The sequence below is a fragment of the Methylophilus sp. DMC16 genome (assembly GCF_056314045.1).
On record NZ_JBQUZC010000001.1, the window covers coordinates 1,495,642 to 1,553,312 of the forward strand.

The 57,671-nt window shown below is 52.3% G+C and carries 46 protein-coding genes and 1 riboswitch (2 of these 47 only partly in view); of the genes, 25 read left to right on the forward strand and 21 right to left on the reverse strand.

Translation table 11 applies throughout. The features are described 5' to 3' along the window. Positions 1-901 carry the 5' portion of an efflux RND transporter periplasmic adaptor subunit gene (locus ACT53D_RS07005; protein ID WP_194747215.1) on the reverse strand. 263 nt of this gene lie to the left of the window's left edge, so 901 of the gene's 1,164 nt are visible here — the first part of the coding sequence; its start codon is at positions 899-901; the stop codon falls past the left edge of the window. 146 nt (positions 902-1,047) lie between these two features. Between ACT53D_RS07005 and ACT53D_RS07010 the strand changes: the two genes are divergently transcribed. The 22 genes from ACT53D_RS07010 (at position 1,048) to ACT53D_RS07115 (ending at position 30,125) form a co-directional block, all read left to right on the forward strand. After that, positions 1,048-1,659: a TetR family transcriptional regulator gene (locus ACT53D_RS07010; protein ID WP_476155302.1), complete on the forward strand. Its 612-nt coding sequence runs from the start codon at positions 1,048-1,050 to the stop codon at positions 1,657-1,659. Between the two features lie 212 nt (positions 1,660-1,871). After that, entirely contained in the window at positions 1,872-3,575 is a 1,704-nt protein-coding gene (locus ACT53D_RS07015) for a cation:proton antiporter domain-containing protein (protein WP_476155304.1), read from the forward strand. A gap of 239 nt (positions 3,576-3,814) precedes the next feature. Continuing rightward, positions 3,815-4,837 (forward strand): aliphatic amidase, encoded by a 1,023-nt coding sequence (locus tag ACT53D_RS07020; protein WP_338656972.1) that lies wholly within the window; start codon positions 3,815-3,817, stop codon positions 4,835-4,837. Positions 4,838-4,959: 122 nt separating this feature from the next. Next, the gene (locus tag ACT53D_RS07025) at positions 4,960-6,126 is read left to right on the forward strand and encodes a transporter substrate-binding domain-containing protein (RefSeq protein WP_476155306.1); all 1,167 of its coding nucleotides are present in this window, start codon (positions 4,960-4,962) and stop codon (positions 6,124-6,126) included. Next, complete coding sequence (locus ACT53D_RS07030; protein ID WP_476155308.1) at positions 6,101-6,790, forward strand: ANTAR domain-containing response regulator; 690 nt, start codon at positions 6,101-6,103, stop codon at positions 6,788-6,790. Before ACT53D_RS07025 ends, ACT53D_RS07030 begins: the two co-directional genes overlap by 26 nt. Positions 6,791-6,852: 62 nt before the next feature. After that, positions 6,853-8,130: a nitrate regulatory protein gene (locus ACT53D_RS07035; protein ID WP_194747221.1), complete on the forward strand. Its 1,278-nt coding sequence runs from the start codon at positions 6,853-6,855 to the stop codon at positions 8,128-8,130. A gap of 348 nt (positions 8,131-8,478) precedes the next feature. Next, a complete protein-coding gene (locus tag ACT53D_RS07040; protein WP_194747222.1) occupies positions 8,479-9,288 on the forward strand; it encodes a formate/nitrite transporter family protein in 810 nt (269 codons plus the stop codon). A gap of 62 nt (positions 9,289-9,350) precedes the next feature. Beyond that, positions 9,351-9,794, forward strand: a complete 444-nt coding sequence (gene cynS, locus ACT53D_RS07045) for a cyanase (RefSeq protein ID WP_194747223.1) — start codon at positions 9,351-9,353, stop codon at positions 9,792-9,794. 5 nt (positions 9,795-9,799) lie between these two features. Beyond that, the gene (locus ACT53D_RS07050) at positions 9,800-11,590 is read left to right on the forward strand and encodes a bifunctional protein-serine/threonine kinase/phosphatase (RefSeq protein ID WP_194747224.1); all 1,791 of its coding nucleotides are present in this window, start codon (positions 9,800-9,802) and stop codon (positions 11,588-11,590) included. Between the two features lie 344 nt (positions 11,591-11,934). Further along, the gene (locus tag ACT53D_RS07055; RefSeq protein ID WP_338656969.1) at positions 11,935-13,236 is read left to right on the forward strand and encodes a CmpA/NrtA family ABC transporter substrate-binding protein; all 1,302 of its coding nucleotides are present in this window, start codon (positions 11,935-11,937) and stop codon (positions 13,234-13,236) included. 20 nt (positions 13,237-13,256) lie between these two features. Then, on the forward strand, positions 13,257-14,192 hold the full coding sequence (gene ntrB / locus ACT53D_RS07060) for a nitrate ABC transporter permease (protein WP_194747226.1): 936 nt from the start codon (positions 13,257-13,259) through the stop codon (positions 14,190-14,192). Positions 14,193-14,228: 36 nt separating this feature from the next. Continuing rightward, positions 14,229-15,038 (forward strand): ABC transporter ATP-binding protein, encoded by an 810-nt coding sequence (locus tag ACT53D_RS07065; protein ID WP_476155312.1) that lies wholly within the window; start codon positions 14,229-14,231, stop codon positions 15,036-15,038. A 100-nt stretch (positions 15,039-15,138) separates the two neighbouring features. Next, positions 15,139-16,578: an alginate export family protein gene (locus ACT53D_RS07070; protein ID WP_476155314.1), complete on the forward strand. Its 1,440-nt coding sequence runs from the start codon at positions 15,139-15,141 to the stop codon at positions 16,576-16,578. A 34-nt stretch (positions 16,579-16,612) separates the two neighbouring features. Further along, the gene (gene cobA, locus ACT53D_RS07075; protein WP_194747229.1) at positions 16,613-17,395 is read left to right on the forward strand and encodes a uroporphyrinogen-III C-methyltransferase; all 783 of its coding nucleotides are present in this window, start codon (positions 16,613-16,615) and stop codon (positions 17,393-17,395) included. A gap of 20 nt (positions 17,396-17,415) precedes the next feature. Continuing rightward, positions 17,416-19,842, forward strand: coding sequence for a nitrite reductase large subunit NirB (gene nirB / locus ACT53D_RS07080; RefSeq protein ID WP_476155316.1), 2,427 nt, complete (start codon positions 17,416-17,418; stop codon positions 19,840-19,842). 66 nt (positions 19,843-19,908) lie between these two features. Further along, entirely contained in the window at positions 19,909-21,120 is a 1,212-nt protein-coding gene (locus tag ACT53D_RS07085; protein ID WP_194747231.1) for a nitrate/nitrite transporter, read from the forward strand. Between the two features lie 54 nt (positions 21,121-21,174). Next, positions 21,175-22,863 carry a bifunctional protein-serine/threonine kinase/phosphatase gene (locus ACT53D_RS07090; RefSeq protein ID WP_476155318.1) on the forward strand — a complete coding sequence of 563 codons (1,689 nt, stop codon included), beginning with the start codon at positions 21,175-21,177 and terminating at the stop codon, positions 22,861-22,863. Between the two features lie 31 nt (positions 22,864-22,894). Beyond that, complete coding sequence (gene nirD / locus ACT53D_RS07095; protein WP_476155320.1) at positions 22,895-23,206, forward strand: nitrite reductase small subunit NirD; 312 nt, start codon at positions 22,895-22,897, stop codon at positions 23,204-23,206. A 27-nt stretch (positions 23,207-23,233) separates the two neighbouring features. After that, complete coding sequence (locus tag ACT53D_RS07100) at positions 23,234-26,002, forward strand: nitrate reductase (RefSeq protein ID WP_476155322.1); 2,769 nt, start codon at positions 23,234-23,236, stop codon at positions 26,000-26,002. Positions 26,003-26,485: 483 nt separating this feature from the next. Continuing rightward, positions 26,486-29,062, forward strand: coding sequence for a nitrite reductase large subunit NirB (gene nirB, locus ACT53D_RS07105; RefSeq protein WP_476155324.1), 2,577 nt, complete (start codon positions 26,486-26,488; stop codon positions 29,060-29,062). A gap of 15 nt (positions 29,063-29,077) precedes the next feature. Then, positions 29,078-29,440, forward strand: coding sequence for a nitrite reductase small subunit NirD (gene nirD / locus ACT53D_RS07110; protein WP_476155326.1), 363 nt, complete (start codon positions 29,078-29,080; stop codon positions 29,438-29,440). 34 nt (positions 29,441-29,474) lie between these two features. Then, complete coding sequence (locus ACT53D_RS07115) at positions 29,475-30,125, forward strand: type IV pili methyl-accepting chemotaxis transducer N-terminal domain-containing protein (protein WP_338656962.1); 651 nt, start codon at positions 29,475-29,477, stop codon at positions 30,123-30,125. Between the two features lie 121 nt (positions 30,126-30,246). On the opposite strand, the gene ACT53D_RS07120 is transcribed toward ACT53D_RS07115, so the two are convergent. Then, complete coding sequence (locus ACT53D_RS07120; protein WP_194747237.1) at positions 30,247-30,492, reverse strand: hypothetical protein; 246 nt, start codon at positions 30,490-30,492, stop codon at positions 30,247-30,249. Between the two features lie 194 nt (positions 30,493-30,686). Next, positions 30,687-30,771, forward strand: a riboswitch (Fluoride riboswitch). Positions 30,772-31,066: 295 nt separating this feature from the next. Here ACT53D_RS07120 and ACT53D_RS07125 point away from each other — a divergent pair. Together ACT53D_RS07125 and ACT53D_RS07130 are read left to right on the forward strand one after the other, a co-directional pair. Beyond that, entirely contained in the window at positions 31,067-31,975 is a 909-nt protein-coding gene (locus tag ACT53D_RS07125; RefSeq protein WP_476155328.1) for a LysR family transcriptional regulator, read from the forward strand. 263 nt (positions 31,976-32,238) lie between these two features. After that, positions 32,239-34,836, forward strand: a complete 2,598-nt coding sequence (locus ACT53D_RS07130) for a methyl-accepting chemotaxis protein (protein WP_476155330.1) — start codon at positions 32,239-32,241, stop codon at positions 34,834-34,836. Between the two features lie 53 nt (positions 34,837-34,889). On the opposite strand, the gene ACT53D_RS07135 is transcribed toward ACT53D_RS07130, so the two are convergent. From ACT53D_RS07135 to ACT53D_RS07145, 3 genes are all read right to left on the reverse strand, one after another. Beyond that, positions 34,890-35,756 carry a DMT family transporter gene (locus ACT53D_RS07135; RefSeq protein WP_379077332.1) on the reverse strand — a complete coding sequence of 289 codons (867 nt, stop codon included), beginning with the start codon at positions 35,754-35,756 and terminating at the stop codon, positions 34,890-34,892. 55 nt (positions 35,757-35,811) lie between these two features. After that, positions 35,812-37,344: a SulP family inorganic anion transporter gene (locus ACT53D_RS07140; protein WP_476155332.1), complete on the reverse strand. Its 1,533-nt coding sequence runs from the start codon at positions 37,342-37,344 to the stop codon at positions 35,812-35,814. Between the two features lie 150 nt (positions 37,345-37,494). Beyond that, entirely contained in the window at positions 37,495-37,809 is a 315-nt protein-coding gene (locus ACT53D_RS07145) for an ArsR/SmtB family transcription factor (protein WP_379077326.1), read from the reverse strand. A gap of 104 nt (positions 37,810-37,913) precedes the next feature. Here ACT53D_RS07145 and ACT53D_RS07150 point away from each other — a divergent pair, with 104 nt between their 5' ends. Next, positions 37,914-39,029 (forward strand): NADH:flavin oxidoreductase/NADH oxidase, encoded by a 1,116-nt coding sequence (locus tag ACT53D_RS07150; RefSeq protein ID WP_476155335.1) that lies wholly within the window; start codon positions 37,914-37,916, stop codon positions 39,027-39,029. Between the two features lie 67 nt (positions 39,030-39,096). Here ACT53D_RS07150 and ACT53D_RS07155 read toward each other — a convergent pair whose 3' ends face one another. The 16 genes from ACT53D_RS07155 to ACT53D_RS07230 form a co-directional block, all read right to left on the reverse strand. After that, positions 39,097-39,600 (reverse strand): chemotaxis protein CheW, encoded by a 504-nt coding sequence (locus ACT53D_RS07155; protein WP_194747246.1) that lies wholly within the window; start codon positions 39,598-39,600, stop codon positions 39,097-39,099. A 111-nt stretch (positions 39,601-39,711) separates the two neighbouring features. After that, positions 39,712-40,815: a porin gene (locus tag ACT53D_RS07160; RefSeq protein ID WP_379077320.1), complete on the reverse strand. Its 1,104-nt coding sequence runs from the start codon at positions 40,813-40,815 to the stop codon at positions 39,712-39,714. A gap of 22 nt (positions 40,816-40,837) precedes the next feature. Then, positions 40,838-41,518: a DUF2490 domain-containing protein gene (locus ACT53D_RS07165; RefSeq protein ID WP_476155338.1), complete on the reverse strand. Its 681-nt coding sequence runs from the start codon at positions 41,516-41,518 to the stop codon at positions 40,838-40,840. A 51-nt stretch (positions 41,519-41,569) separates the two neighbouring features. Continuing rightward, positions 41,570-42,862: a GGDEF domain-containing response regulator gene (locus ACT53D_RS07170; protein ID WP_476155340.1), complete on the reverse strand. Its 1,293-nt coding sequence runs from the start codon at positions 42,860-42,862 to the stop codon at positions 41,570-41,572. 1 nt (position 42,863) lies between these two features. Further along, the gene (locus ACT53D_RS07175) at positions 42,864-43,937 is read right to left on the reverse strand and encodes a protein-glutamate methylesterase/protein-glutamine glutaminase (RefSeq protein WP_194747249.1); all 1,074 of its coding nucleotides are present in this window, start codon (positions 43,935-43,937) and stop codon (positions 42,864-42,866) included. A gap of 14 nt (positions 43,938-43,951) precedes the next feature. After that, positions 43,952-44,491: a chemotaxis protein CheD gene (locus ACT53D_RS07180; protein WP_313983623.1), complete on the reverse strand. Its 540-nt coding sequence runs from the start codon at positions 44,489-44,491 to the stop codon at positions 43,952-43,954. A 5-nt stretch (positions 44,492-44,496) separates the two neighbouring features. Further along, the gene (locus tag ACT53D_RS07185; RefSeq protein WP_194747251.1) at positions 44,497-45,312 is read right to left on the reverse strand and encodes a CheR family methyltransferase; all 816 of its coding nucleotides are present in this window, start codon (positions 45,310-45,312) and stop codon (positions 44,497-44,499) included. An 18-nt stretch (positions 45,313-45,330) separates the two neighbouring features. Continuing rightward, positions 45,331-45,876, reverse strand: a complete 546-nt coding sequence (locus tag ACT53D_RS07190) for a chemotaxis protein CheW (protein ID WP_194747252.1) — start codon at positions 45,874-45,876, stop codon at positions 45,331-45,333. A gap of 69 nt (positions 45,877-45,945) precedes the next feature. Beyond that, the gene (locus tag ACT53D_RS07195; protein WP_476155343.1) at positions 45,946-48,366 is read right to left on the reverse strand and encodes a methyl-accepting chemotaxis protein; all 2,421 of its coding nucleotides are present in this window, start codon (positions 48,364-48,366) and stop codon (positions 45,946-45,948) included. A 105-nt stretch (positions 48,367-48,471) separates the two neighbouring features. Continuing rightward, positions 48,472-50,397 (reverse strand): HAMP domain-containing methyl-accepting chemotaxis protein, encoded by a 1,926-nt coding sequence (locus ACT53D_RS07200; RefSeq protein WP_476155345.1) that lies wholly within the window; start codon positions 50,395-50,397, stop codon positions 48,472-48,474. Positions 50,398-50,604: 207 nt separating this feature from the next. Then, positions 50,605-52,386, reverse strand: a complete 1,782-nt coding sequence (locus ACT53D_RS07205; protein ID WP_476155347.1) for a methyl-accepting chemotaxis protein — start codon at positions 52,384-52,386, stop codon at positions 50,605-50,607. A gap of 68 nt (positions 52,387-52,454) precedes the next feature. Continuing rightward, positions 52,455-52,997, reverse strand: coding sequence for a chemotaxis protein CheW (locus tag ACT53D_RS07210; RefSeq protein ID WP_476155349.1), 543 nt, complete (start codon positions 52,995-52,997; stop codon positions 52,455-52,457). A gap of 78 nt (positions 52,998-53,075) precedes the next feature. Then, positions 53,076-54,701, reverse strand: a complete 1,626-nt coding sequence (locus tag ACT53D_RS07215; protein WP_476155351.1) for a methyl-accepting chemotaxis protein — start codon at positions 54,699-54,701, stop codon at positions 53,076-53,078. A 60-nt stretch (positions 54,702-54,761) separates the two neighbouring features. Continuing rightward, positions 54,762-56,954, reverse strand: a complete 2,193-nt coding sequence (locus tag ACT53D_RS07220) for a chemotaxis protein CheA (protein WP_476155353.1) — start codon at positions 56,952-56,954, stop codon at positions 54,762-54,764. Positions 56,955-56,979: 25 nt separating this feature from the next. Then, the gene (locus ACT53D_RS07225; protein WP_379077291.1) at positions 56,980-57,303 is read right to left on the reverse strand and encodes an STAS domain-containing protein; all 324 of its coding nucleotides are present in this window, start codon (positions 57,301-57,303) and stop codon (positions 56,980-56,982) included. A gap of 49 nt (positions 57,304-57,352) precedes the next feature. After that, on the reverse strand, positions 57,353-57,671 hold the 3' portion of the coding sequence (locus ACT53D_RS07230) for a response regulator (protein ID WP_194747259.1). It continues 50 nt past the right edge of the window; the window shows 319 of its 369 coding nt (coding positions 51-369); its start codon lies beyond the right edge, outside the window — the gene reads right to left on this strand; the stop codon is at positions 57,353-57,355.

The window sequence follows — 57,671 nt, forward strand, 5'->3', positions numbered from 1 at the left end:
GATTGGTGGCCTGACGGATTTTGATTCTGACGTATGCGCCTGGCATCAACACCTGCTGCGGGTTTTCAAAAATGGCGCGCATGACCACAGAGTCGGTCGTTTGGTTGACGGAGACGTCCGAGAATGAAAGTTTTCCTGCTTGGGCGTACATGGAGCCATCCGGCAAGACCAGTTTAATTTTAAAGTCACCATCGTTGCCTTTGAGCTGACCATCGCGCAGCGCTTTGCGCAAGGTAAACACTTCAGAAGACGACTGGGAAAAATTAACATAGACCGGATTAACCTGCTCGACGGTGGTCAGTTGCGTAGCTTCATCTTTGCCGACCAGCGCCCCCTCGGTGACCAGTGCGCGGCGGGCCACGCCATCAATTGGCGCGGTCACATTGGCATACCCCAAATCCAGCCGGGCACGATTGAGTTTGGCCTGGGCAGACGCCACCTCGGCTTTTGCCAGTTGCGCCTCAGCTTGTGCCGCGCGGTAATCACGCTGGCTCACAGACTGGTCGCCAATCAAAGCCTGATAACGCTGCAACTTGTCGTTAGCATTGACCAGGTTGGCCTCGGTCCGCGCCAACTCAGCCTCGGCTTCGAGCTTGCTGGCTTGCAACTGCTCGGGATTGATCTGGAATAACGGCGTGCCGGCTTTCACCACCTGCCCTTCCTGGTACAGACGCTTGGCGACAATGCCGGAGACACGGGCGCGCACCTCGGCAATGCGATAGGCCTCGACCCGGCCAGGGAGTTCGACCTCATCGGGAATATCCGCCACCTGCACCTTGACCACCTCCACCACAGGCGCCGCGCCTGCGGGCTGAGCGGCTTCTTTCGGCTTGCTGCACGCAGCCAATTGCAAGATCAATAGCGCCGAAAGCGCCAGCGTCGAGTGAGAAATACGGGACATGCACTACCCTTAATTGTATGGATGACAATATTCTAGCGGCACTTTTATAATTAATCAATCATGACTGATTAATTATTTTTTGGTATGATAGCGGCCATCATCAACGACTGGACTGTCAGCGAGCCGCCAGGCTAGAACCACCCGACATGGCTAGAAAAACCAAAGAAGACGCGCAAAAAACCCGTGACCAGATTCTGGATGCAGCTGAGCTTGTGTTTTACGGCAAAGGCTTTACGCAGGCGACCATGGCCGATATTGCCGAAGCCGCGCAACTGTCACGCGGCGCTGTATACGGGCATTATAAAGGTAAGCTTGAAGTCGCCACGGCCATGGCCGAGCGTGTCATCCATCAGGCCTCACCGTTTCAGGGGCAACCGGCGCATAGCGCACTAGAAAACCTGAAACACTACTGCTTGCAGGAAGTCCGCAGTTATATCGAACCCAGCTCTATCCAGCGCGTGCTGTTTTTTCTGTATGTGGGCATTGATGATTCGCCCGAGCTGCTGCAACTGCGTTACAACTGGGAGAAAAAACGCATTGCGCAAATCAACAGCCTGCTGACACAGGCCATTGCCCACAAAGAGCTGCCTGCTGACGTCGATTTTAATTTGGTCAGTCTCTACTGCCAATCGGTGATCGAAGGCGTATTCAGCATTGTTTACTTTGGCAGCATGAGCGAAAGTGAACGTTGGCAGCGCGCAGAACAATTGTGTACCTACAGCCTGCAACGCTTGTCCATGCCTTTTTCTCAGCCTTAACCCCGTGCTGCCTGCGATTGGTGATTGACGCGGCATGGCTTCTTGCGGCAAGATAAAAAATAATACATTGATCGCAATTAATTTCAACTTTTTGGCCAGCACACGGTCAGTCTGAACAGGCGGTATGCCTGTGCTTGAAATAGCATCAACGCTTGCGAAACCCATATTGCGTATGCCTACGCAAATAAAATAACTTAAAAGAAACCCTGACGATGGACCATAACCTGAGCCTGATTACCACCATTGCCGTCGCGTTTGCGCTGGCACTGGTGTTTGGACTAATTGCCGAAAAACTCAAATTGCCTGCGCTGATTGGTTATTTACTGGCCGGCATCATGATCGGCCCCGCCACCCCTGGCTTTGTCGCCGATCTTGAAATTGCCTCGCAGCTGTCGGAAATCGGCGTCATGTTATTGATGTTTGGCGTCGGCCTGCATTTTTCGGTACAAGACCTGCTGTCGGTCAAACGCATCGCCCTGCCCGGCGCGCTGGCGCAGATGACGCTGGCGACGCTGCTGGGCATGCTGGTCGCCTGGAGTTGGCACTGGAGCTGGGGCGAAGGCCTGGTATTTGGTTTGTCCCTGTCTTGCGCAAGTACGGTGGTATTGCTTAAGGCGCTAGAGTCACGCCGCATTCTGGAAAGCATGAACGGCAAGATTGCAGTCGGCTGGCTGGTGGTGGAAGACATGGTGACCGTGCTGGTGCTGGTGTTGATGCCAGCCCTGGCGGGCGTGTTGGGCGGTAGCCAGAGTGAAGCAACCAGTGTTGCCGCCATATGGCAAACCATAGGCATGACCTTGCTCGAAGTGGCAGGCTTTATTGCCATCATGCTGGTGGTCGGCAAGCGGGTGTTGCCGTGGTTGCTCTGGTATGTGGCGGGCACCGGCTCGCGCGAGCTGTTCACGCTGACCGTGATCGCGGTGGCGATCGGGGTGGCGTTTTTTGCCTCTACCTTATTTAATGTCTCGTTCGCATTGGGAGCGTTTTTTGCCGGCATGATCATGCGTGAATCAGAATACAGCCACCGTGCCGCTGAAGATTCGCTGCCGTTCCGCGATGCCTTTGCCGTGTTGTTTTTCGTCTCGGTCGGCATGTTGTTTGACCCCAGCATTCTGATCAAACAGCCCTTACAGGTATTGTCTGTAGTGGCGATTATTATTCTGGGTAAATCACTGGCGGCGGTGGCCATTGTGCTGGCCTTGCGTTATCCCTTAAATACCGCGTTAACCGTAGCCGCCAGCCTCGGGCAAATCGGTGAGTTCTCGTTTATTCTGGCCGGGCTGGGGGTCTCACTCAACCTGATGTCCCCCGATGGCATGAGCCTGGTACTGGCAGGCGCGCTCATTTCCATTGCCTTGAACCCGCTGGTGTTTGCCTCGATCAAGCCCCTGGCCAATTGGGTGGTCAGCAAGTCTGATCTGGCCCGGCAGTTCTCGCTACGCATGGACCCCTATGGTGAGTTGCCCATGACCACCGAGCGCAAATTCCTCGAAGGTCAAGTGGTGCTGGTCGGTTATGGCCGGGTGGGCAAACGCATTGCGCAGTCACTGACCGCCGCCGCCATCCCCTATGTGGTGGCCGAACAAAACCGTGAAGTGGTGGAAAAACTGCGCAAACAGGGGCAACCTGCCGTCTCGGGGAACGCGGCGGACCCGATGGTGTTGATCCAGGCCCACATTGCCAATGCCTCCCTGCTGATTATTGCCACGCCGGATGCCATGAATATCCGCAAGATGGTGGAGATCGCCAAGCAGCTCAAACCGGATATCGAAGTCGTGATTCGTACCCATCATGAGGACGAATACCTGCGCCTGCAAAAAGAACTGGGCGAGACCGAAGCGGTGTTTTTTGGCGAGGAAGAACTGGCCAAGGGCATGTCTGCCCATGTGTTGCGGCGCTTTGAACGCCCGCATTAAGCGGTATCATCAATGACCTTGTACGCAAATTAACGTATGGCGTGCGGGCCTGGCTGGCGTTAAATTAGCACCAAGGTTAATACCTGCTACGCCCCACATTTTAATCACACCGTCAACAGCGCCGGTGATGATTCGAGCAAAAAAGCTCACCCGCCATTTGATGGCCGGTGGGCTTTTTTTATGCGTAATCGGTATGTATCGAGTCAATAGCCTTTTTTAAATTTTTCAGGAGAAGCTTCATGATACATGGTGATATTTCCAGCAGCCAGGACACCGTCGGTGTGGCCGTCGTCAATTACAAAATGCCCCGCTTGCATACCAAAGCCGAGATTCTGGCCAACTGTCGCAACATCGCCGACATGGTGGTCAATATGAAAGCCGGTCTGCCCGGCATGGATCTGGTGATTTTCCCGGAATACAGCACGCACGGCATCATGTATGACGGTCAGGAAATGTATGACAATGCCACCACCGTGCCCGGCCCGGAAACCGATATTTTCGCCGAGGCTTGCCGCAAGGCCAAAGTCTGGGGCGTATTCTCGATCACCGGCGAGCAGCACGAAGAGCATCCGAAAAAAGCGCCGTATAACACCTTGATCCTCATGAATGACCAAGGTGAAATCGTGCAGAAATACCGCAAGATCATGCCATGGGTGCCCATCGAGGGCTGGTACCCAGGCAAGGAAACCTTTATCAGCGAAGGCCCCAAAGGCCTCAAGGTCAGCCTGATTATCTGTGACGATGGCAACTACCCTGAAATCTGGCGCGACTGTGCCATGAAAGGCGCCGAACTGATTGTGCGTTGCCAGGGCTATATGTATCCGGCCAAAGAGCAGCAGATCCTGATCAGCAAGGCGATGGCGTTTGCCAATAACACCTACGTGGCCGTGTCCAATGCGGCCGGCTTTGATGGCGTCTATTCCTACTTCGGCCACTCGGCGATTATCGGCTTTGATGGCCGGACGCTGGGCGAATGCGGCGAGGAAGAAAATGGCGTGCAATATGCGGCCTTAAGCAAACACCTGATCCGCGATTTCCGCAAACATGGCCAGTCCGAAAACCACCTGTTCAAGCTGCTGCACCGTGGCTACACCGGCGTGCTCAATTCAGGCGATGGCGATCAAGGCGTGGCACAGTGTCCATATAGTTTCTACAGCAAATGGGTACAGGACCCGGCGGCTGCGCGCGACATGGTAGAATCGTTTACGCGCTCGACGTTGGGCACCAAAGAGGCGCCCATCGCAGGCTTACCTAACGAATAGTCGGATGTCTGACTGGCGATCACACTAGGCTAGATGAAGCTAGGCGAGATCACACTAGAGTTGATCGCCGCAACGCAACACAATGGCTCCGGCCCGGCCGGAGCCCCTGATGAAAGCATCTCATGGCAAACACTGACCCGATCCCGGTCGGCGTGCTGTTTTCCACCAGCGGCGCCACGGCGACCATAGAACGCTCACAGGCATTTGCCACTTTCTTTGCCATCGCAGAAATCAATGCCGCGGGCGGCATCGCTGGTCGTGAACTGCTGCCCGTCCACTATGACCCGCAGGGTCTCCCGCAACAATATCAGATGTTGGCCGAACGCATGATTCGCGAGGATGGCGTCAATGTGATCTTTGGCTGCTATATGTCCAGCACGCGCAAAGCCGTGATTCCGGTGGTGGAAAAATGGCGCAAGCTGCTGTTTTACCCCACGCCTTACGAGGGCTTTGAATTCTCGCCGCATGTGATTTATACAGGTGCGGCGCCCAACCAGAACAGTGCACAACTGGCTGACTATATGACGCGGCATTTTGGCGCGCGCGTCTACATGATAGGCTGCGACTACATTTACCCGTATGAGTCCAACCGCATCATGAGTGACTTTATCCTTGAAGTCCCGGGCGGCAAAAAACTGGCCGAGCGCTACGTGCCGCTGACGGCGACAGAAAAAGATTTTTTAGCGGTGGTGCGTGACATCAAGGCCAAGTCGCCAGACTTTGTGTTTTCTACCGTGGTGGGGCAAGCCACCCGCCTGTTGTACCAGGCTTATGCCGAGATCGGCATGGATGCCCAGCACACCCCGATTGCCAGCCTGACCACCTCTGAAGCAGAGGTGGCAGAAATGGGCGGCGGTGCGGCCCAGGGCCACATCACGTCTGCGCCCTATTTTCAAAGCATTGCCAGTACCGAGAACCAGGCCTGCATCACACGCTTCAGGCAGCAGTATGGCAATGAGATTGCGCCTAATATGGCCTGGGAAGCGGCATATTTTCAAACCCACCTGTTTGCCGAAGCGATGCGCGCGGCAGGGAGCGACCAGTATGATGCCCTGTTGCCACAGCTACTGGGCCGCGCATTTGACGCGCCGCAAGGCCGTATTGCCATTGATGCCGGCAACCACCATACCCGCCTTCACCCGCGCATTGCACGCGTAAATGCGGCTGGCCAGTTCGAAATCATCGCCGGGGGCGGTGCCGCAGCGGTGATCCCCGACCCTTATCTGGTGACGCACCCAGGCGCCAGCTGGAACAACCTGCCTTATGCGGCGGAGTATCGTGTTGGCTGAGTCGCCCACCGCCCCTCACCCTGGTCAGCGCCAGGCCAAGCAGGCGCAGGCGCAGCGCTCCACGCTGGAGCTGTTCCGCCATTTGCGGCATGCCTGCATCACGATTTTTCATCCTGAGGACGAAAACCGCGAGGTATTGACACAGCAACTGCACCGGATTGGCTGCCAGACGGTCGCGCTATGGCCGCCGGTGGCTGAGCTACCCGCGCAAACCGAGCTGGTGATTTTTCTGCTAGATGCCCAAGCCAGCGCGAAAAAGAAACTGCCGTGGCTGACACCAGAGTCGGCGATCCCGCTGATTGGAGTGCTGGATTATGAAAACCCGACCACGCTGGAGACCGCCACTGCGCTGGGTTGCCATGGCATGCTGGTAAGGCCTCTGCAAGCCAAAGGCTTGCTCTCCACCCTCATCCTGACCATGCATCATTGCCAGCAATTAAAAACCTTGCGCAAACGTAACCAGCGCCTGGAAGAAAAACTGCAGGCGGCAGGCGAAATCAGTGCGGCACAAGCCATGTTGGCGCATGCGCGCGGAATCAGTGCAACCGAGGCTTACAAAGTCCTGCGCGAGCAGGCCATGCTCAAACGCGTGACGGTGGAAGACATTGCACGTGCACTGTTGCAAACCGACGGTCTATTGTCCAATCCAGCCAAACCCCGTTAGAATGCTCGCCCTTGCCAAGCGCATCGATTCTCCTGCGCACAGTTTTTGCTTGAACAAGTCCGATGATGACCGACATTTCCCCCGCACAAACCATTACCCTGGCTAAAATCAGACATATCGAGGAGCTGGAGCGCCTGGATAGCTCAATTACTTTTGTCGAAAGAATTGGGCAGCTCATTCATCAAATTCAGGCTGAACGTGGTGCCAGCTGTCTTTATTTAGCGTCTTCCGGCAAACGCTTCTCGCAGGCACGTGCGGATATCGTCGTGCAAAATCAGCAAATTGAAACCGATTTCAGGCAAGCCTTGCAACAATATCTGGACCGCCATGCGCTGACCGATGCCAAACAGTTGACGCTCATCTCTTGGATTTTGCTGGGTTTGGACCAGCTTAAAAACTTACGTCATCAAATTACGCTACTCAAGATCTCATTTGCGGATTGCATAGAGTCTTATAACCGCTTTATACAAAGCTTGATCTCGCTGATTTTCGAGATCACGGACAGCTCGGTCAACAGCAAGGTCTCCACCAGCTTGCTGACGCTCTACAACCTGGTGCAAGCCAAGGAGTTTGCCGGTCAGGAGCGTGCAGTCGGCTCTTATTTATTTGGCTCAGGCAGCATGCAAAGCGAGCATCAGCAAAAACTGCTGGAATTGATCACACAGCAAAATCGCCATTTTGAACTGTTCAGCCAGTTTGGCGCCCAGGAGCTACAGCAGGCATGGGCGGTCCTGCAAAGCTCACGCCTACAACAGCAGCATGAGCACTTGCGTCACCAGCTGACGGTGGCCAAAGATCAGCAAACGCTCAATACCAGCGCCAGTGATACCTGGTTTGCGTTGTGCAGTGAGCGCCTGAGTGAAATCTGGCTAATTCAATGCCAGCTGGTGCAATCCATGCACCGCATGCTGGCAGAACTTTCTGCCCATGCGAAAAAAGACCTGGCACAAACAAAGCAATATTTGGATGCCATGACGCAAAGCGCTGATCCCAATCATCCCCTGGATAGTAGTTTCTTCAACCTGTCGATTCCGGTCGAGAGTGCGCTGCAATTTCAGGCAAATGAAGCTAGGCATACGGCACCCGTGACTTCTATCATGCAGTTGCTGCAACAGCAATCGCAACAGATTGCCGAGATGGAAGTCACCTTGGCCGATACTAAAAAAGCCTTGTCAGAGCGCAAAGTGATCGAACGCGCCAAAGGCCTGCTAATGCGCAAGTTTGATATTGATGAAATGGAAGCCTACAAACAGTTGCGCAGTACGGCCATGACTCAAAACCGCAAAATTGTGGATATCGCGGAAAACATTCTCGCACAGACACATTTTTCCCGCGATTAACCGCTCAGGATCGGGCATGCGCACCATGCCTGTGCATATACGCGGTGTATATCTACACCTATAAAACCGTAAAATATGGACAAAAACAGCATTAAAACAAAGTGTTATTCGCAATATTAATACATGGCATAACAATTGCTATCAATCAATTAACGCGATTCCAATGGCGGAAGCGCGGGTATAAATAGGTGGTCCCCTGGCTTGTGTTTGAATCCTGGTGATTTGAATACAGCGGGTACCAACCAATTCAGCAATCTGGACAAAGGCGTCCTGACAGTAGACTCAAGCGGGTTGACTGTCAGGACGCCTTTTTGTTTTGGACTCATCCAAGAAAGTAAGAGGTATGCAATGTCTTATCTAGCCCCCGCCGAATTTGTCTCTAAGATGGTAGACGCCGGTGAATCAAAAATTTATATGGCCACGCGTGACACCGTGATTCGCGCCTATATGGCGGGTGCCATTCTGGCGCTGGCCGCTGTGTTTGCAGTGAGTATTGCCTTGGCGACAGAATCTCCTCTGGTAGGAGCTGTCATGTTTCCGGTGGGCTTCAGCATGCTCTACCTGATGGGATTTGACTTGCTGACCGGCGTTTTCATGCTGACTCCGCTGGCCTGGCTGGACAAACGCCCCGGCGTGACCTGGCCGCAAATCCTGCGTAACTGGGGTCTGGTATTTATTGGCAATTTTGCTGGCGCGCTCACGGTGGCCGGGATGATGGCTTTTATCTTCACCTATGGCTTTAATACCGATGGCGGCGCCATCGCCACCAAAGTCGCCGGTATAGGCGAGGCCAGAACACTGGGCTACGCCAAATATGGCCTGGATGGCTGGATCACCATTTTTATCCGTGGCATGTTGTGCAACTGGATGGTGTCGCTGGGCGTGGTGGGGGCCATGATTTCAACCAACGTCAGCGGCAAGGTGATCGCCATGTGGATGCCAATCTTTTTGTTCTTTTTCATGGGCTTTGAGCACTCGGTCGTCAATATGTTTCTGTTTCCATTTGCTTTGATCATGGGCGGCAATTTTTCGATTGCAGACTATCTGGTATGGAATGAAATCCCGACTGCGCTTGGCAATCTGGTGGGCGGCCTGGCCTTTACCGGCCTGACGCTGTATACCACCCATGTGCGCACACAACCCAAACGTAAACTGTAAACAATGCTCGCCTGCTCGTCGTGGCAGTGAGCCCGTCCCACACGATATCAATGGAGTTAATCATGACAAGAGATGAAGTCACAGAACTGATAGTGTTACAAAAAAATGCCTTGCAACTGTCCTGGAAAACACTTGCTGAGGCCATTGGTTTGAGCAAGGAATGGACAACGGCCGCCCTACTTGGCCAAATGACCCTCTCTGCCGAACAAGCCAATACCTTGGGAAAACTGCTACAACTGCCTGGAGAAGCCATAAGCCAACTACAAGTGGTACCTTATAAAGGATCGTTACCCACTGCGGTGCCCTCCGATCCATTAATTTATCGCTTTTACGAACTGATCAGCGTCTACGGCACCACATTTAAGGCCTTGATTCACGAAGAGTTTGGCGATGGCATCATGAGCGCCATTGACTTTAATATGGATTTGCAACGCGAAGCCGACCCTAAAGGCGATCGCGTCAAAATCACCATGAGCGGCAAGTTCCTGCCTTACAAGTCTTACTAAACGGCATGCCTGCCTCTTTGCAGATAGAAAGCGGCGCCTGCTCCGAGGCCGGACGCAAACCAGTCAATCAGGATGCGTTCGGCCTCACCACACAAGACAGCCCGCCTGCTACTGGCAAAGGTTGGGTATTTGCCATTGCCGATGGCATCAGTAGCAGCGATGTCAGCGACCAGGCTAGTACGCTGGCCATTCAGCAGTTTATACAAGATTACGCGCTCACCCCTGTAGAATGGTCAGTCAAGTCTGGTGGGTTGCAAGTCTTACGCAGTATTAATGCCACACTCAATGCGCAGACGTTTCGCAGCCCTTATCGTTTTGACAAAAACAGAGGCTACGTCTGTACCTTTAGCGCCCTGATCATTAAATCACGGGCTATCCATGTATTTCATCTGGGCGATACGCGCATTTACCGTCTCCGTGACCAGCAATTGCAATGCCTAACCGAAGACCACCGTTTCTGGGTCGATGATCAACATAGCTATCTGGCACGCGCCCTGGGCATGAGCCCGCAACCAGAAATTGATTATCACAGCGAGGCCGCGGAAGCAGGCGATGTTTATTTATTGATGTCTGATGGCGTATTTGAACACCTGACCTCAGAAGAAATCTTGCAGGATATCCAAACCGCCAGCGACCTCAATCGTCTCTGCCAGCACTGGGTTAAACTCGCGCATGCACGCGGTAGCGAGGATAACCTGACAGCACTGGCGGTGCGCTTGTTACAACTGCCCGACCATGACATGGCCTCGCTGACACAAAGCATGCAGGCACTCCCCTTTGCCCCGGCCATAGAAGAAGGTAAGCCGTTTGATGGTTACCATATTTTGCGTTGCCTGCATCATAGCCACCGCAGCCATGTTTACCTGGCACGTGACCTGCAAACGGGCACCCAGGTTGCCCTCAAAGTCCCATCGGTGGACCTGTCCGCCGATGCACAGGCACTGGAACGTTTTTACCTCGAAGAATGGGTGGCCAGGCGCATCAGCCATCGCCATATATTACGGCCGTATACGTCAGCTTCTCCGCGCAAGTTTTTATATAGTGTGATGCACTATGTGCCGGGGCAAACCTTACAACAATGGCTGCTGGATCACCCGCAACCATCCCTAGAGACCGTCCGCCAACTGGTGGAACAGATCACCAGCGCCCTGGAAGCCTTTCATCGACTGGAGATGGTCTACCGCGACTTGCAGCCGCAAAATATCCTGGTCGATACCGATGGCCAGATCACCTTGATTGATTTTGGGGCCGTGAGCGTGGCTGGTCTCGAAGAAATGAGCGAGCTAGAAAGCACGGTAACCTTGCCTGGCACGCTGCAATACTCGGCGCCAGAACAGTTTCTGGGATGGCCAGCAACGCCGCAATCGGATATTTATGCCTTGGGGGTGATCACTTACCAGTGCCTCACAGGCAAACTGCCCTATGGGACAGAGGTCGCGAAGGTAAAACATCCGCAACACCTGTCACGTTTGTATTACCGGGAGATTCGCTATACACAACCGGCGTTTCCGGCCTGGGTCGACGCCGCCATCGCCCGTGCCGTGCACCCGCAGGCAGAAAAACGTTATGCGCAGGCCTCTGAATTCTTATTTGACCTGCGTAAACCGAATGCAGCCTTTCTGCGTCATGCCCATCCGCCTTTGCTGGAACGTCATCCGCTGGCCTTTTGGCGTGGCTTAAGTCTATTACTGGCGTGTATGGTCATCCTGTTGCTCGGGCTCCTCGCACACCAGCCCAAGTCATGCGCCAATGTTGAGCAGTTCGCACGAAAGCAGTGCAACTATGCCCGGCAATAATATGCCCCTTTACAAAAGAAACTAATATTTTCATTAAAATTCAATCACTTAAAAATAAAATAAAGTTGGCATGCCGTTTGCTAGTGCTTATCTAAGAGCAAGCTGGATCAACGGCGATCCTGTCAAATATGCTCCGTGGCAAATGCCTGATATCAGGTAATTTGCCTAACAACTGAGTTATACCCGTTATTAAATTAATGTAAGTACCGCAGCCTTTTAGCAAAAGGGCTTGCAAGCAAAAGGACAAAGGCGTCCTGAGTGTAGACCACGGTCTGCATTCAGGACGCCTTTTTTGTTTTGTATTTTCCGAACCCCTTTTTCGAATCAAATCTCAAGGAGCCGACATGAGCAGTTCTGACAAAAAAAATGTATCCCCCACCGAGGCAACGCCGGTTGACCAGGTGAACCAGCAACGCCGCCATTTCTTTATGAATACGCTGGCAGGCGCGTTTGGTGCTGCCGCCATGATGAACATGGTGCCTTCCGCCATCCGTAGCCAGGCTTGGGCGGCAGGCTCGGATGCGCCAGAAATCACCGAAGTGAAAGTGGGCTTTATCCCGCTGACGGACTGTGCGCCGATTATTGTCGCCGCGCAAATGGGCTTTGATAAAAAATATGGCATCAAGATTGTGCCGTCTAAAGAAGCTTCGTGGGCAGGCGTACGTGACAAGCTGGTCAATGGTGAATTGCATGCTGCACATGTGTTGTATGGCCTGATCTACGGCGTCCAAATGGGCATCGGCGGCCAGCAAAAAGACATGAACGTGCTGATGACGCTGAACAACAACGGCCAGGGCATCACGCTGGCTAACCAGCTTAAGGAAAAAGGCGTCACCAGTGGCGCGACGCTGAAACGTTTGCTGGATAACGAAAACCGCGACTTTACCTTCGCCCAGACCTTCCCCACCGGCACGCACGCCATGTGGTTGTACTACTGGCTGGCGACTTATGGCATCAACCCGATGCAGGACGTGAAAACCATCGTCGTACCGCCGCCACAAATGGTCGCCAACATGCGGATTGGCAATATGGATGGCTACTGCGTGGGCGAACCCTGGAACGCCCGTGCCATTTACGACAAGATCGGCTACACCGTCGCCACCTCACAAGATATCTGGGTAGACCACCCGGAAAAAGTGTTGGGCACCACCGCTGACTTTATCGCCAAGAACCCGAATACCGCGCTGGCGTTAACCAAAGCCATCCTCGAAGCCTCACGCTACATTGATGCGACCAAAAACCGTGCCGAAGTGGCCAAGTTGATCGCAGGCAAAGCCTATGTCAATGCGCCAGAAGAAGTGATTGAAGGTCGCTTCCTCGGCCACTACGACAATGGTATCGGCAAAAAATGGGAAGACCCCAACTATATGAAGTTCTTCAATGACGGCAAGGTCAGCTTCCCTTACCTGTCAGACGGCATGTGGTTCCTGACCCAACACAAACGCTGGGGCTTGCTCAAGTCTGACCCGGATTACCTCGGCGTGGCGAAAAAGGTGAACCGCATTGATATTTATACCGAAGCCGCCAAATCTCTGGGCATTAGCGTGCCAACAGACGTGATGCGCAGCAGCAAGCTGATTGACGGCGTGGTCTGGGATGGTAAAGATCCCAAAGCCTATGCCAACAGCTTCAAGGTTAAAGCGTAATTCTTTCAAGGAGAGTCACCATGAGTGTCGTCAGCTTTAACAAGGAAAAAATCATGCAAAACAGTGAGCAGGCTGCCAAAGCAATGCCAGCCAAGCAAGCAAAACCGGTTGTCGCGGTGGTGAGCCCTCTCTCGGCCACCGCAACAGCAGCCACCCCGGCAAGCAAAAAAGCCGGGGCATGGGCGGCAATGGCCAAACGTGTCTTTGAAGGACTGTTGCCGCCTGTGATTGGCTTGCTGATCTTTGGCGCCATCTGGTCTACCGTGGCCGCCCTGACTCAGGGTTTGCCAGGACCGGTGCAGACCTGGCATTCGGCGGTGGAGCTGTTTAGCGACCCGTTTTATATCAACAACCCGAATGACATGGGCATCGGCTGGAACATCCTGAACTCGCTCAAACGCGTCGCCACTGGCTTTGCGCTGGCAGCGATTGTCGGCATCCCCATGGGTTTTATCATCGGCCGCTATGCCTTTATGTCAAAAATGGCGGCGCCGATTATCAGCCTGCTCAAGCCGGTATCCCCACTGGCTTGGTTGCCGATCGGCCTGCTGGTATTCAAAGCGGCCAACCCGGCCGCAATCTGGGTGATTTTCATCACCGCGGTCTGGCCCATGATTATCAACACCGCCGTTGGTGTCAGCAAAGTGCCGCAAGACTATATGAACGTGGCAAAGGTACTGAACCTGTCCGAGTGGAAAGTCATCACCAAAATCCTGCTGCCCTATGTCATGCCTTACATGATGACCGGTGTGCGTCTCTCTATCGGTGCCGCCTGGCTGGTGATTGTGGCGGCAGAAATGCTGACCGGCGGCGTGGGCATTGGCTTCTGGGTGTGGGATGAATGGAACAACCTGAACGTTGAGCACATCATCATCGCGATTTTCATTGTGGGCATCGTCGGCCTGTTGCTGGAACAGTGCCTGGTCATGCTGGCCAAACGCTATAGCTACGAATAACCACGACGCCTGATTGACTGGAAAAGGACTCTGATCATGACCACCGCTGTAAAACAAGACCGCTATGTGTTGATTGAAAACGTCAACATGATTTTCAACACCAAAAAAGGCAGTTTCCAGGCCTTGAAAGACATCAACCTGTCTATCCAGGAAGGGGAATTCATCTCCATCATCGGCCACTCCGGCTGTGGCAAATCTACCGTGCTCAACCTGATTGCCGGCTTGCTGCAACCGACAGACGGCTATTTGTTTTGTGCCGGCCGCGAAATTGCCAAACCTGGCCCTGAACGCGCCGTGGTGTTCCAGAACCACTCCCTGCTGCCATGGCTGACCTGTTTTGAAAACGTCTATCTGGCGGTGGAACGCGTGTTTGCTGCCACCGAGAGTAAGCCGCAACTGGCAGAACGTACGCGCGCGGCACTGGAGCTGGTGGGCTTAAGCCACGCCATGGAAAAACGCCCGAATGAAATCTCTGGCGGCATGAAGCAGCGGGTAGGCATTGCCCGTGCCCTGGCCATGGAGCCCAAAGTGCTACTACTGGACGAGCCGTTTGGCGCACTGGATGCATTGACCCGTGCCGGCCTGCAAGACGAACTGATGGCCATCATGGCACGTTCTGGCTGTACTGCCGTCATGGTGACGCACGATGTGGACGAAGCCGTGTTGCTGTCTGACCGCATCGTCATGATGACCAACGGCCCGGCAGCCACCATCGGTGAAATCCTGACGGTCGATTTACCCCGTCCGCGCAAACGCCTGGAGCTGGTGGAAGACCCGGCGTATACCCATCTGCGCAGCGAAGTTTTGAAGTTTCTGTATGAGCGGCACGCCAAAAAGGCGGCCTAAGTGAAAGGTGCTGGCAGGCGGCCACCTGTCAGCACCACTTGCTTATCAAAAGCAATCCTCATCCAAGCAAGGTTACCCCAATAGAGAAAAGGAGCAACACATGAACGCTAACCTACACCCACGCTTGCGTCAAGTTTCCGCAGCCATCTTGCTGGCGGCACTTGGCTCACCTGCAATGGCAGAAGAAGAAATTCTGCCTGAATACACTTTTATGGACGCGATTAAAACCGGTAAAAACATGAGCAGCTTCAGATTGCGTTATGAAAACGTCGATCAGGATGGCTTGCAGCCTGGGACCTATGCCAATGGCAGCGCTAACCCGACGGCAAACCAGAACCTGAAAGAAGCGCATGCCTACACCTTGCGCAGCCTGATCGGCTGGCAAACCGCGCCTTACCATAACTGGAGTGTGGCCGGACAGTTGATCAATGTGACCCAATTGAACAGCCAGTTTAATGACGGCACCAACAACGTACTGATCAACGGCGCATCCAACCAGAACAGCGGCATTCAATATGCCAAAGTGGTAGACCCGGACTACACCGATATCAACCAGTTGTTTGTCGACTGGACTGGCATCAAAAACACCCGTGTACGCGCGGGCCGCCAGCAAGTGAACCTGGATAATGTGCGTTTTATTGGTGACATTGCCTTCCGCCAGGTGATGCAAGTGTTTGACGGCGTCTCAGTATTTAACAAGACCATCCCGGATACCGAAATTTATGCGGCCCACTTTAGCAAGGTGAACCAGATCACCACGGCAGCGCATCATGGTGCGTTGGAAGTCATCAATGGCCGCTACCGTATTTCCCCGACCGAGTTTCTGGTCGGCTATGGCTATTTCTCAGACTTTGAAAACCTGGGCTTTGGCAATGCCTGGTTTGGCGCCGGCACCTCTAACAACCCCAAAGGCACCAACAACCAGTTTGCCGACCAAAGTAACAAGATTATTGGTATCCGCCTGGACGGCACCCATCCGTTCACGCCCAACTACCGCGCGCACTACACCGCTGAATACGCCAAACAGTCTGACTACAGCGGCGGTGACAGCCGCATTGATGCGCATTACTACAAGTTGGGCGGTGGCTTTGGCATTGATAACTTCAACCTGCGTGTAGACCAGGAATTACTCTCCAGCAACAACGGCAAATATGCCTTTCAGACCCCGTTTGGCACCAACCACTTGTTTCAAGGCTGGGTAGACAAGTTTTTGGTTACCCCACGCGATGGCATCAAAGATAGTTTTGTCACGGCGACTTACCGCTATGGCGATTTTCTGTTTTTTGCCGACTATCACATCATTGACGCGGACAGGGATTTTTATACCGTGGGTAGCGGCACCAACCGCAATGGCAGCCGTTACGGTACCGAGTGGAACGCCGCCGTCACCTGGAATGTAGATAAAAACTGGATGACCAAACTGGAGTACGGCAAATACACCGAAGACGACCATTACGCGACTGGCCCCAATAGCACAAGCAATGCTGGCCGTATCCGTGATACCGAAAAACTGTGGCTGACCGCCATGTATACGTTCTAAGCGGACACCTCGTCTCAAACCTAAGGAGCCCCTCATGTCAGCAAGTAAAGTGTATTTAATCGGTGCCGGTCCTGGCGACCCTGAGCTCATCACGCTCAAGGCGGTCAAGGCCTTGCAGCTGGCAGAGGTGGTGCTGGTCGATGACCTGGTTAACCCGGAACTGCTCAAGCATTGCCCGCAGGCGCGTATTGTGCCGGTGGGCAAGCGCGGCGGTTGCAAGTCTACGCCACAGCATTTTATTCACCGCATGATGATTGCCTTGGCCGAGCAAGGCCAAACCGTGGCTCGCCTGAAAGGCGGTGACCCGTTTGTGTTTGGCCGTGGTGGCGAAGAAATGCTGGCACTGCGTGCCGCCAATATTGATTATGAAATTATTCCGGGCATGACCAGTGGCCTTGCCAGTTGCGCCAGCATGGAGGTACCAGTGACCCACCGTGCCTACAACCATGGCGTGACGCTGGTCACCGGCCATACCAAAGATGGCGGCCCCCTGCCCTGGCAGGCGCTGGTGGCCAGCCATACCACGCTGGTCATTTACATGGGCATGCAGCATCTGGCTGAAATCTGCCGTGAACTGATTGCTGCAGGCATGCCCACAGACATGCCCTGTATGGTGGTGGAGAACGGCACACGCGCCGAACAGCGTGGCCTGACCTCAACGCTGCAAGCCATGCCTTACCTGGCCCATCAGCAAAGTCTTAAAAGTCCGTCCATTATTGTGGTCGGCGAAGTGGTGAAATTAGCCAGAAACAGCCAACAGGAACAAGATTGGCAACAAAACCTGCAACACTGGCTCAGCATCGGCGATGCAGCATAAGCGCTGAAAGGAGTGATTCAATGATAAAACAGAAACTGGTGGTGGTCGGCAACGGCATGGCTGGCATGCGGACGGTGGAAGAGCTGCTCAAGATTGCGCCGGACATGTACGACATTACCGTGTTTGGCGATGAGCCTTATCCCAACTATAACCGCATCATGTTGTCGCCCGTACTGGCCAACGAGCAGACCATCGATGACATTATCCTCAATAGCCGCGAATGGTATGCCGAACACAACATTACCTTGCATACCAGCGCCCGTGTCAACAAGATAGACCGCAAGGCCCGCACCGTGACCGCCGACAACGGCCTCACGGTCGAATATGACCGCCTGTTGCTGGCAACCGGCTCCAAGCCGTTCATCTTGCCGATTGCAGGTGCAGACTTGCAGGGTGTGCTGGGCTACCGCGATATCAAAGACACCAACGACATGATCGCTGCGGCCAAAATCTACAAGCATGCAGTGGTCATTGGCGGCGGCTTGCTGGGCCTTGAGGCCGCCAATGGCCTCAAGGTGCAAGGCATGGACGTCACAGTGGTGCACAAAAACGAATGGCTGCTGGAACGCCAGCTCGACAAGACCGCAGGCAAGATGCTGCAAAAATCCCTAGAAACGCGCGGGCTGCAGTTCTTGCTACAAAAAGACACGGAGCAATTGATCGGAAAAGACGGCCGCGTGGTCGCCGTGCGCTTTAAAGATGGCCAGGAAGTGCCTGCAGACCTGGTGGTGATGGCAGTCGGCATCCGCCCCAACTATGCACTGGCCGAATCGGCAGGCATTTATTGCAACCGCGGCATTGTGGTGAGCGACACCATGCAGACCTATGACCCGCGCATTTATGCCGTAGGCGAATGCGTCAACCACCGTGGCATTGCCTATGGCCTGGTGGCCCCCTTATTTGAAATGGCCAAAGTGTGCGCCACACATTTGGCCAACTTCGGCATCGGATTATACAAAGGCTCGGTCACTTCGACAAAATTGAAGGTGACCGGCATAGATTTGTTTTCTGCCGGTGATTTTATGGGCAGTGACGATGCCGAAGAAATTTTACTGCACGACGCGGTCGGCGGGGTATACAAAAAACTCGTGATCAAAGATGACACCATCATCGGTGCCGTGCTGTATGGCGATACGACGGATGGGGCCTGGTATTTCCAGCTGCTGCGCGACAAAAAGCCGATCCACGAAATCCGGGATCACTTAATGTTCGGGCAGGATAGTCTGGGTAATACCGGCCACCAGGGTCAGGACAAGGTGTCTGCCATGACCGACGAAATGGAAGTCTGTGGCTGTAATGGCGTCTGCAAAGGCACCATTGTCAAAGCGATTCAGGCACAAGGCCTGTTCACACTGGATGACGTCAAAAAACACACCAAAGCTGGCTCCAGTTGTGGCAGTTGCACTGGCCTGGTTGAGCAGATTCTGGCCTCGACGCTGGGTGGCGGTTACGCGCCGCCTTCGAGCAGCAAAGCCGTGTGTGGCTGCACCGACTTTAACCACGAAGAAGTGCGTGACGAAATCCGCAAACACAAATACCTGAGCATTCCGGCCGCCATGAAGGGCATGGGCTGGAAAACGCCGAATGGCTGCGCCACCTGCAGGCCGGCGTTGAATTATTACCTGATTTCCACCTGGCCGCATGAAGCCAAGGATGATCCGCAGTCACGCTTTATCAATGAGCGCGTGCATGCCAATATCCAGAAAGACGGCACTTACTCTGTGGTGCCGCGTATGTACGGCGGCGTCACCTCACCCGAGCAATTGCGCAAAATCGCCGATGTGGCTGAAAAATACCAGGTCCCCATGGTGAAAGTCACTGGCGGTCAGCGCATCGACTTGCTTGGCGTGAAAAAAGAAGACCTGACCGGCATGTGGGCGGACCTCGATATGCCATCCGGGTATGCGTATGGCAAGTCTATACGCACCGTCAAAACCTGTGTTGGCTCGGAGTTCTGCCGTTTTGGTACCCAAAACTCCACCCAACTGGGCATTGATATCGAAAAAGCCTTTGACCATATGTGGGCCCCGCACAAGGTGAAGTTTGCGGTCTCCGGCTGTCCGCGCAACTGTGCCGAATCCGGGATCAAGGACGTCGGCGTGATTGGCGTGGATTCCGGCTGGGAGATTTATGTTGGTGGCAACGGTGGCATCAAAACCGAAGTCGCTCAGTTTTTGTGCAAGGTGAAGACCGCTGAGGAAGTGATTGAATACTCGGGCGCGTTTATCCAGCTCTACCGTGAAGAAGCACGTTATCTGGATCGTACCGTGCACTGGATCGCCCGCGTCGGTCTGGATTACGTGAAAAAACGCATTCTCGACGATGCTGAAGGCCGCAAAGCGGCATATGAGCGTCTGCTGTATGCGCTGCAAGGCGCCGTAGACCCGTGGGCAGAACGCGTCAATCAGCGTGATGCCCACAAAGAGTTCGACACAATTACCGTGTAACGAAAAATACTGTTTAAATGAAAAGTGGCGTGCCATTCTCCTGATTGCACGCCCGGGAGATAGAAGATGCAAAAAAGTTTTTGGGAAGTGGGCCATAAACCCACCCTGTTTTCGGCCTTCTTTTATTTTGACCTGAGCTTTATGGTCTGGGTCATGTTGGGGCCGCTGGCGGTGCAAATCGCCGCCGACCTGCAATTGAATCCGGCACAAAAAGGCCTGATGGTCGCCACCCCGGTACTCACAGGCGCGCTGCTGCGGATAGTCATGGGCGTGCTGGTGGATCAGCTCAAGCCGAAAAAAGCCGGCCTGATTGGTCAGGTGATTGTGATTGGCGCGCTGCTGACAGCCTGGCTGCATGGCATCCATACCTATCAGCAAGCGCTGTTGCTAGGCATGTTTTTGGGCTTCGCCGGTGCTGCATTTGCAGTGGCCTTGCCACTGGCTTCGCGCTGGTATCCACCAGAGCACCAGGGCACCGCGCTGGGCATTGCCGGGGCAGGCAACTCAGGCACGGCCCTGGCGGCCTTGTTCGCCCCTGGGCTGGCCGTGGCCTTTGGCTGGAACAATGTATTTGGCCTGGCACTGATTCCACTGGTGCTGGCGTTGCTGGTCTATGTCACGATGGCCAAAGACGCCCCGGATACGCCTGCGCCAAAATCGCTGTCGCAATACCTGGCCGTGCTCAAGGATAAAGATGCCTGGTGGTTTATGTTTTTCTACAGCGTCACCTTTGGCGGTTTTGTCGGCATGGCGTCTTCATTGACCATTTACTTCCACGACCAGTATGGCCTGGATGCGGTGCACGCGGGTTACTTCACCGCAGCCTGTGTCTTTGCCGGCTCGCTGGTGCGCCCCATAGGCGGTTGGTTGGCCGACCGCATCGGCGGTATCCGTTCACTGAGCACCATGTATGTGCTGGCAGCGGTATTCCTGTTTATCCTAAGTTTTGGCATGGCTAGCCAGTCACTAGGCTTGCTGGTAGTAGTGCTCGCCATGGCAGCACTTGGTATGGGCAACGGCGCGGTCTTCCAGCTGGTGCCACAGCGTTTCCGCAAGGAAATCGGCGTCATGACCGGCTTGGTCGGCATGGCCGGGGGCGTTGGTGGCTTTTACCTGGCGTCCAGTTTAGGCTACTCTAAACAAGTGACGGGCAGTTATCAGGTCGGCCTGACCATTTTTGCCGGCTTGGCAATTCTGGCACTGATCGGTCTCTCCCGCGTAAAAAACCGCTGGCGCACCACCTGGGGCGCAGCCACAGTCACCAGCGCCAAAATTTAATGGCATCGGACAACCGCCCAGCATTGAAATGTTAGCGTCATCACGGACCCCTGCATGAAATTACGGATCAGCGTCGGCGAAAGCAGCCTCACCGGACCGCGGCCTCGTAACGAGGACTACGTGGGCCTGGTGACGCCTGCCGATGCGCAGCTGGAGATCAAGGGCGCCCTGCTGGCGGTGGCTGATGGCATCAGCGGAGGGGCTGGCGGGGCTGAAGCTGCCGAAATGACGATACGCACGGTGTCGGCAGATTATTACGCCACGCCCGATACCTGGACTATCCAGCATGCGCTGGACAAGGTGGTTCAGGCGGCTAACCGCTGGGTGCTGTCGCAGGCACGCAAACACAGCCAGATGGCCGGCATGGCGACCACGCTGTCCATGCTGGTGCTACGCGGTCAGCGCTATGTGCTGGCGCATGTCGGCGACACCCGCATCTATCGCCTGCGCGAGCAGTCGCTGCAATGTCTGACCACCGACCATGTCTGGGACCGGCCAGATATGCGGCATGTACTCAAGCGTGCAGTCGGCCTCGATGACCAGTTGAGCGTGGATTATGCCGAAGGCCTGCTGCAAACCGGCGATGTGTATGCCATTATCAGTGATGGTGTGTGGGCCGCACTGGGCGAGGCCGAGCTGCACAAAATATTGATGCTTTACCATACACCGCAGTTGATGGCCGAACACCTGACCCGGCAAGCGCTGGAACAAGGTGGTCAGGATAATGCCTCTGCCGTGGTGGTGCGGATCGATCAGCTCGGACAAGACCACCTGACCGACATGCTGGCCGATGCCTTGAGCCTGCCGGTGCCGCCCAAGCTGGCGGTGGGCGACACCCTGGATGGCTTCACCGTCACCCGCGTGTTACATGATGCACGCATCAGTTTGTTATATCAGGTAAAAAATGCCGCCGGGCAATTATTTGTGCTGAAAACCCTGCAACCCGCCCGCGCAGAAGATAAGGCCAGTTGCGAAGCCCTGCTTAATGAAGAGTGGCTGGGCAAGCGCGTGGTGTCGCAATGTGTGCCGCAAATTTTGCCGCTCACGCGTGAACAGCGCACGCATTTGTATTATGTGATGACCTGGCATGAAGGGGCCACCTTGCAGCAACGGCTGGATGCCGGCCATCACTTCACCATCAATGGCGTGGCCAATATCGGCCAGGATCTGTTGCGTGGCTTGAGCATGCTGCACCGGCTCAATATTGTGCACCGCGATATCAAACCGGCCAATATTCACCTGGGTAGCGATACACGGTTGCGCATCCTAGACCTTGGCGTCGCGCTTAACACCACGCTGCCCATGCCCGAGCAGATGGAAAATCCCGGCACGCCCAGCTATATGGCGCCGGAATTGTTTGACGGCAAACTGGCCGACCGCCAGGCGGATATTTATGCCGCAGGTGTCACGCTGTATCACCTGCTGACACGCAAGTATCCCTATGGCGAAATCGAGCCGTTCCAGTCACCGCGCTTTGGTGAACCGGTGCGCCCCAGCCGCTACCGCCCCGAGATTCCGGCCTGGCTGGAAAACCTGATTCTGAAAGCGATTGCCCGCAAACCGGAACACCGCTTTGAAACCGCCGAAGAAATGCTGCTGGCGCTAGAGCATGGCGAACTCAGACCCATTGTCATCCCGCGCACGCCGCTGATTGCCCGCGCGCGGCTGGTCAAATGGCAGTGGCTGGCGATTATTTCATTGTGCGTGAATATGTTATTGATTTATTTGTTAATGGTCTCATAAGGCCAGTAACAAATTGGAAAAGAGGAAAAAAATGCGTTGGACTAAAATTTGCCCGCTAAACGACATCCCAGCCCTGGGTGCACGTGTGGTGCGTCATGGCGAGACCGACATTGGTGTATTCCGCACTGAAGATGACCGCGTGTTTGCGCTCAACAACCGTTGCCCGCACAAAGGCGGCCCGCTGTCGCAAGGCCTGGTCTATGGTGACAAAGTCGCCTGCCCATTGCATAGTTGGAAAATCAGCCTGATCGATGGCCAGGCTGAAGCGCCCGATGTCGGCCAGACTGCCTGCTATGCAGCCAAGGTCGAAGATGGCATGGTCTATCTGCAATTAAACCCGTAATTTTCAGGCAACACGGACAGCTCCCTTATGTCGCAACAGCAACAACTCCAGACTGCAAACGATCTGCTCACCGCAGTACCGGTCTCCTTCCATCCGCAACGACGTGAAACCCGCAGCACCTGCTGCTATTGCGGTGTCGGCTGTGGCGTCATTATTACCACCGAGGGCCAGCAGATTGTCGATGTGAAGGGTGACCCTGAGCATCCGGCAAACTATGGCCGTTTGTGCACCAAAGGCTCTACGCTACACCTGACCGCCAAACTGGACGCACGCGCCCTCTACCCGGAACTGCGCCTGTCGCGTGACCTGCCGCGTACGCGCGTCAGCTGGGATACCGCGCTCGATCATGTGGTTGAGCGCTTTGCCGAGATTATCAACACCCATGGCCCGGATGCAGTGGCTTTTTATATCTCCGGCCAGTTGCTGACTGAAGATTATTATGTGTTTAACAAGCTGGCCAAAGGCTTGATTGGCACCAACAACGTCGATACCAATTCACGCCTGTGCATGAGTTCGGCCGTGGCCGGTTACAAGGCCACGCTGGGCGCCGATGCGCCACCGGCCTGTTATGAAGATATCGACCATACGCAATGCCTGTTCATTGCCGGCTCGAATACCGCCTTTGCCCACCCGATTGTGTTCCGCCGCATTGAAGATGCCAAGGCCAAAAATCCGGACATGAAAATTGTGGTGGTAGACCCGCGCCGCACCGACACCTCACAACTGGCAGACTTGCACCTGGCGATCTTGCCCGGCACCGACGTGGCGCTGTTTAACGGCCTGTTGCATGTGATGCTGTGGGAAGGCCTGCTCGATATGGCTTATATCCGCAACCATACCGAAGGCTTTGAAGCGCTCAAGGAAACCGTGCGCGAATACACCCCCAAGATGGTAGCCGATATTTGTGGCGTGCCTGAGGCCGATATCATTCAGGCCGCCAAGTGGTTTGGTGCGGGCCCGACCTTGTCCATGTATTGCATGGGGCTGAACCAGTCCATCCATGGCACTGAAAAAAATGCCGCGCTGATCAACCTGCACCTGGCCACCGGCCAGATCGGCAAGCCCGGCGCAGGCCCGTTCTCGCTGACCGGTCAACCCAACGCTATGGGCGGCCGCGAAGTCGGCGGCATGGCCAACCTGCTGTCGGGCCACCGCGACCTGGCCAATGCCGAACACCGTGCAGAAGTCGCGCGCTTGTGGGGCGTGCCCGACGTCCCGGCCACCCCGGGCAAAACCGCGGTAGAGATGTTTGAGGCGGTTAAAAGCGGCGAGATCAAGGCGATCTGGATTGCCTGCACCAACCCCGCACACTCGATGCCAGACCTCAATAATGTGTTGGCCTCCCTGCAACAGGCTGAGCTGGTCGTGTTGCAAGATGCGTTTAACAATACCGATAGCAATATCTACGCCGATGTGTTTCTGCCTGCCTCGACCTGGGGCGAAAAAGAAGGCACAGTCACCAATTCGGAGCGCCGCATCACGCGCGTGCAGCCAGCCGCCCCCAAGCCGGGTGAAGCCCGTCATGACTGGGAGGCTGTGGTCGACTTTGCCCACCGTTTGGCACAAAAACTGGGTAAACCAGACACCCTGTTTAACTACCCGAATACCGAAACCATTTTTAACGAGCACCGTGAAAGCACGCGTGGCCGCGACCTTGATATCACAGGCTTGAGTTACCAGATTCTGGAAACCCGGGGCCCGCAACAATGGCCGTTTAAATCGGGCGCCAGCCAGGGCGAAGCCCGCTTGTACACCGATGGCGTGTTCCAGAAACCGGGCGGTAAGGCGCATTTTGTCAGCGCGGTGTACAAGCCGACCGCCGACAAGCCGGACGCGCGCCATCCCTTCCGCCTGCTGACCGGCCGCCTGCGCGACCAATGGCATGGCATGAGCCGCACCGGCACGCTGGCGCAGCTCTATAACCATGTCGAAGAGCCAGTGGTCTCCATGCATGCCGATGACATGCAACGACGCCAGATCAGTGAGGGCGACATTGTTAAACTGAGTAACAAGCGCGGTGAGTTAATCATCAAGGTGCAGCAATCAGACGAAGTCAAACCGGCCGAGCTGTTTATCCCCATGCACTGGGGCAGCCAGTTTATGCACGGCTTGGGCGTGAATGTGTTGATGCCACCGGCTTTTGATAAAACCTCCAAGCAACCGGAACTCAAGCACACGGCGGTCAAGATCGAAAAGTTGAGCTTGCCCTGGCAAATGACGGTGATGCGCAGCTGCAACGACCTGCACTTGCTCGCCAACATCCGCACGCTATTGGTGGCCTTTGATTACGCCACCGTGGGACTGTATGGCCGTGGCAACGGCATGCTGATTCTGCGCGCGTCGCACCACGCTGCCCCGGATAGCCAGCTGATCGCCCGGCTGGATCAGTTGCTTGGCATGGTCGAAGATGCGCCCATGCTACGGCTGGATGATGTCAAACGCGGCATCAGTAAACGCATTCTGGTCGAGCAAGGCCAGGTCAGCGCGGTGCGCCTGATTGGTGAAATGCTGGCCGCAGACTGGCTCAAGCAAGTCATGCTCGAAGGCCAGTTCACCGACGAATTGCGCAAATGGGCACTGGCGCCGCTAGCGGCGCCCCCCACTGGACAAAAATCACGCGGCAAGATCGTCTGTAACTGCCTGGATGTCTCAGAAAACGAGATTATCGAAACCTGCCAGCAGGGAGCAGATTTACCGACGCTGCAAGCCAAGCTGAAATGTGGCACCAGTTGCGGCTCCTGCGTGCCGGAACTCAAGCGGCTGGTCAAACTGCATGGCAAAACCCATGCGGGATAAGGACATCACGCGCGCACCTGAATGCATTTGATCGCCTGTCGGCACAGGATTGCGCCAAGGATGGTGCAATCCTGTGCACATGCCTCATTAGCGTGCACCAGACCAATGGCAGATGGATCGCGCGGTGCCCGCAAGCTCAAACATACGCGCAATATCGCAGATAAAACACATCAGGAACAATGACTTAGCATAAATCCTGATTCATCTGCGCCCCCATCCTGGCGGTTGGCATGCCAATTGCTTTTTTTATCACAAAGTGGCGTTTTGTCATGCCATTTTTAAATCAGAGATTTTCCATCGTCGGCAAATCTCATACTGGACAACGGCGTCCATAGCTTGTTTCGCAGTATTGCAATGTGCAATCGCGGCATAGGCTATGGACGCCGTTTTTGTTTTTAGGCTTTGAGTTTGATAACGCAATGCTCGCAACTGACATGAAAAACATCGTGACACTGCCTGCTTGCATCTGATTAGGAATACAAGATGAATCAACACACACGCATCCTCGTCGTCGGCAACGGCATGGTGGGACATTACTTTGTGCAAGAACTGGTGAAACGCCACCCTGACCTGGCCGCGGCTAACCTGCAAGTCACCGTGCTGGGCGAAGAACCACGCCCGGCTTATGACCGCGTGCACCTCTCCAGTTTTTTCTCGGGCAGCACGGCGGAAGACCTGTCGCTAGTCGAGCCTGGGTTTTATGACCGGCCGGGCCTGACGTTGCGCCTGAATGCACGCGTCAGCCAGATTGACCGCCACCAGCATACCGTGACACTGACAGACGACACGATCTTGGCCTACGACAAGCTGGTACTGGCGACAGGCTCTTATCCATTTGTCCCTGCTGTCACCGGGCGTGACCGTGAAAACTGTTTTGTCTACCGAACCATTGAAGATCTCGAAGCCATGACGGCAGCAGGCAAAACCGCCAAGAGCGGTGTCGTCGTTGGCGGTGGCCTACTGGGCCTGGAATGCGCCAAGGCATTGAAAGACATGGGCCTGGAAACCCATGTGGTTGAATTTGCGCCCCGTTTGATGGCGGTGCAAGTAGACGAAGCAGGCGGCAAAGTGCTGCGCAGCAAAATTGAGGAGCTGGGTGTACACGTGCACACCAGCCGCAATACCACGGCGATTGTCGATGGTGCGACAGCACGTCACCGTATGGTGTTCTTTGATGACACCTGGCTGGAAACCGACATGATCGTATTCTCTGCCGGTATCCGTCCACGCGATGAACTGGCACGTGAATCCGGCCTGGCCATCGGTGCCCGTGGCGGTATCGCCATTGATAACTTCTCCCGCTCCAGTGACCACAATATCTACGCCATCGGCGAATGCGCCAGCTGGAACGACGAGATGTTCGGCCTGGTCGCGCCTGGCTATGACATGGCCCGCACTGCCTGCGCGCACCTGCTGGGTGAAACATCGACCACTTTCCAGGGCGCAGACATGAGCACCAAGCTCAAACTGATGGGTGTGGATGTCGCCAGCGTGGGCGATGCCCATGGCAAAAGCCATGGCTGCCGCAGCTACCAGTACACCGATGAAGTACGCAATATCTACAAAAAAATCGTCGTCAGCGAAGATGGCAAAAAACTGCTGGGCGCCGTGCTGATTGGCAATGCCGATGAATACGGCACGCTGCAACAGATGACCATCAACGAAATGCCGCTGCCGGAAAATCCTGAATTCCTGATTCTGCCAGCCAGTGATGGCAAGGAAAAACCTGGCCTGGGCGTGGATGCCCTGCCGGATACCGCGGTACTGTGTTCTTGCAATAATGTCAGCAAAGGCGCGATTGGTGAAGCGGTAGCGGCTGGCAATTGCAGTATAGGCGCCATCAAGTCCTGTACCAAAGCCGGTACCGCCTGTGGTGGCTGCGTGCCGTTGGTGACGCAGGTGATGAAAGCGCAGATGGTGAAGCTGGGCATGACCGTCAACAATCACCTGTGCGAACACTTCCCGTATTCGCGCCAGGAGCTTTACCACCTGGTGCGTGTGGGCCAGATCAAAACCTTTGACGAGTTACTGCATAAACACGGCCAAGGCCTGGGCTGCGATATCTGCAAACCAACCGCCGCCAGCATTCTTGCCTCATGCTGGAACGAATTTATCCTGAAAAAAGACCTGGCGTCCTTGCAGGATTCCAATGACTACTTCTTGGGTAACATCCAGAAAGACGGCAGCTACTCGGTGGTGCCACGCATGCCGGGCGGCGAAGTCACGCCAGATGGCCTGATCGCCATCGGCCAGATTGCGAAAAAATATGGCTTGTATACCAAAGTCACTGGTGGCGCACGCGTGGACATGTTTGGTGCCCGCGTTGAGCAATTACCCAATATCTGGGAAGAGTTGATCGCGGCTGGCTTTGAATCTGGCCATGCCTACGGCAAATCGTTGCGTACGGTCAAAAGCTGCGTCGGCTCCACCTGGTGCCGCTATGGCGTGGATGACAGCGTTGGCCTGGCCGTGCAGCTGGAAAACCGTTACAAAGGCCTGCGTGCGCCGCACAAAATCAAGTTTGGGGTGTCTGGCTGCACGCGTGAATGTGCAGAAGCCCAAGGCAAGGATGTGGGGTTGATTGCGACTGAAAATGGCTGGAACCTGTACGTGTGCGGCAATGGTGGCATGAAGCCACGCCATGCGGAGCTGCTTGCCAGCGACCTCAGCAAAGAAGAAGCCATCCGCATGATAGACCGCTTCCTGATGTTCTACATCCGTACCGCAGACCGCCTGCAACGCACCAGCACCTGGCGCGACAACCTCGAAGGCGGCCTGGATTACCTCAAACAAGTCGTGATTGAAGATTCATTAGGGCTGGGCGCTGAACTGGAAGCCCAAATGCAACACGTGGTAGACAACTATCAGGACGAGTGGAAAACCGCCGTGACTGACCCTGAAGTGCGCAAACGCTTCCGCAGCTTCGTCAACAGCGTGGCGGGCGACGACAATATTGTCTTCGTCAATGAGCGCAACCAGATCCGCCCGGCCACGCCCGCAGAAAAACAACAGACAATACCTGCCGCCAAGGTCATCCCCATCCTGGCGGCAACAGAGTAATCAAGGAAACCGTTTATGAATCAGTTACAAGCAACAACCGCCCAGCCTGCCACGGCAGCGGCATGGCACCCGGTGTGCGCACTCGAGGATATCTGGCCGAATATGGGCGTCTGTGCCCTAATTGAAGGCCAGCAGATCGCCATTTTCCGCCTCAAAGATGACCAGCTGTACGCGCTGGATAATCACGACCCGCATAGCGAGGCCAATGTGCTATCCCGCGGCCTGGTCGGTGATTTGGGCGGCAAGCCTGTAGTCGCCTCGCCGATTTACAAGCATCACTACCAGCTACGCACCGGCCTCTGTGTTGAGGACGCAACCGTGTGTCTGAATGTTTACCCGGTCGAAGTCAGGGATGGCAAGGTATGGGTGCAACGATAACCAGGGTGACTCAGAGGACAGACCGATGCACGCCATGAAAAAGACCGACAAACCCGGCCAGCACACCATCCTGAATAGTGACCGCATGGTGGCGCTGATCAACCTCTCTGGCCGCCAGCGCATGCTATCGCAACGCATTGCGCTCAATATCCTGTTGAGTGCACACCAGCCTGAAGCACTGGCCCAAGCCAAAGAGGCGTTGGCCTTGTTTAGCCAGACACACACGCTTCTGGTCAAAGGCAACCATGAGTATCCCGGCGTTTATTTTGCCGCGCTGGAAAAAGTATTGTTTGGCCCGGAAGATAACGAGGCCAAAATCCGGCAATTTATTCAACATTGCCAACAGGCGATTAGCGCCTGCGAAAGTAATCAGGGTCTGCCTGCAGCCATGATCCCCTTGCTGGGCGAAGAGGCCAGCTTGATCGTGGCCGTCCTCAACCAGATTACGGTCACGTACGAAAATGAATCCAAACACTGCGAACTGCTCAGACGAAAAAAGCAGGAAAACCTGATGAGCAGCATCCAGAAGATCGCCAAAGAAGCCAAGATTGTTTCCTTTAACGCGCAGGTCATCGCCGCACGGTCTGGCGACGCCGGCAAGGAGTTTGCCGTGGTCGCCAGCGTCATGACCGACATCACCAATGAAATTGAACAACTGGTGGCTAAAGCGCTGGTGAGTGATTAACACCCTAAAACACCATCACCATCAGCCCGGATGGATGATGGTGATTTGTTTGCGCACGAACGGCAGTGCCAGTCACTGCCGTCGCGCATTATGTGGGGATGACGCAATCATTCCCCACGGGTTACCCGTGGTGTTCATGCGCAGCAGCCACTTGATGCTGTGACTGCACATTATTTTCCATCACTTGCTCGATAAAGGGATTCTGGCTGAGGCTATCATCAGATGCACTTTGTGCGCTGGCCTGGCTCGATTCAAACTTGGTATGCAGCATCGTTTCAACCGCGTTTAAATCTGTGGCGTTTGAGTTGTCGGCCGCAAAACCAGCGACTGAAAAAGACAAAAGAACAAGGGTAGATAACAGTTTCATTTTTGACTCCTAGTGATAAACAACAGTACGTTGTGAGGTGAAATTTACGCGGAGTCTGGGAGCAAATGAAATTGTTTGTTTGAATGGATTTATTCAAACAAACAATGGAACCTTTGGCGTCTTACGGCGAGCTTACAAAGCCTTAAATAGGGAGGAGATTCCCTTGACGATAGATTGATGCCCATCTAATATCAAACCCCATAGGAGATGACATTCCTCCTTGGGAGTCGCGAGTAAATACTTCCTCAACCGCCCAGTGCTGATGATGTCTACACGAACCCGGGACGGGAGGTGTAGACACGACCATACGCCTTGTCCTGATATTGAAACCAAGCTTGGGACAAGTCTCTTGAAATTGACACCAGTTCACACACCACAGACCTTGTTACGTCAACATTCGGTTCGGATTTCCTGTCCGCCGCAGCCCTATCCGCCTGTCTTGCCCAAGCCGGGGCCTGACCCTGCGCCGCCACCGGAATGATGAGATGCATGCCCCACCATTCGTTTTGACCAATGTGGAAAAGATCGCCTGCCAGCGCCTCTGACCCCACACTCAGCCAAGGACCGATAAGCCATGAACTTACGTGATTTGAAGTATTTATTAGCCGTCTCTGAATATAAAAACTTTAGCAAGGCGGCTGAACATTGTGCAACCACGCAGCCCACTTTGAGCAATCAGATCAGAAAGCTGGAAAACTATCTGGAGGTGGAGATCTTTGAAAGAGGCACGCATTTTGTGCGCGTCACGCCTGTGGGAGAAAAGATTATTGAGGCGGCCACGCAGGTGATCGAGCATGCAAACCAGATTGTTCACATTGCTCGTGAAGCCAGGCAGCATGCCTCTGCCAAGCTCATCTTTGGCAGTTTTCCGTCTCTTGGCCATGCCCTGCCACTGCAATACATCTTCCATCTAAAACAGCAGTTCAAGCCATTTAAAGTGCAACATGTGGAAGAAGATGTGGATGTGCTCATCGATTTATTGGTGAATCAGGAAATTGATTTTGCCTTGCTGCCATTGCCGGTCACGCATGCCAGTCTGACGGGCATCAAACTGCTGGATGACCCGTTGTACGTAGTGGTGCCCAGCCATCATGCCTATGCCTCATGCAAAAGCCTGCAACTCAGTGATTTAAACCAGCAAGCCCTGCTGTTTCTGGTGGAGGATCAGTCGCATTACCGGCAAATTCTGGAGCATTTTGATGCCAATTTTGCCCGGCAGCATTTGGACAAAGATGATGATTTCAAGGCGGTGAGCTTTGAAGCGCTCAGGATGATGGTCAAACATGGTTTGGGGCTGGCCGTGATTCCTGGCACAGCCATCAACCATGAGGATCATGATGTGCACTATATCCCCTTTGCCTTACCGGCGATTGGTCGCTCGATTGGCGTTTACTGGCATAAACATCATGCGAATCCGACCCTATTGCAAGCGATCTGTACCTATTTGCAAACCACGATGTCCGCCGAGAACACGCTGTTTTAACCCGTCATCCAGCCATTGCCATTGACGGATATTGGCATGCAACCGCCTCATCCGGCCTTAAGGCCGCTATCGACATATGCCATCGCATGCAGAGGTCAGCATCCAGAATAAATTAACATAAATAAATATCCCAGATAATTATATTCATAAAAATCAATCATTTAAGCGTATGAATCGGTTTTTATTGGCACATACTCACCAACGACTTAAAGGTTTAATAGCAGACTCATAGCGTGTAACTATTACTAAAGAGGACTTTTTTCATGCAAATTGCACGTCTCAAGCTGTCTACCTTGATAGTCAGCGTTTTGACGACTATCCTGCTGGCTGTTTGCCTGTTCGTGTTTTTGAATATGCAGGCCAATAAAACAGTGGCGATTAATGGGGAGCAATACAACAAGATCATAGACCAGAAGGATCTGGTCGCTGACGTATTACCCCCGCCGGAATACCTGATCGAAACCTGGCAACTGATCCTGCAAAGCGTCGCCATGAATGCATCATCAGCGGGCCCCCTGCAGCAAAAAGTCAGCGTACTCAGGGCCGAGTTTGAAAAACGCCATGCTTACTGGGAGAGGAAACTTAATAACCCCGAGATCAAGCATTTGATGGCTGAACAGCTGTATGCCTCAGGCCAGGCTTTTTTTGCAATATACGATCGCAAATTTATCCCTGCGCTGAATGCGCAGGATAAAAAGCAGATTGAGTCTGCATTGCACGAATTAAGCGCTGCCTACGAGGCCCATCGAACAATTGTTGATCAGGTGGTCATCTACACAAACAAGACAGCGCAAACGCTGGAAGCTGAAACAGCGCAAGTCATTTCCAAGGGTGAGATCGCCAATTATGTGATGGTGTTGCTGCTGATCGCGTTTGCCAGCGGCTTAGGCTATTTCATCGTCAGCACGGTTAAAAAACGTTTGGGTATGGATCCTGTTGAGTTGTCAGAGTTGGCTGGCCGTTTTTCTGATGGTGACTTTTCAGCGCACATTGCATTGCCTGTTGGCGATGAAACCAGTGTCGCGCACTCCATGCAGGTACTCCAACGCACGCTGAGCAAACTCTCAACGGAAACCAACCGGCTGGCCAAAGCAGCGATTGAAGGGCAATTGTCTACGCGTGCAGAGACGGCAGCCTTTAATGGCGAGTTCAAGCGCTTGGTCGAGGGCTTTAACCAGACGCTGGATGGTGTGATTGTGCCGTTAAATGTGGCGGCGAGCTATGTGGCAGATATCTCCAAAGGCAATATCCCTGACAAGATTACTGCAACGTATCATGGCGATTTCAATGCCATTAAAGATAATCTTAATCATTGCATTGATGCCGTGAATGCGCTGATTGCGGACGCCAATATGTTGTCAGAGGCGGCGGTTGCCGGACGCTTGTCTACACGTGCAGACGCCAGCAAACATGAAGGCGATTTCCGCAAAATTGTTGAGGGCGTGAACCATACGCTGGATGCGGTCATTTCTCCACTCAATGTCGCTGCAGAATATGTGGATCATATTGCCAAAGGCCACATTCCACCTAAAATCACGGACACTTACCATGGCGATTTCAACACCATTAAAAATAACCTTAACCAGTGCATTGATGCCGTCAATGCGCTGATTATGGATGCCAATCACCTGTCACAGGCCGCCGTCAAAGGCGAGCTGTCTACACGGGCGGATGCGAGTAAACATAATGGCGATTTTAGAAAAATTATTGAGGGCGTGAATCACACGCTGGATGCGGTGATTGTGCCGCTGAATATGGCGGCCAGCTATGTCGCGCGGATCGCGCATGGCGACATTCCTGCCGAGATTACCGCCCCGTATTACGGCGATTTCAACGAAATAAAAAACAACCTGAATACTTGCATCCAGGCGATTAATCAACTACTCGAGGACTCTGCGCTATTGGCACAAGCGGCCAAGGAAGGACGTATCCAGGTGCGGGCTGACGAAATGAAACATGCTGGTGATTTCCGCAAGGTGATTGCTGGCGTCAACCAGACGCTGGACCTGATTGTTGAACCGATTAAAGCCGTACGACAGGCAGTTGAAGCGATTGATACTGCAGCCAGTGAGATCGCCAGTGGCAATAACCAACTTTCGCGCCGGACGGAAGACCAGGCAGCGAGCCTTGAAGAAACCGCCGCCAGCATGGAGCAATTCGCTTCTATCGTCAAACATAATGCAGAGAATGCTCAAGAAGCCAACCAACTGGCGCTGACAGCATCAAACGTGGCTGAAAACGGCGGCCAGGTTGTACGCGAGGCCATTGCCAGCATGAATGCAATGAATGAAAGTGCACGCCAGATTGAAGACATCATTGCCGTGATTGATGGCATCGCCTTCCAAACAAATATCCTGGCCTTGAACGCAGCCGTAGAAGCGGCGCGCGCCGGCGAACAGGGCCGAGGCTTTGCCGTGGTGGCGAATGAGGTCGGCGCACTGGCACAGCGCTCATCCGTCGCTGCAAAAGAAATCAATGGCTTGATTAGCACCTCGGTCAATAACACCTATGATGCAGTCAAACAGGTAGACCTTGCTGGTAAAACCATGGAAGAGGTAGTCAGTTCAGTGAAAAAAGTCTCTGAAATCATGCGAGACATCAGTGAAGCCTCGTTTGAGCAAAGCAAAGGCATAGAACAAGTGAATCAGGCAATCACCCACATAGACGAAGCCACGCAGCAAAATGCGGCACTGGTCGAAGAAGCCGCCGCGGCAGCAGAATCATTACTGGATCAGGCTAACCAGCTGAGCCAGTCCGTCCAACGCTTCAAACTGGATCAACCCGACCATACACCCCATAGCTGGAAGTCGACCGAGCCTGAAGAAGAGGAAGATACTCTCATGCGCATGACGGGAACGTGAGCGGGCTCACATTGGCCGTGGTGACAAGATCAACCTTAAGTTTGCTGTGAATCTTAACGGGCTTTTGCCCCTGAGAGCGCGCTAAAACTGACGGCGCTGATCACCAGCACGGCACCAAACAATTGCCCCTGCGTAGGTGGAACGTGCTCAAAAGCGGCAATCACCATGGTGGTGACTGGAATCAGGTTCATGAAAATCGCTGCTTTGGCAGGGCCTAAATGTTTAATGCTGGCATTCCAGAACAGGTAAGCCAGGACGCCGCCGCCCAGTGCCATAATCAACAAGGCCAACCCGGCATGTGCCGTTGGCATCACCAACGGGCTACCGTTGCATGCCGCAGCCAGGCTCAATGCCAGCGCCCCCACGGTCATGATGCCGGCAGTGCTGGCAATCCCGCTCACCTGCTTAGGCATCATTTTCTTCACCAACACGTTATAAACCGCCCAGTTGAGCGATGCAATCATGATATACAGGTCGCCCGTCGCAATCGTCCACTCCGCCCCTGCCCCCAGCACCACAATGGCGACGCCAGCAATGCCCACCGGGAAAGCCAGCAGCTGCGCCAGCTTGGGCCGCTCACCGAGGATGAAATAGCTTAAGATCGCGGTCAAAAGCGGGTTTAAGGCCATGATCAACGCGCCATTAATCGCCGAGGAATGTGCCATGCCCAAAAAGAAAAACAAGTTAAAACCAAAGACACCCACAATCCCCAGCGTCAAGTACGCCTTCCACTCACGTAAGGGAATTACCGCCTGTGAAAACCGGGCAATCAGGATCATGACCATCGCCGCAATCGTATAGCGGCTGGCACCGGCCAGATAAGGGCTCATTTCAGCCAGCACAGGTTTTGCCAGGTTGAAATTGGCTCCCCACAGAATCGCTGCCAGGGTAGCCATCACATAGGTTTTAATCAGACTCATCTCATACTCATCGTTTACTTATTCATACCATTTTGTAGAACTTGGCTGTGCTTGCTTATGCCAATTTATCATCCGAGACTCGATACTTTGGATCCTCCAGCAGATTGACTTCTATAATGGCTTTGGCACTTTCCAGCAGTTCCTGACAATCAGGGCTTAAATGCCGTAAATGCAGTGACTTGCCTACCGCACGATATTTTGCAGCCAGGCTATCAATCGCCATCAAGGCAGAATGATCCATCACTTTTGCATGTTTAAAATCAATCACAACCTGCGCGTCATCACTGGCGGGATTAAACAGGGCCTGGAAATTAGCAATCGATGCAAAAAACAAGGTGCCATGTAGTTGATGTACGGTCATGCCGTTCTTATCTTTTTCTGTGTAAACCTTCAGTTGTTTGGCATGCTCCCAGGCAAACACAAGCGCAGAAACAATCACGCCAGCGATCACAGCAATCGCCAGATCAGCGATAATAGTCACGCCACCGACTAACAAGCCGACAAACACATCCTGCTTAGGCACTTTGCCAAACAAATTCAGCGTGCCCCATTCAAATGTTTTCTCGGCCACCACAAACATCACGCCAATCAACGCGGCCAGTGGGATCATTTCGATCCAGCGCGATGCAAATAAAATAAATGACAGTAGAAAAAGTGAGGTCGCAATGCCAGATAGCCTTTTAAGGGCGCCATTGTTGATATTGATCATGCTTTGACCAATCATCGCGCAGCCTCCCATGCCACCAAAAAAAGCGGTCACAACATTTGCCATCCCTTGCGCCATGGCTTCCCGGTTGGGACGCCCTCGTGTTTCAGTCATTTCATCAATCAGATTAAGTGTGAGCAAGGTTTCTATCAGGCCAACGGCAGCCAGAATGAGTGCATAGGGGAAAATGATATAAAGTGTTTCTAACGTCCAGGCCACTTCCGGGAAATGAAACGTTGGTAATCCACCGGCAATCGAGCCCAAATCACCTACCGTCTTGGTATCCAACCCCAAATAAATCACACTCGTAGACACCACAATGATTGCTGCAAGCGTAGAGGGAATCGCTCTCGTCAATCTGGGGAGCAAATAAATAATGGCCATGGTGATCGCAATCAGCCCTAGCATAATATAGAGCGGCGCCCCACTCATCCATCCATATGAGCCATCTGCCTGTATCGTTTTAAAATGATTAAACTGTGCAAGAAATATGACTATCGCCAATCCATTTACAAAACCCAGCATCACTGGATGCGGCACCATACGAATAAACTTGCCCAGTTTGGCCACCGCAAACAGGATTTGTAATAAGCCCATCAGGATAATTGTCGCAAACAGATACTGCACCCCATGCTGAACGACCAGCGCCACCATCACCACCGCCAGGGCCCCTGCAGCACCGGAAATCATGCCTGGTCGACCGCCGAAAACAGAGGTGATCAAAGAAACTAGCACTGCCGCATACAGCCCAGTGAGCGGCGACACATGTGCGATCAAGGCGAAAGCAATGGCTTCTGGCACCATGGCCAGCGCCACCGTGAGCCCACTAAGCACATTGGTCTTGATTTCAGAAAATTTCAGTGAGGATTGATCAGCAAACATATTGATTCCTAGAGTAACTGGTGAGTCCCAATGGTCAGCCACATCAAGCAACCATCATTGGGAGATGAGTCAACGTTCACGCTGAACAAGACTTGTAACGATGACGGAGACTGCATGGAAGCAGTCAGATCCTGCGCTTTTCTCAATGCGTCAGGGCGACTGGCGGAGCGCACTTAACACAGACTGCAATACGCCAGGAAACTTCTGTTCGATCTCTGCCAGCCGCAAGGCATTCATATGCTCGGTGCCTTCGATGATGGTTTCGACCACGCCGGCTGCGCGTAGGATCTTAAAGTGATGCGACAGGCTGGACTTGGGCCGGTTAAGATCAAACTCTCCGCAAGTCATCTTTCGGCCCGCGGCTGCCAGACGCCCGACAATTTCTAGCCGGGTTGGGTCAGACAAGGCATACATGAGGTCGGTGAGTTCGACCTGTTCTATGCTGGGATGTTTAATTTGTCGCATGGTCTGAATTTATCATACCTCTTGATATTATTCTATTGTTCGATTATATTCGAACAATAGAATTTAAACCCATTCTGCAACACACATTTGTTAAAGGACGTTTTATGGCTGATTTGTTTTCTCGTTTCCAGTTAAAAGCAGTGACCTTAAGAAACCGTATTGCGGTGCCGCCCATGTGCCAGTACATGGCCGAAGATGGTGTCGCCAACGACTGGCACCAGGCGCATTACGCGACACTGGCCCGCGGTGGCAGTGGCCTGGTGATTGTGGAGGCGACCGGCGTAGCACCTGAAGGCCGCATTACACCTGGGTGTCTGGGCATCTGGAATGATGCGCAAGCAGAGCAATTGCGCAAGATTGCGGCGGCCATCAAAGCTGCAGGCGCAGTCCCCGGCATCCAGATAGCGCATGCCGGCCGCAAAGCCAGTGCCAACAAACCCTGGGAGGGCGATGACCATATGGCCGAAAGTGATCCGCGTGCCTGGCAACCGATTGCACCTTCTGCCCTGGCCTTTGGTGGTGGCTTGCCGCGTGTCCCCCAAGCCATGACGCTAGCGGATATTGCCCGCGTACAAAATGACTTTGTGGCTGCGGCCAAACGTGCACTGGCCGCTGGCTTTGAATGGCTGGAAATCCACTTTGCACATGGTTATCTGGGCCAAAGCTTTACCTCGGCGCACTCTAACCAGCGGACCGACCAATATGGCGGTAGTTTTGAAAACCGCTCACGATTTACCATTGAGACCCTGGAAGCTATTCGCGCCGTCTGGCCGGAGCATCTGCCACTGACAGCCCGCTTTGGCGTGATTGAGTATGATGGCAAAGATGAAGAAACCATGAATGAGTCTATCCAGCTGGTGAAAGCCTGGCGTGATCGTGGCCTGGATATGCTCAGTGTGAGTGTCGGCTTTACCATCCCTGAAACCAATATTCCCTGGGGACCCGCTTTTCTGGCGCCGATTGCACAGCGCGTGCGTCAAGAAGCCGGGATTCCGGTGTCTTCCGCCTGGGGCTTTGGTGCCCCCACCCTGGCGGATGGCGCCATCCGCAACGAGCAACTGGATCTGGCCATGATCGGCCGCGCGCACCTTGAAAATCCGCATTGGCCTTATTTTGCGGCCAAGGCGCTGGGTCAAGATCAGGCCGCCTGGGTGTTGCCAGCCCCGTATGCCCATTGGCTGGCGAGATATCACAACCCTAGCGAGACGGTTAAAAAGTAAGCCTGAGTAGCCACCAATAAATAAACCTGCTTGCGCAGGTTTATTTTTTTGTTTGGCAGCGGCGCATTTATTCGGCGGGCTTATCCATCAACTCCATTTCATCACTGGCCATCAACCGCTCGATGTCCACCAGAATAATCATTTCACTCTCAACTGTTGCCAGACCAATCACATAGTTGGTGTTAATCCGTGTCACCAGTGTCGGCATTTCACGCAGATTCTCTTCGTACAACTCCCGCACATCCGATACACCATCGACAACGATGCCGACGACGCGACCACTGAGGTTCAGAATAATGACGACCGTGAATTCGTTATAGACCACCTCGCCCAAATCAAACTTAATACGCAAATCCACGATAGGCACAATTTTGCCGCGCAGGTTGACCACGCCTTTGATAAAGGCAGGCATATTGGCAATATGGGTCACCGGATCATAGCCGCGGATCTCCTGTACTTTGAGGATATCAATCCCGTATTGCTCGTTGCCGAGAATAAAAGTCAGGTATTCGCCCGCTGTCTGTTTTGCGCTTGCACTGTCTGCACTGTTATTTTGTGTCGCTGCATTCATAACTGCTTCCTTAGATGAACTCATACACACTGACATTTTTGGGGTAGAGCCATGCAAGCAAACCCTTGTCTGCATCGCATCGCACTTGCCTGGCCCTCAGTATGGGCTTGATTAAAACTGAATAGCAATCGCCGTCGCTGCAATCAAACTCTGATCAGTCTGACGACGGCCCGACTCATTAAAAATATCATCCCTGCTTTGCAACTGACGCAGCTCGGCACGCACAGTGACACGCGGGCACACTTTATAATCGGCATTCACCGAGTAACCCATGGTTTTAAAACCGTTGGGAGTGCCGGTGTTGATAATCACCCCCTGTTTGTCCTGATAGTATTCCACGCGCCCGGTAACACTGAACTGGCTGGAATACTGATACTTGGCCAGTACAGCAGGCGCCAGCCACACATTGTAGCCGTCGCCCTCTCCTGGCGGTTTTTCTTCGGCGCCAATATCAAACGCGGTAATCAGGCTCCACTGCTCATCCAGCTTGAAGATGCCATAAAAGTCATGAAAATAACGCATCTGCCGCGCACGGTCAGATTTGTCATTGCCGATAAACGAGCTGCTATTGAGCGTCACCCGATCATTCGGTTTATAGGTGAGCTGATGGCCGATGGACGGCGTCGTGTTGCCTTGCGGTGCACGGATGCGCTGCCAACCACTCAACACCAGGCCACTCGCCATCCACTTGCCATCGGCTGAGGTATAACTGAGTTTGGCCCCTGTTTCAAAATAAGGCGAACTCTCTGCCATCAAGCTCCGCGTCAGCGTCCAGTTCTCAGTGCCGATCGCACTTTCAAAACCCAGGTGCGAGGGCATCACCCCGGCATCCAGCCAGAGATCGTGTTTGTCAGAAAGCTTGACACCCGCATTGGCTTCAAAGATATGTTGCAAGTCTTTGGGCTCGGCAGCGTAATTGGCGCGCATATAACTGCCCGAAGCCAGCGCCAGATTGCCGCGCACACGTTGCGTATTCAAACTGGCCTTGACCATGGCCAGATTGATGCTCAAATCATTGGCCCGGTTATGGCTATAGATAAAGTCGGGCCTTTTATGGTTGGGCGGATCATTAAAATCACGCACATAGTAGGTCTCGAGGTAGCCACTCAAGCTCAAGGGTGAGGACACCGCTACCGGCGTCTCCTCCGCCTTGACAGACAGTGGCAAACTACTGGTCAACACCAACAGAGTCGAAACAATCTTACTTAAGTTCATATGCATTTAACGACAGATTCCGCTAAAAATTAAAACGGATCGCCGTCATGAGGACATGATTCTCACGGTCTACGGTTTTGGTATTTATAAACTGGTTCAGATAGCCGATATCTGCATTGCTAAAGTCGCTGAATTTCCAGTTCACGCCCAGAAACAGGCGGTTCTGGTCAAACCCTTTGCGCGGACCCCAGTGTGTATCGTTAAAGTTGATAAACAACTCGTCATACACCACCCAGGATAATTGCGGATTCAAGCTCGAAGGCAGACTGGCGCGCACCATTTGCCGCCAGCGATAGGCATGCTGGCTAAAGTCCTCGCGCTCACGGTTTTCCAGCCTGGAACGGCTGCTCAAGCTCACGCCGCCAATCGGGTCAAACTGGTAAGAAAACTGCTGCCACAAGCGGTTTTCCTGATAGGCCGAGGCGCCTGCCGGATGATTGATAATCGTGTCATAACCCAACCAGACACTGGCCTTGGGCGTCACCTTGTAAAAAATGGACGGGCGCAGAATCAGCGTATCAAAATGCTTGCCCTCATCACGCCAGCGCGGATGCGTGTCCATGCTCCAGTATAAATTCTCTACCGGCAATTTACCTTGCGCATAAATATTGAGCCAATAACGGCCGTCTTCTTCAACTTCTGCCCGAGCAAAACTTGAAAAAATGAGAGAAATCAAAACGATGACATAACTAAATACACGCACGGTAACGCCCCATCATAAGTTATAAATTAAGCGATGATCAGATCTCACTCATCAGGCCATCAGCGACAACATATTCAAGGACTGATCAAGTACCACCTGATTTCGACCTGAAAGTTTAGCTTTGCTTAACGCATCATCCGCACGCGCAAAGAGATGTTCAAAATCGTCTCCATACTCATACGAGGCAACACCAGCACTGATCGTGACATTCAAACCGGATAAATGTTGATTCGCAAAGTAGTCGCAAAAGCCTTGTGCATAATGACTGGCCGCTAACGTTGTTGTATTTTTCAAAATCACTAAAAACTCTTCCCCACCAATACGAAAGCACAGTTCATTCGCAAAGAAATTTGCAAATAAAGCACCGGCCGCAGCTAATACCTCATCGCCAATCTTATGGCCATAGGTATCGTTGATCTGTTTAAAAAAATCAACATCTGCCACGATTAGCGCCAATGGTTTGGAAGACATATAGGCTTCAGAAATGACTTGCTGCTGTACATCACGCAAATAATGTCTGTTATATAACTTGGTCAATGCATCATGCGTTGCCAGTGATTGCATGGTTTGATATTGCATCTCATATGTGAGCAATAGTTGATAGCTCTCCAGCAAATGCTTGACCCTGATTTCAAACTCCTCCAAAGACGAGTCTTTTGAGTAAAAGTCATTTGCACCATTGAGTAGCAATTGTGTTCGCCGTGCAGGACTATTTAAGCCTGAAATAGCCAATATCGGAATACGTGACTTAGCCGCATCATGAGAATTTCTTATTGCGCTAATCACCGAAAATCCATCGCCTATCCCGGCTAAGCTGAAGTCTGTAATCACCAAATCGTAAGTGTTGTCGCTGATGCGCTGAATCGCGCCTTCAGCATCGACACAAAATTCGCAATGGAGCCCGATGCTTGCTAATCGCTCGCCATAGACTTGAGAAAGAGACGGACTATCTTCAATGAGCAACACCCGACCTTGGAGTTTATTGCGCTTAGCCTGTGCAAAGTTCTGAATGAAGGTATCTAAAGAGGAGATATTTAATTTACTAAAGCAGGCTGTAATTCCCACCTCAATAGATTCATGCGCAATTTGGTGAATGGCATTTGATGCGACCAACAAACTCACGCAGCTACTACGTGTTTTTGGTGGCAATGCTTTAAAAAATTCAATCCCATTCATGGATTTATGATGGTAAGAAAACAAAAGCAAATCAACATGCTGCCCGTCTAATAACTCGATTGCCTGTAAGGGACTTGCAGCTTCTTCAACCTCAATCTCGTATTTCTTCAACAAAGATGACAATATTTTTCTTGTTGACTTGGAAGAATCCACAATCAGCGCTTTCACCTTATCTCCCACTACCATACATTACAATTTCTTGTGGAATTTTTGCCAGAGAAACCTCCCGTTCAACGGCTCCCAGCTTGTTTGCTTCTTTAGGCATTCCGTATACAACGCAACTTCTTTCATCTTGACCAAGCGTTTTTGCGCCCACCTCTCGCATTTCTTTGAGACCTTGGGCGCCATCATCCCCCATGCCCGTCATAATGATGCCCAGAGCATTCTTACCCGCCTGCTGGGCAACCGAACGGAAGAGCACATTGACCGAAGGGCGATGGCGACTGACGAGCGGACCATCAATCACGTCAACATGGTATTGAGCACCACTGCGTTTAAGCAGCATGTGCTTACCACCCGGCGCAATCAAAGCACGACCGGCAATCACGCGGTCGCCATGGGCGGCTTCCTTGACCTCAATCTCGCACAGTTCATTCAGTCTTTTGGCAAATGCTGCAGTAAAGTTTTCGGGCATATGCTGCACGATCACCATGCCAGGACAAACACGTGGTAACGAAGTCAACACTGCCTCCAGTGCTTGCGTACCGCCTGTTGAGGTCCCAATTGCCACTATCCCCTCCGTGGTTTGCGCCATGGCACGATTCGTCGCCGCGAGTACCGCATCCGCCGTCAGTTTAGGGGCGACCTTGGCCACAGGCTCAGCATGCGAGATTCTTTTCAGATTGGCTTTTGCCGCGACTTTAATCACATTGATAATGTCATTGGCATCATCTTCTAAAAAATCTTTCAAGCCCGCCTTGGGCTTGGTGACAATGCTCACCGCCCCGGCTGCAAGCGCCTGAATGGTGGTTTCGGCACCCTTTTCGGTCAGTGTCGAACAGATAATGACCGGCGTGGGGCGCTGCGACATGATTTTCTTGAGAAAGGTGATGCCGTCCATTCTGGGCATCTCCACATCCAGAATCACCACATCCGGCCAATCTTTCATCATTTTATCCATGGCAAAAATGGGATCTGCCGCTGCAGAGATGACCTCAATCTCTGAAGATTTTGAAATTTTCTCAGCAAGGACTTTTCTGACCACTGCTGAATCATCCACAATCATGACCCTGATTTTTTTCATAATTAATATTCTCGTTAAACCTTGCTTTTCACCCAGGCAAACCCACTCCAGATATCAAAAATAATATAGCGTGAGTCCTCGCCACCGTAATGATTGGCATGCACATGAAAACCATACTCTGCCAGAAGCATCAGAACGGCATGCAGGTTACGGTCACCAATATGGTTTTTTTGATTGATCTGCAATTTCGGGAACATATTGCTGCCGCCGAAGACTTTCACCTGGCAGTCTTGTGGTCGAATCTTGCACTTGGCCATTTCTTCCATCATCAAGGCAATCGCTTCATCTGCATACTTGCCTGACTTGCCAGCAGCAGTTTCATTTTTTTCTTTATGTGAAACATGGCGTTGCGGCAACAGGATATGGCACATGCCCCCCATCTGTTTTGCCGGATGCCAGATCGTGACTGCCACACAGGAGCCCAGAATAGTACGAATTCTGGTATCGGCATCGCCCCAGTACCACTCGCCAGGCTGCAAAAAAACCTCAAAAACCTCTTCAGGCTTCTTATCCAACAATCCAAAACTCAAGGCAGGCTGGGTACGCATCAACATAACAACTAATTAGCAGTTTTTTTATAAATAGAAGGCGCTTCAGAGACAAATTTCTCAGTGACGCCATTCAAGCTCTCGGAATGGCTGATCATGAAGTACCCGTCATTCTTGAGCAAAGGCAACATTTGATCAGTAATCTGTCGCTTAGTCTCGACATCAAAGTAAATCATCACGTTACGCAAAAAAATCACATCAAACTGGCCCAGATCAGGAAAAGGCTTGGTGAGATTGACCTGCAAGAATTTGATGCGTTGGCGGAGCTCTTTCACAATCAGCAGCTCACCATCGTGATCGCCGGTGCCTTTCAGGCAATATTTGGTCAGATAAGGTCTGGGGATCTCGGAGGCACGCTGCATGTTGTAACAACCGCTTTGCGCCTGCTGCAAGACCTTGGTGCTTAAGTCTGAGGCGACGATTTCCCAGGGCTCTTTGCCCAAATGTTCATCGAGCAACATGGCAATCGTATAGGGCTCTTCACCTGACGAGCACGCCGCACTCCAGACCCGGAAAGGCTTGCCTTTGCTACGTTTGGGCAGAATCACCTCTTTAAAGAAGTCAAAGTGTTTGGGCTCTCTGAAAAAATGCGTTTCGTTGGTGGTGAGCAAATCAATCGCAATCTGCTTTTCTTTTGCATTGGCGGGATCATTGATCAATTTGTAATACTGCGTAAACGAATTGAGTTGATGAAAATGCAAGCGTTTGCTGAGCCTGCCACTGACCAACGGTTTTTTAACGTCTGACAGGGCAATACCGGCTTGTGCATAAATAAAGCTTTTAAACAAGCCAAATTCTTTTACTGTCAATGATTCAATCTGATCCATGTGCTACCCCTTCACTACTTAACTCGCTGCGGACTCACTGGCCAAGGTCGAGCCAGTCGCCAGGCTAGACACTTCATCGACAGAAAGTACCTTGTTAACGTTGAGTAAAATAATGAACTTACCCTCTATCTTGCCCATGCCTTCAATAAAATCTGCGCGGATATTGGCACCAAAACTTGGCGCTGGCTCAATATTGCCCGCCTCGATATCCACCACTTCATTGACGGCATCCACCATCATGCCCACCACTTGCGTTCCCGTCGCATGTGCAACCTCAATGATCACAATACAGGTTTTACGTGTGATCTCTGCCGTCGGCTTGTCGAAACGTGCCGCCATGTCAATCACAGGCACTACGGCCCCGCGCAAGTTAATCACACCTCGTATAAACGCAGGCATTTTGGGCACTTCAGTCAACTGCCCATACTCGATAATTTCCTTCACATTCAGGATATTGATCGCAAACACCTCTCGTCCGAGGACAAACGTCAAATACTGCTGCATGGCATCAGAAAAACCGTTTAACTGATGCTGTTCACCTCTTGCAATTACCAATTCACTCATTTTTCTATCCTCTCGTTGTTGGTTTCAAGCGCATCACAATCACGCGACACTGTACGTCGCCGTGACGACTTAAAACCTCACGAACTGCTCCTCATCAATGCCGCCACCAAAGGTGCCGGTTTTAGGCGTTTGTATCACTGGGCTATTGAAAGATTTGCTCACCGTAGGCTTACTGCCCTGTGATTTTGCTTTTGGCTTGTCTGCCCCCTTGAGCACGTGATGCTCACCACTCACTTTAAAGAAAGCGATCAACTGTTGCAGTTGCTCGGCCTGGCCGCTCATCTCTTCGGCCGTCGCCGCCAGTTCTTCACTGGAGCTGGCGTTTTGCTGGGTTGCCTGGCTTAATTGGTTCATGGCTGCAGTAATTTGCTCTGCACCACTGCTTTGCTCTTCACTCGCGGCAGAAATCTCTTGTACCAGATCACTGGTTTTGTTGATGCTAGGCACGATCTCATCCAGCAAGTCACCGGCACGCTCAGCCAGACCCACGGAATTCTTAGCCACTTCACCAATCTCTTGCGCCGCCACCTGGCTACGTTCCGCCAGCTTGCGCACTTCGGCTGCCACCACCGCAAAGCCTTTGCCATGCTCACCAGCACGCGCGGCTTCAATCGCAGCATTCAGGGCCAGCAGGTTGGTCTGATAGGCAATGTCATCAATAATGCTGATCTTGTCAGCGATGCTCTTCATGGCAATCACAGTATCTTTCACCGCGGCTCCGCCTTCGTTGGCGTCTTTAGCGGCCTTACCGGCAATGCCATCAGTCACTTTGGAGTTCTCGGTATTCTGGTTAATCGAAGCACTCATCTGCTCCACTGAAGCAGAAGTTTCTTCTACCGAGGCGGCTTGTTCATTGGTCGCCTGGCTGATGCTTTGCGCCGTCGCACTCACTTGCTCGGAGGCACTGGCTATGTTGTCTGCAGAACCCCTGACCTCCACAATCACTTGCATCAAGCGCTCTACCGTATTGACCACGGACAGCTTCAACTCTTCAAGCTGGCCTTGGTATTCATTGTCAATGCGTTGGGTCAAATCACCCTGTTCGACCTCTTTCATCAATGCCATGACCTCTACCAGCGGATTGACTATGTTATCCAGCATGTCATTGAGGCCTTGCACCATCTTGCGGTAATCGCCTTTATACAAACTGGAATCTGCACGTATGGTCAAATTGCCTTGTGAAGCCGCCTCAATCAGCAGGTTAATTTCACGCGACATGGCTTTCATATTGCTGCGGACCATCTCTATGGTGTCATTGATAAAGGCTTTTTTGCCAGGCAATTGCTCCATAGGCGCGTCAAAGTTACCTTCACCAAACTCCTTGATCACCGCCATGGCTTTTTTCTTCACCGCAATGTGGCCGCCCACCATGGTGTTCACACCGACTGCCATGCTCTTGAAGTCACCCTGGAATTTGTCTGCATCGATGACCACATCAATATCACCCGCATCATGCTCTTTGGACATATGGTTCATGTCCGCAATAAAGCCCTTGAGGTTGCTACGCATGCTTTCGATGGTGTCATTGATGAACGCCTTTTTACCAGGCAATTGCTCCATAGGCGCATCAAAGTTACCTTCACCAAAGGCCTTGATCACTGCCATGGCCTTTTTCTTCACGGCAATGTGGCCACCAACCATAGTGTTCACGCCGACCGCCATGGTCTTGAAGTCGCCCTGGAATTTGTCTGCATTCATCACCACATCAATATCGCCCGCGTCGTGCTCTTTGGACATGTGACTCATGTCCGCAATAAAGCCCTTGAGGTTGCTACGCATGTTTTCGATGGTGTCATTGATAAAGGCCTTCTTGCCTGGCAACTGTTCCATCGGCGCGTCAAAGTTACCTTCACCAAAAGCCTTGATCACTGCCATAGCCTTTTTCTTCACGGCAATATGGCCGCCCACCATATTGTTAACCCCGAGCGCCATGGTCTTGAAGTCGCCTTGGAACTTGTCTGTGTTCATCGCCACATCAATGTCACCGGCATCATGCTCTTTGGACATATGGTTCATGTCAGCAATAAAGCCCTTGAGATTGCTACGCATATTTTCGATGGTGTCGTTAATAAACGCTTTTTTGCCAGGCAGTTGCTCCATAGGCGCATCAAAGTTGCCTTCACCAAAGGCCTTGATCACCGCCATGGCCTTTTTCTTCACGGCAATATGGCCACCGACCATGGTATTCACCCCCACAGCCATGGTCTTGAACTCGCCCTGAAACTTGTCTGCATTTATGACGACATCGATATCACCCGCATCATGCTCCTTGGACATGTGATTGAGTTCATGCGTAAAAGCATCCAGCGATTGCTGCTTCTGCGCCAACTGCTGTTGCAACTCAGAAATCTGCAGGAATAAGGGGGTTAATTCATCTTGAACACTTAAATCAATGGCTTGATTCAATTGCCCCTTCGCCAATTGCATTAAATATTGCTGCGCAATTTGAATACGACTTTTATTGACTGCCCTGTAGTTCAAGATAGACATAATGCTTTCCCCCAAAAATTGATCACATGTGATTTGACAAACTTCTGGCCGACTGGCCCTGGTGATCTATGATTCCCAGCATAGATCACACGCATCCCACTCAAGTTAAAACTTCACAAACTGTGACTCATCAATATCGGCGGCATTGGCCGTCGCTACATGAAGTGCTGACTTGCTACTGGCTGACGTGGTCACTTTTTTAACGCTCTTTTTTACTGTAGAGGCAAAAGCAGTCTCTTCTGAACCCACTTTAAAGTACGAGATCAGTTGTTGCAGTTGCTCGGCCTGACCGCTCATCTCTTCAGCGGTCGCCGCCAGTTCTTCACTGGAGCTGGCGTTTTGCTGCGTGGTTTGGCTCAATTGATTCATGGCAGAAGTAATCTGCAAGGCTCCACTACTTTGCTCTTCACTCGCGGCATAAATCTCTTGTACCAGATCACTGGTTTTGTTGATGCTAGGCACGATCTCATCCAGCAAGTCACCGGCACGCTCAGCCAGACCCACGGAATTTTTAGCCACTTCACCAATTTCTTGCGCAGCCACCTGGCTACGTTCAGCCAGCTTGCGAACCTCTGCTGCCACCACGGCAAAGCCTTTTCCATGCTCACCGGCTCGCGCGGCTTCAATCGCAGCGTTCAGGGCCAGCAGGTTAGTCTGGTAGGCAATGTCATCAATAATGCTGATCTTGTCAGCGATGCTCTTCATGGCAATCACGGTATCTTTCACCGCCGCCCCGCCTTCGTTGGCGTCTTTGGCCGCTTTACCGGCAATGCCATCAGTTACTTTGGAGTTCTCGGTATTCTGGTTAATGGAAGCACTCATTTGCTCCACTGAGGCAGAGGTTTCTTCGACAGAAGCGGCTTGTTCATTAGTCGCCTGGCTGATGCTTTGCGCCGTCGCACTCACTTGCTCCGAAGCACTGGCAATGTTGTCAGCAGAACCTCGGACTTCAGAAATAATGCCTGTCAGGCGGTTCACCATACCATCGATGGCAAACAAAATACTGGTTGTATCGCCTGGACGTAAATCTGTCTTAACGGTTAAATCGCCTTCAGCCACACGTTTCACAATGCCTGCGGCATAGGCGGGCTCACCACCAATTTGAGCCAGCAATTGTTCGACCATTTGCTTCATGGAGTACAACAAGCTGCTGGTGTCGCCGGGTCTGGTTTCTACCTGAACCGTGTAGTCGCCGGAAGCGACTGTTTTCACTACCGAGGCAGCGTACTCTGGCTTGCCGCCGATTTGAGACATTAATTGCTCAACCATTTGCTTCATGGAGTACAACAAGCTGCTGGTATCGCCAGGCTTGGTTTCAACTTGAATCGTGTAATCACCAGCTGCTACCGTTTTTACAACAGAGGCTGCGTAATCCGGCTCACCGCCTAATTGTTTTAACAGGTTACGGGTAATAAAGAAGCCGATTGCGGCGGCTAGCGCGATGACTGCCAAGGCGATTGTGCGGGAGAGCAGTAAAGCCGTTGCCTGTGTGTCAGAGGCGTCTTTTGATGCCTTTTGACCAATTTCCACGTTATATTTTCTGTCTGCTTCTATCGCCTGAGACACTTTCAGGAAGTCATCTTTAGCCGCAAACACTGCCTTGCGTGCCTCATCAATCTTGTTGGCGCGCGAAAGAGACAGGACTCGTTCACGCACGGTGTCGTAGCTTCTGAGTTCTGATTTAATCCCCTCAATCAAGCTACGATCTTTATCATCCGTGATATTTTCAGACTCATACTTCTTAACGCCTTCATCCAGCTTGGCTCGGTACTCCAAGATCACTCGATCAAGCTGCGTCATGGTTGCGTCATCCGTATTGACGATATGCTGGTAAACCGTTTCTTGCATATCGGAATAAGCTTTGGACATCTCATCCAGCACGATAATGCTTGGCACTGTATTGATATTAAGGTAATTGGTTTTGGTGTACACCTGATCCAAATAATATTGCGCCATGGAAGCGATTAAAATCAGGCCAAATACCGCTGTGCCTATCAGCAGTATCATTTTTTTTGCAACGGTCATTTTCATTTCAACTTCCTTTTCAACATTTAGTGATGCTTCTCAACCGTACCAGCCAAGATTGCGATCTCGCCTACAGACAAAACACTATTCACATTTAAACTCATCACAAACTGCCCCAGACTCTGCTCCGTGCCGGCTACAAAATCAGCACGTAGATTGGCTATAAAACGTGCTAAATATCATCTGGGACTCTTTTGATGTTGCACTCAATCATTAAAATTTAACAAACTGTGACTCATCAATATCGGCGGCATTGGCCGTCGCTACATGCAGTGCTGACTTGCTACTGGCTGGCGTGGTCACTTTTTTAACGCTCTTTTTCACTGAAGAGGCAAAAGCAGTCTCTTCTGAACCCACTTTAAAGTAGGAGATCAGTTGTTGCAGTTGCTCGGCCTGACCGCTCATCTCTTCAGCGGTCGCTGCCAGTTCTTCACTGGAGCTGGCGTTTTGCTGGGTCACCTGGCTAAGTTGATTCATCGCAGCCGTAATCTGCAAGGCTCCACTGCTTTGCTCTTCACTCGCGGCATAAATCTCTTGTACCAGATCACTGGTTTTGTTGATGCTAGGCACGATCTCATCCAGCAAGTCACCGGCACGCTCAGCCAGACCCACGGAATTTTTAGCCACTTCACCAATTTCTTGCGCAGCCACCTGGCTACGTTCAGCCAGCTTGCGAACCTCTGCTGCCACCACGGCAAAGCCTTTGCCATGCTCACCGGCTCGCGCGGCTTCAATCGCAGCGTTCAGGGCCAGCAGGTTAGTCTGGTAGGCAATGTCATCAATAATGCTGATCTTGTCAGCGATGCTCTTCATGGCAATCACAGTATCTTTTACCGCAGACCCGCCTTCGTTGGCGTCTTTAGCCGCTTGACCGGCAATGCCATCGGTCACTTTAGAGTTTTCAGCGTTTTGGTTGATGGAAGCACTCATCTGCTCAACTGAGGCAGAGGTCTCTTCTACTGAAGCGGCTTGTTCATTGGTCGCCTGGCTAATGCTTTGTGCAGTCGCACTTACTTGCTCCGAAGCACTGGCAATATTGTCAGCGGAGCCACGGACTTCAGAAATAATGCCGGTGAGTCGGTTCACCATATTGTCGATAGCAAACAAAATGCTGCTGTTATCTCCAGGTCGTATATCCGTTTTGACTGTCAAATCCCCTTCAGCCACGCGCTTGACAATGCCAGCAGCATAAGCAGGCTCGCCACCGATTTGTGCCAGCAATTGTTCAACCATTTGCTTCATGGAGTACAACAGACTGCTGGTATCACCAGGCTTGGTTTCAACCTGAATGGTGTAATCACCAGACGCCACCGTTTTAACCACGGATGCCGCATAATCAGGTTCACCCCCCAACTGTTTTAGTAAACCTTGAGTAATAAACCAACCTAGCGCAGCAGCAATTGCCACCACAATCCCGGCAACGGTCATCGCTATCGTATTCGCATGTGATTTCGTGGCTTGTGCCTCTTCAGCCGCTTTTTTTGCCAACTCGACGTTGTAATCAAACCCCTCATTGACTGCCGCACTTACCTTCTCGGCAATTGGTGCAATCACATTCATAAGATCTCGAGCCTGCTCGCGTTTATTGGCTTGCACCACTGCAAACAGAGGTTGATAAGCAGCCTCATATTCTTTGGCGCCTTGCTTCATGCGCATGGCAATCTCTTTATCTTTGTCATCCGCAACATAATTCGCCAGATAATGGTCGATTGCATCATTCAAGCCCCTGTTATGCTCATCAATCTTGGTCAGTGCCTCATCCTCAATACGAGGATCGACATTCAGCACATAACGGTTTAACTGGATACGCAAGCGCAACACATGCTTCCTGGCCTGGTCCAGATCAATCAATCCGGGGACAGACTTGATATTGGTGTAGTTTGTAGTATCAAAGATCTTGTTCATCTGGATGCTACCCATCACAGCAAGACCAACCAAACCAACAATGGCTGTAAATATCAATAACAGCATTTTTTTTGCAACAGTCAGTTTCATGTTATATCCTTCATATTTATGGATTCAGAATCCAAATGCACTTTTAGAACTCTTTTTAATAATGCTTTTTATAATGCACGGTGAGACTCGCTGAAATTACTACCCGCCAAGGTGGCAATTTCATCCACCGACAGTACGCTGTTCACATCTAAAATAATCACAAACTTGCCATCAATTTTGCCCATGCCTTCAATAAAGTCCGCGCGGATATTGGCACCAAAACTTGGCGCTGGCTCAATATTGCCTGCCTCAATATCCACCACTTCATTGACAGCATCGACCATGACACCAACCACTTGTGTCGCCTCTGCATGCGCAACTTCTATAATCACGATGCAGGTTTTACGTGTGATGTCGGCACTAGGCTTACCAAATCTGGCAGCCATATCAATCACTGGCACCACTGCACCACGCAGGTTAATCACGCCGCGGATAAACGCTGGCATTTTGGGTACCTCGGTTAATTGCCCATACTCAATAATCTCTTTGATATTGAGAATATTGAGGGCAAAGGTCTCCCGCCCAAGGACAAACGTCAGGTACTGCTGAATCCCGTTTTCTAACACTGCTTGCTGCGTTTTTGGTAGCTCTGCCACACTCAGTTCACTCATGACTTTTCCTTTCAAGGTTGTCGGCAGTTCTCGCAAGCTCGCCAGTAGGCTGCTGCAAATGTCGACAATCAATATTCCTTAGAACTTTACGAACTGTGCTTCATCGACTTGAGCTGCATAGTCGTTAGTTGACTTGGCGCCAGTCACATGACCAATCGTTGGTTTAGAGACTTTTTTGATCACCTTTTTAGTGGCTGCCGAGACCAGATGATCATCCACCCCCACCTTGAAGAATCCAATCAGTTGTTGCAGTTGCTCGGCCTGGCCGCTCATCTCTTCAGCCGTCGCCGCCAACTCTTCACTGGAGCTGGCATTTTGCTGGGTCACCTGGCTCAGTTGATTCATCGCAGCCGTAATCTGCAAGGCTCCACTGCTTTGCTCTTCACTCGCGGCATAAATCTCTTGTACCAGATCACTGGTTTTGTTGATGCTAGGCACGATCTCATCCAGCAAGTCACCCGCACGCTCAGCTAAGCCCACAGAGTTTTTCGCCACTTCACCAATCTCTTGCGCAGCCACCTGGCTACGCTCGGCCAGCTTGCGAACCTCTGCCGCTACCACGGCAAAGCCTTTGCCATGCTCACCGGCTCGGGCTGCTTCAATCGCAGCGTTTAGGGCCAGCAAGTTAGTCTGGTAGGCAATGTCATCAATAATGCTGATCTTGTCAGCGATGCTCTTCATGGCAATCACAGTATCTTTTACCGCAGCTCCACCCTCGTTAGCATCTTTGGCTGCTTTACCGGCAATGCCGTCGGTCACTTTGGAGTTTTCAGCATTCTGGTTAATAGAAGCGCTCATTTGCTCGACTGACGCAGAGGTTTCCTCGACAGAAGCGGCTTGTTCGTTGGTGGCCTGGCTGATGCTTTGCGCCGTCGCACTCACTTGCTCGGAGGCACTGGCAATGTTGTCAGCAGAAGCTTTTATCTCGTTAATGACATTGCTGATTTTTTCGGACATGGTCTTCATCGAAGCCATCATCTGGCCAATTTCATCATTGGAAGTGACTTCAACGGTTTGCGTTAAATCACCATTGGCAATGGCATTTGCAGAAATCACAGCGCTATTGAGTGGGCGGGTGATGGATCGGATGATAAAGAGCGCGAGAGCCAATACAGCAAACGAAAGTAAACCACCCACAATCAAGCCAGTTGTCACAGCGCTAGATTTAACTTCAATCGCATTTTCAGCGGAGGCCTTAGCCAAAGACTGGTTATAAGCCATATGCTCATCAATCGAAGAATTCAACTCCTCAGCTACTTTTGCATTAGAAGTCAAAATGGCAAGTGCTTCTTTTTGCTTACCTTCTCTCGAGAGTTTGATGACTTCAGTCATCCCTGGTAGATATGCCTCGTAACCTTTACGCACGCGATCTAACAGCTCTTTATCTTTTGCATCAAAGATGTTCTCGTTGCTGTATTTCACCAGGCCATCTTCGAGGCCTTTTTTCGCCTCATTAATCGCAGTTTCAATCGATGTCATGGCATTTTGATCGGTATTGAGTACATGGCGATACACCCTGACCCGCAATTGACCAAACTTCTTCATGACCTCGTTTAAAGTACTGATGCTTGGAATCCCGTTCACGTTGGCATTGTTGGTCGCCTCAAACACTTTTTCCAGACTACTGTAGCTGAGACCGATCAAACTGAATAAGCCAAGGATTGCGATGGCAATCATGAGGGAGATCTTGTGAGAAACTTTCATTACAAACCCGCTTTCTTTAATCAATAAATTGTTTGGTTACGCCACTGGGAGAGTGATCACTTAACTGTCCAGAAGCGCCTGCTCTTTTATGCTTTCCATATTGGCCAGTTGCATCATTCGCGGCACATCCAATACCAGTGCCACGCTGCCTGAGCCAAGAATGGTGAAGCCGCCTATCCCTTTTACGTTCTCAAACACCTTACCCAGGGGTTTAATCACGGTCTGGAATTCACCAATCAACTTATCCACCACTAATCCTATTTTTTGGTTTGCATACTGCATCACAACGATGTTTTGCCGTGCAGGAGGCTCACCTTTACATTCGAACTCATCCCTGAGTTTGAGGTAAGGCAACACCTCGCCCCGCAGGTTAATAAAGTTTCTTTGATCATTGACAGAGGATTCATAATCCGCTGCAGAAAGCTCAATACATTCCACCACCATATCGAGTGGGACCACGTAAGAAGAGTCGGCCACGCCCACGAGAAAGCCATCAATAATGGCGAGTGTCAGTGGCAGGCGGATGCTCATGGTGCAACCCAAGCCAGGCCGCGACTGGATATCAATGGTGCCGCGCAGAGCCTGAATATTACGTTTGACCACATCCATGCCCACCCCGCGGCCAGACAGGTTGCTGACGGCGTCTGCGGTAGAAAAGCCTGCTTCAAAAATCAGGTTATAAATGTCTTTGTCACTGAGTGACTGCTCAGGACTGACCAAACCTTTGTCTATGGCTTTGGCCAGAATCTTGTCGCGGTTAAGGCCCGCGCCATCATCACTGACTTCAATCACGATGCTGCCTGAGTCGTGGAAAGCATTGAGTTTGAGCGTGCCATAAGCGGGTTTGCCTTTGGCGACACGCACCTCGGCTGATTCAATGCCGTGGTCCATGGAGTTGCGTACCAGATGCGTGAGTGGATCACTGATTTTCTCCACCACGGTTTTATCGAGTTCGGTTTCTTCGCCACTGATCTCCAGGCGGATATCTTTACCCAGCTCTTTGCTGACATCACGTACCACACGGTTAAAGCGGCTAAAGGTGGCGCCGATTTGCACCATACGCAAGGCCAGTGCTGAGTCACGCACTTGCTCCACCAGCGTAGAGATATTGGAAGTGGCTTCATTCATGGCGCTATCACCGATCTTATTGGAAATCAGTGTGGCGCCGGCCCCTGCAATAATCAGTTCGCCCACCAGATTGATCAGCTCATCCAGCTTGTTGGCATCAATGCGGATATAGTTGGATTCGGCATTTTTGGTTTCTTTGACCTGACGCTGTTTTTCCAGCGCCGCATTGACCACCGCGGGTTGCACCAGTTGCTCATTGACCAGTGTCTGGCCGATGGGCTGCTTGTAGCCAGTTGCAGGGTTGGCCTGTTTGGCAAGCGCCGCCTCCAGCTCATTGGGCGTCAGTGTGCCGCACTTGAGTAAAATCTCACCCAGTTTCATGTCTTCATTGGAGAGGCGGTCGATCAAGTCGATATAGTGCTGAATCTGCCCATGCGGCGGCAGGATATGAATCTCGCAATCATCACGCACAAAATCAAAAATACCTTCGATCTCGACTTTGCTGGCCTGGCTTTCGTAACTGATTTCAAAACCCAGAAAGCAGCTCTCGGCATCCATCTCTTCGAGTGCGGGCAGGGCTTGCGTCAGGGTGACCATGTGCACAATGCGGCCCATGGTATTCATGTAACGCAAGAAGCTGAACGGATCCATGCCACTGCGGAAGGTATCCGGACCGAAGCGCAAGGAGAGATGCCAGCAACCGGTTTCTGCGGTGTCCATACTTTCTACCGCGCCTGGCTCGGCGGCGGTGACAGTCGCAACTGGCAACTCAGCCACGGCTTTGGCCGTCTGCTTTGCTTCCAGGTAAACATTGAGCCGGTGAATCAAACTGTCGTTGACCACCAGGGTGTCGGCATCTGGGGTAGTGCCTTCGGCCACATGATCAATCAGCTTGCTGATAAAGTCGCCCACTTCAAGAAACAGGGCCACGATCTCTTCAGTGACTTCAATTTCACCATTCCGCACTTTATCCAGCACGCTTTCAGCCACATGGGTGAAGCTGATGATAAAGTCCAAGCCAAACAAGCCGGCCGAGCCTTTAATGGTGTGGGCCGCACGGAAGATGGCATTAATCTTTTCTTCGTCTCCGGGATTCTGTTCCAGCGTCAGCAGCGCTTCTTCCATCTGCTGTAGCAAATCACGGCTTTCAATGATGTAAATCTGCAGGGATTCATCTAGTTGCATCTTGTTTCCTCCTTAAATAGTGGTCTCAAGCGGCAACTTCTGTCAGCACCTGGGTGATGCCAAAAAAGCCAGCGGTGTCAGAGAGCTCAATCAAATCCATGACCGCATCACTGGGGTTTGCAAGTTGGAAATCCACGCCATGTGAGAGTGCATGCAAGCGGATTGCCATCAAAATTTGTAGACCAGCCGCATCGACTTCGTCCACCTCGGCCAACTCAAGATGCAAAGGCAAGGTCTTGCTGAGCTCCGTCTTCACCTGGGCCATAGTCTCTGCTGCGTTATAAATATTTAGTTCACCACTAAAGGTCAGCGCACAACGCGCTTCATTGGTATCAATCATGACTGGCATACTGGAACTCCCTGAGATAGAAAATCGACGGATGGCTAAGGGTGATGCGCTATGGCAACACCAGCTTGGACACGGCGTTCAACAATTGTGGCGGTTGGAAAGGTTTCACCATCCATGCCTTGGCGCCCCCAGCCTGACCCTGCATTTTTTTCTCTTCGGCGCTCTCGGTGGTGAGCATGATCACTGGTGTGAATTTGTAGGCGGGGATTTGCTTGCTGGCTTTGAGGAACTCAAGGCCGTTCATATTGGGCATGTTCACATCACTAATGATGAGGTGGATTTTTTGCCCGTTTAACTTGGTCAGTGCGTCCTTGCCGTCTTCGGCTTCAATCACATCGTAACCGGCGCCTTTGAGAGCGGTGCCAACT

What these genes read in the sequence shown, in the direction of transcription:
- ACT53D_RS07010 (WP_476155302.1), top strand. Translation starts at nt 1,048, where the DNA reads ATGGCTAGAAAAACCAAAGAAGACGCGCAAAAAACCCGTGACCAGATT.
- ACT53D_RS07015 (WP_476155304.1), top strand. Translation starts at nt 1,872, where the DNA reads ATGGACCATAACCTGAGCCTGATTACCACCATTGCCGTCGCGTTTGCG.
- ACT53D_RS07020 (WP_338656972.1), top strand. Translation starts at nt 3,815, where the DNA reads ATGATACATGGTGATATTTCCAGCAGCCAGGACACCGTCGGTGTGGCC.
- ACT53D_RS07025 (WP_476155306.1), top strand. Translation starts at nt 4,960, where the DNA reads ATGGCAAACACTGACCCGATCCCGGTCGGCGTGCTGTTTTCCACCAGC.
- ACT53D_RS07030 (WP_476155308.1), top strand. Translation starts at nt 6,101, where the DNA reads ATGCGGCGGAGTATCGTGTTGGCTGAGTCGCCCACCGCCCCTCACCCT.
- ACT53D_RS07035 (WP_194747221.1), top strand. Translation starts at nt 6,853, where the DNA reads ATGATGACCGACATTTCCCCCGCACAAACCATTACCCTGGCTAAAATC.
- ACT53D_RS07040 (WP_194747222.1), top strand. Translation starts at nt 8,479, where the DNA reads ATGTCTTATCTAGCCCCCGCCGAATTTGTCTCTAAGATGGTAGACGCC.
- cynS (WP_194747223.1), top strand. Translation starts at nt 9,351, where the DNA reads ATGACAAGAGATGAAGTCACAGAACTGATAGTGTTACAAAAAAATGCC.
- ACT53D_RS07050 (WP_194747224.1), top strand. Translation starts at nt 9,800, where the DNA reads ATGCCTGCCTCTTTGCAGATAGAAAGCGGCGCCTGCTCCGAGGCCGGA.
- ACT53D_RS07055 (WP_338656969.1), top strand. Translation starts at nt 11,935, where the DNA reads ATGAGCAGTTCTGACAAAAAAAATGTATCCCCCACCGAGGCAACGCCG.
- ntrB (WP_194747226.1), top strand. Translation starts at nt 13,257, where the DNA reads ATGAGTGTCGTCAGCTTTAACAAGGAAAAAATCATGCAAAACAGTGAG.
- ACT53D_RS07065 (WP_476155312.1), top strand. Translation starts at nt 14,229, where the DNA reads ATGACCACCGCTGTAAAACAAGACCGCTATGTGTTGATTGAAAACGTC.
- ACT53D_RS07070 (WP_476155314.1), top strand. Translation starts at nt 15,139, where the DNA reads ATGAACGCTAACCTACACCCACGCTTGCGTCAAGTTTCCGCAGCCATC.
- cobA (WP_194747229.1), top strand. Translation starts at nt 16,613, where the DNA reads ATGTCAGCAAGTAAAGTGTATTTAATCGGTGCCGGTCCTGGCGACCCT.
- nirB (WP_476155316.1), top strand. Translation starts at nt 17,416, where the DNA reads ATGATAAAACAGAAACTGGTGGTGGTCGGCAACGGCATGGCTGGCATG.
- ACT53D_RS07085 (WP_194747231.1), top strand. Translation starts at nt 19,909, where the DNA reads ATGCAAAAAAGTTTTTGGGAAGTGGGCCATAAACCCACCCTGTTTTCG.
- ACT53D_RS07090 (WP_476155318.1), top strand. Translation starts at nt 21,175, where the DNA reads ATGAAATTACGGATCAGCGTCGGCGAAAGCAGCCTCACCGGACCGCGG.
- nirD (WP_476155320.1), top strand. Translation starts at nt 22,895, where the DNA reads ATGCGTTGGACTAAAATTTGCCCGCTAAACGACATCCCAGCCCTGGGT.
- ACT53D_RS07100 (WP_476155322.1), top strand. Translation starts at nt 23,234, where the DNA reads ATGTCGCAACAGCAACAACTCCAGACTGCAAACGATCTGCTCACCGCA.
- nirB (WP_476155324.1), top strand. Translation starts at nt 26,486, where the DNA reads ATGAATCAACACACACGCATCCTCGTCGTCGGCAACGGCATGGTGGGA.
- nirD (WP_476155326.1), top strand. Translation starts at nt 29,078, where the DNA reads ATGAATCAGTTACAAGCAACAACCGCCCAGCCTGCCACGGCAGCGGCA.
- ACT53D_RS07115 (WP_338656962.1), top strand. Translation starts at nt 29,475, where the DNA reads ATGAAAAAGACCGACAAACCCGGCCAGCACACCATCCTGAATAGTGAC.
- ACT53D_RS07120 (WP_194747237.1), bottom strand. Translation starts at nt 30,492, where the DNA reads ATGAAACTGTTATCTACCCTTGTTCTTTTGTCTTTTTCAGTCGCTGGT.
- ACT53D_RS07125 (WP_476155328.1), top strand. Translation starts at nt 31,067, where the DNA reads ATGAACTTACGTGATTTGAAGTATTTATTAGCCGTCTCTGAATATAAA.
- ACT53D_RS07130 (WP_476155330.1), top strand. Translation starts at nt 32,239, where the DNA reads ATGCAAATTGCACGTCTCAAGCTGTCTACCTTGATAGTCAGCGTTTTG.
- ACT53D_RS07135 (WP_379077332.1), bottom strand. Translation starts at nt 35,756, where the DNA reads ATGAGTCTGATTAAAACCTATGTGATGGCTACCCTGGCAGCGATTCTG.
- ACT53D_RS07140 (WP_476155332.1), bottom strand. Translation starts at nt 37,344, where the DNA reads ATGTTTGCTGATCAATCCTCACTGAAATTTTCTGAAATCAAGACCAAT.
- ACT53D_RS07145 (WP_379077326.1), bottom strand. Translation starts at nt 37,809, where the DNA reads ATGCGACAAATTAAACATCCCAGCATAGAACAGGTCGAACTCACCGAC.
- ACT53D_RS07150 (WP_476155335.1), top strand. Translation starts at nt 37,914, where the DNA reads ATGGCTGATTTGTTTTCTCGTTTCCAGTTAAAAGCAGTGACCTTAAGA.
- ACT53D_RS07155 (WP_194747246.1), bottom strand. Translation starts at nt 39,600, where the DNA reads ATGAATGCAGCGACACAAAATAACAGTGCAGACAGTGCAAGCGCAAAA.
- ACT53D_RS07160 (WP_379077320.1), bottom strand. Translation starts at nt 40,815, where the DNA reads ATGAACTTAAGTAAGATTGTTTCGACTCTGTTGGTGTTGACCAGTAGT.
- ACT53D_RS07175 (WP_194747249.1), bottom strand. Translation starts at nt 43,937, where the DNA reads ATGAAAAAAATCAGGGTCATGATTGTGGATGATTCAGCAGTGGTCAGA.
- ACT53D_RS07180 (WP_313983623.1), bottom strand. Translation starts at nt 44,491, where the DNA reads ATGTTGATGCGTACCCAGCCTGCCTTGAGTTTTGGATTGTTGGATAAG.
- ACT53D_RS07185 (WP_194747251.1), bottom strand. Translation starts at nt 45,312, where the DNA reads ATGGATCAGATTGAATCATTGACAGTAAAAGAATTTGGCTTGTTTAAA.
- ACT53D_RS07190 (WP_194747252.1), bottom strand. Translation starts at nt 45,876, where the DNA reads ATGAGTGAATTGGTAATTGCAAGAGGTGAACAGCATCAGTTAAACGGT.
- ACT53D_RS07195 (WP_476155343.1), bottom strand. Translation starts at nt 48,366, where the DNA reads ATGTCTATCTTGAACTACAGGGCAGTCAATAAAAGTCGTATTCAAATT.
- ACT53D_RS07200 (WP_476155345.1), bottom strand. Translation starts at nt 50,397, where the DNA reads ATGAAAATGACCGTTGCAAAAAAAATGATACTGCTGATAGGCACAGCG.
- ACT53D_RS07205 (WP_476155347.1), bottom strand. Translation starts at nt 52,386, where the DNA reads ATGAAACTGACTGTTGCAAAAAAAATGCTGTTATTGATATTTACAGCC.
- ACT53D_RS07210 (WP_476155349.1), bottom strand. Translation starts at nt 52,997, where the DNA reads ATGAGTGAACTGAGTGTGGCAGAGCTACCAAAAACGCAGCAAGCAGTG.
- ACT53D_RS07215 (WP_476155351.1), bottom strand. Translation starts at nt 54,701, where the DNA reads ATGAAAGTTTCTCACAAGATCTCCCTCATGATTGCCATCGCAATCCTT.
- ACT53D_RS07220 (WP_476155353.1), bottom strand. Translation starts at nt 56,954, where the DNA reads ATGCAACTAGATGAATCCCTGCAGATTTACATCATTGAAAGCCGTGAT.
- ACT53D_RS07225 (WP_379077291.1), bottom strand. Translation starts at nt 57,303, where the DNA reads ATGCCAGTCATGATTGATACCAATGAAGCGCGTTGTGCGCTGACCTTT.